The sequence below is a fragment of the Streptomyces sp. bgisy159 genome, assembly GCF_057707805.1.
The window spans coordinates 1-56,474 of the sequence record NZ_JBYIQX010000035.1; the positions used below are offsets into that span (position 1 = coordinate 1).

At 73.7% G+C, this 56,474-nt stretch carries 50 protein-coding genes and 1 rRNA gene; 35 read left to right on the top strand and 16 right to left on the bottom strand.

The window, feature by feature from the left end; all coding sequences use genetic code 11:
- Positions 1 to 108, top strand: a 5S ribosomal RNA gene (rrf, locus tag AC3ET3_RS26965); the annotation flags it as partial.
- A 119-nt stretch (positions 109 to 227) separates the two neighbouring features.
- Here the strand turns inward: rrf and AC3ET3_RS26970 are convergent.
- Positions 228 to 1,094: a hypothetical protein gene (locus AC3ET3_RS26970; RefSeq protein ID WP_488191840.1), complete on the bottom strand. Its 867-nt coding sequence runs from the start codon at positions 1,092 to 1,094 to the stop codon at positions 228 to 230.
- A 339-nt stretch (positions 1,095 to 1,433) separates the two neighbouring features.
- Between AC3ET3_RS26970 and AC3ET3_RS26975 the strand changes: the two genes are divergently transcribed.
- On the top strand, positions 1,434 to 2,108 hold the full coding sequence (locus AC3ET3_RS26975; RefSeq protein WP_432138589.1) for a tetratricopeptide repeat protein: 675 nt from the start codon (positions 1,434 to 1,436) through the stop codon (positions 2,106 to 2,108).
- A gap of 61 nt (positions 2,109 to 2,169) precedes the next feature.
- On the opposite strand, the gene AC3ET3_RS26980 is transcribed toward AC3ET3_RS26975, so the two are convergent.
- A complete protein-coding gene (locus tag AC3ET3_RS26980; protein WP_432155636.1) occupies positions 2,170 to 3,453 on the bottom strand; it encodes a DUF1015 domain-containing protein in 1,284 nt (427 codons plus the stop codon).
- 72 nt (positions 3,454 to 3,525) lie between these two features.
- Between AC3ET3_RS26980 and AC3ET3_RS26985 the strand changes: the two genes are divergently transcribed.
- From AC3ET3_RS26985 to AC3ET3_RS27000, 4 genes are all read left to right on the top strand, one after another.
- Complete coding sequence (locus AC3ET3_RS26985; RefSeq protein WP_432138582.1) at positions 3,526 to 4,554, top strand: HAD-IIA family hydrolase; 1,029 nt, start codon at positions 3,526 to 3,528, stop codon at positions 4,552 to 4,554.
- A gap of 99 nt (positions 4,555 to 4,653) precedes the next feature.
- Positions 4,654 to 5,697 (top strand): FecCD family ABC transporter permease, encoded by a 1,044-nt coding sequence (locus AC3ET3_RS26990; protein ID WP_435613031.1) that lies wholly within the window; start codon positions 4,654 to 4,656, stop codon positions 5,695 to 5,697.
- A gap of 224 nt (positions 5,698 to 5,921) precedes the next feature.
- Positions 5,922 to 6,941, top strand: a complete 1,020-nt coding sequence (locus AC3ET3_RS26995) for a FecCD family ABC transporter permease (protein ID WP_432138588.1) — start codon at positions 5,922 to 5,924, stop codon at positions 6,939 to 6,941.
- Complete coding sequence (locus tag AC3ET3_RS27000) at positions 6,938 to 7,816, top strand: ABC transporter ATP-binding protein (RefSeq protein WP_432155638.1); 879 nt, start codon at positions 6,938 to 6,940, stop codon at positions 7,814 to 7,816. Before AC3ET3_RS26995 ends, AC3ET3_RS27000 begins: the two co-directional genes overlap by 4 nt.
- On the opposite strand, the gene AC3ET3_RS27005 is transcribed toward AC3ET3_RS27000, so the two are convergent.
- The gene (locus AC3ET3_RS27005) at positions 7,800 to 8,147 is read right to left on the bottom strand and encodes a sterol-binding protein (RefSeq protein ID WP_432138579.1); all 348 of its coding nucleotides are present in this window, start codon (positions 8,145 to 8,147) and stop codon (positions 7,800 to 7,802) included. The two genes, AC3ET3_RS27000 and AC3ET3_RS27005, sit on opposite strands and share 17 nt — an antisense overlap.
- Positions 8,148 to 8,189: 42 nt before the next feature.
- Between AC3ET3_RS27005 and AC3ET3_RS27010 the strand changes: the two genes are divergently transcribed.
- From AC3ET3_RS27010 to AC3ET3_RS27030, 5 genes are all read left to right on the top strand, one after another.
- Positions 8,190 to 8,564 carry a hypothetical protein gene (locus AC3ET3_RS27010; RefSeq protein ID WP_432138578.1) on the top strand — a complete coding sequence of 125 codons (375 nt, stop codon included), beginning with the start codon at positions 8,190 to 8,192 and terminating at the stop codon, positions 8,562 to 8,564.
- Between the two features lie 7 nt (positions 8,565 to 8,571).
- Positions 8,572 to 9,387, top strand: a complete 816-nt coding sequence (locus AC3ET3_RS27015; protein ID WP_432138577.1) for a TlyA family RNA methyltransferase — start codon at positions 8,572 to 8,574, stop codon at positions 9,385 to 9,387.
- The gene (locus tag AC3ET3_RS27020) at positions 9,384 to 10,289 is read left to right on the top strand and encodes an NAD kinase (protein WP_432138576.1); all 906 of its coding nucleotides are present in this window, start codon (positions 9,384 to 9,386) and stop codon (positions 10,287 to 10,289) included. The genes AC3ET3_RS27015 and AC3ET3_RS27020 overlap by 4 nt, the downstream gene beginning before the upstream one ends.
- Before the next feature lie 90 nt (positions 10,290 to 10,379).
- Positions 10,380 to 12,098: a DNA repair protein RecN gene (recN, locus tag AC3ET3_RS27025; protein ID WP_435613049.1), complete on the top strand. Its 1,719-nt coding sequence runs from the start codon at positions 10,380 to 10,382 to the stop codon at positions 12,096 to 12,098.
- Positions 12,099 to 12,440: 342 nt separating this feature from the next.
- The gene (locus tag AC3ET3_RS27030) at positions 12,441 to 13,577 is read left to right on the top strand and encodes a glycosyltransferase family 4 protein (protein ID WP_432155639.1); all 1,137 of its coding nucleotides are present in this window, start codon (positions 12,441 to 12,443) and stop codon (positions 13,575 to 13,577) included.
- 24 nt (positions 13,578 to 13,601) lie between these two features.
- Here AC3ET3_RS27030 and AC3ET3_RS27035 read toward each other — a convergent pair whose 3' ends face one another.
- The 3 genes from AC3ET3_RS27035 to AC3ET3_RS27045 form a co-directional block, all read right to left on the bottom strand.
- Positions 13,602 to 15,281 (bottom strand): PucR family transcriptional regulator, encoded by a 1,680-nt coding sequence (locus tag AC3ET3_RS27035; RefSeq protein WP_432138574.1) that lies wholly within the window; start codon positions 15,279 to 15,281, stop codon positions 13,602 to 13,604.
- Between the two features lie 114 nt (positions 15,282 to 15,395).
- Positions 15,396 to 16,778 carry an FAD-binding oxidoreductase gene (locus tag AC3ET3_RS27040; RefSeq protein ID WP_435613032.1) on the bottom strand — a complete coding sequence of 461 codons (1,383 nt, stop codon included), beginning with the start codon at positions 16,776 to 16,778 and terminating at the stop codon, positions 15,396 to 15,398.
- 102 nt (positions 16,779 to 16,880) lie between these two features.
- Positions 16,881 to 18,683 (bottom strand): glycoside hydrolase family 15 protein, encoded by a 1,803-nt coding sequence (locus tag AC3ET3_RS27045; RefSeq protein ID WP_432138572.1) that lies wholly within the window; start codon positions 18,681 to 18,683, stop codon positions 16,881 to 16,883.
- A 443-nt stretch (positions 18,684 to 19,126) separates the two neighbouring features.
- Here AC3ET3_RS27045 and pyrG point away from each other — a divergent pair, with 443 nt between their 5' ends.
- The 10 genes from pyrG to AC3ET3_RS27095 all read left to right on the top strand — a co-directional run bounded on the left by pyrG (position 19,127) and on the right by AC3ET3_RS27095 (position 31,623).
- Positions 19,127 to 20,794 (top strand): CTP synthase, encoded by a 1,668-nt coding sequence (gene pyrG, locus AC3ET3_RS27050; protein ID WP_432138586.1) that lies wholly within the window; start codon positions 19,127 to 19,129, stop codon positions 20,792 to 20,794.
- A 126-nt stretch (positions 20,795 to 20,920) separates the two neighbouring features.
- Positions 20,921 to 21,547, top strand: coding sequence for an NUDIX domain-containing protein (locus AC3ET3_RS27055; RefSeq protein ID WP_435613033.1), 627 nt, complete (start codon positions 20,921 to 20,923; stop codon positions 21,545 to 21,547).
- Positions 21,548 to 21,804: 257 nt separating this feature from the next.
- On the top strand, positions 21,805 to 23,841 hold the full coding sequence (locus tag AC3ET3_RS27060; protein ID WP_435613034.1) for a tetratricopeptide repeat protein: 2,037 nt from the start codon (positions 21,805 to 21,807) through the stop codon (positions 23,839 to 23,841).
- Positions 23,842 to 23,984: 143 nt separating this feature from the next.
- Positions 23,985 to 25,100, top strand: a complete 1,116-nt coding sequence (ald, locus tag AC3ET3_RS27065; protein WP_432138585.1) for an alanine dehydrogenase — start codon at positions 23,985 to 23,987, stop codon at positions 25,098 to 25,100.
- A 448-nt stretch (positions 25,101 to 25,548) separates the two neighbouring features.
- Complete coding sequence (locus AC3ET3_RS27070; protein ID WP_432138569.1) at positions 25,549 to 26,685, top strand: ParA family protein; 1,137 nt, start codon at positions 25,549 to 25,551, stop codon at positions 26,683 to 26,685.
- Between the two features lie 41 nt (positions 26,686 to 26,726).
- Positions 26,727 to 27,269 (top strand): hypothetical protein, encoded by a 543-nt coding sequence (locus tag AC3ET3_RS27075; RefSeq protein WP_432138568.1) that lies wholly within the window; start codon positions 26,727 to 26,729, stop codon positions 27,267 to 27,269.
- Between the two features lie 378 nt (positions 27,270 to 27,647).
- On the top strand, positions 27,648 to 28,769 hold the full coding sequence (locus AC3ET3_RS27080) for a segregation and condensation protein A (RefSeq protein WP_435613050.1): 1,122 nt from the start codon (positions 27,648 to 27,650) through the stop codon (positions 28,767 to 28,769).
- A complete protein-coding gene (gene scpB / locus AC3ET3_RS27085; protein ID WP_432138567.1) occupies positions 28,766 to 29,434 on the top strand; it encodes an SMC-Scp complex subunit ScpB in 669 nt (222 codons plus the stop codon). Before AC3ET3_RS27080 ends, scpB begins: the two co-directional genes overlap by 4 nt.
- On the top strand, positions 29,434 to 30,516 hold the full coding sequence (locus tag AC3ET3_RS27090) for a pseudouridine synthase (RefSeq protein WP_432138566.1): 1,083 nt from the start codon (positions 29,434 to 29,436) through the stop codon (positions 30,514 to 30,516). Before scpB ends, AC3ET3_RS27090 begins: the two co-directional genes overlap by 1 nt.
- 99 nt (positions 30,517 to 30,615) lie before the next feature.
- Positions 30,616 to 31,623 carry an ADP-ribosylglycohydrolase family protein gene (locus tag AC3ET3_RS27095; protein WP_435613035.1) on the top strand — a complete coding sequence of 336 codons (1,008 nt, stop codon included), beginning with the start codon at positions 30,616 to 30,618 and terminating at the stop codon, positions 31,621 to 31,623.
- A gap of 4 nt (positions 31,624 to 31,627) precedes the next feature.
- On the opposite strand, the gene AC3ET3_RS27100 is transcribed toward AC3ET3_RS27095, so the two are convergent.
- The 3 genes from AC3ET3_RS27100 to AC3ET3_RS27110 all read right to left on the bottom strand — a co-directional run bounded on the left by AC3ET3_RS27100 (position 31,628) and on the right by AC3ET3_RS27110 (position 33,553).
- Entirely contained in the window at positions 31,628 to 32,053 is a 426-nt protein-coding gene (locus AC3ET3_RS27100) for a Rieske (2Fe-2S) protein (RefSeq protein WP_432138564.1), read from the bottom strand.
- Positions 32,050 to 32,628 (bottom strand): DUF6529 family protein, encoded by a 579-nt coding sequence (locus tag AC3ET3_RS27105; protein WP_435613036.1) that lies wholly within the window; start codon positions 32,626 to 32,628, stop codon positions 32,050 to 32,052. The genes AC3ET3_RS27100 and AC3ET3_RS27105 overlap by 4 nt, the downstream gene beginning before the upstream one ends.
- Before the next feature lie 265 nt (positions 32,629 to 32,893).
- Entirely contained in the window at positions 32,894 to 33,553 is a 660-nt protein-coding gene (locus AC3ET3_RS27110; protein WP_432155643.1) for a hypothetical protein, read from the bottom strand.
- A 282-nt stretch (positions 33,554 to 33,835) separates the two neighbouring features.
- Between AC3ET3_RS27110 and aroH the strand changes: the two genes are divergently transcribed.
- From aroH to der, 5 genes are all read left to right on the top strand, one after another.
- On the top strand, positions 33,836 to 34,198 hold the full coding sequence (gene aroH, locus AC3ET3_RS27115) for a chorismate mutase (protein ID WP_432138561.1): 363 nt from the start codon (positions 33,836 to 33,838) through the stop codon (positions 34,196 to 34,198).
- A complete protein-coding gene (locus AC3ET3_RS27120) occupies positions 34,195 to 35,280 on the top strand; it encodes a prephenate dehydrogenase (RefSeq protein WP_432138560.1) in 1,086 nt (361 codons plus the stop codon). Before aroH ends, AC3ET3_RS27120 begins: the two co-directional genes overlap by 4 nt.
- Before the next feature lie 112 nt (positions 35,281 to 35,392).
- Entirely contained in the window at positions 35,393 to 36,082 is a 690-nt protein-coding gene (gene cmk, locus AC3ET3_RS27125; RefSeq protein ID WP_432138559.1) for a (d)CMP kinase, read from the top strand.
- Complete coding sequence (locus tag AC3ET3_RS27130; RefSeq protein ID WP_435613037.1) at positions 36,079 to 36,723, top strand: lysophospholipid acyltransferase family protein; 645 nt, start codon at positions 36,079 to 36,081, stop codon at positions 36,721 to 36,723. The genes cmk and AC3ET3_RS27130 overlap by 4 nt, the downstream gene beginning before the upstream one ends.
- A 78-nt stretch (positions 36,724 to 36,801) precedes the next feature.
- Positions 36,802 to 38,283, top strand: a complete 1,482-nt coding sequence (gene der / locus AC3ET3_RS27135) for a ribosome biogenesis GTPase Der (protein WP_432138557.1) — start codon at positions 36,802 to 36,804, stop codon at positions 38,281 to 38,283.
- Between the two features lie 72 nt (positions 38,284 to 38,355).
- Here der and AC3ET3_RS27140 read toward each other — a convergent pair whose 3' ends face one another.
- Both AC3ET3_RS27140 and AC3ET3_RS27145 read right to left on the bottom strand, forming a co-directional pair.
- Positions 38,356 to 38,766, bottom strand: coding sequence for a hypothetical protein (locus AC3ET3_RS27140; protein WP_432138556.1), 411 nt, complete (start codon positions 38,764 to 38,766; stop codon positions 38,356 to 38,358).
- A 67-nt stretch (positions 38,767 to 38,833) separates the two neighbouring features.
- A complete protein-coding gene (locus AC3ET3_RS27145) occupies positions 38,834 to 39,616 on the bottom strand; it encodes a hypothetical protein (protein ID WP_432155645.1) in 783 nt (260 codons plus the stop codon).
- A 515-nt stretch (positions 39,617 to 40,131) separates the two neighbouring features.
- Here AC3ET3_RS27145 and AC3ET3_RS27150 point away from each other — a divergent pair.
- Together AC3ET3_RS27150 and AC3ET3_RS27155 are read left to right on the top strand one after the other, a co-directional pair.
- On the top strand, positions 40,132 to 40,803 hold the full coding sequence (locus AC3ET3_RS27150) for a LysM peptidoglycan-binding domain-containing protein (protein ID WP_435613038.1): 672 nt from the start codon (positions 40,132 to 40,134) through the stop codon (positions 40,801 to 40,803).
- A 127-nt stretch (positions 40,804 to 40,930) separates the two neighbouring features.
- Positions 40,931 to 41,560, top strand: coding sequence for a transglycosylase family protein (locus tag AC3ET3_RS27155; protein WP_435613039.1), 630 nt, complete (start codon positions 40,931 to 40,933; stop codon positions 41,558 to 41,560).
- Here AC3ET3_RS27155 and AC3ET3_RS27160 read toward each other — a convergent pair.
- From AC3ET3_RS27160 to AC3ET3_RS27170, 3 genes are read right to left on the bottom strand one after another with little or no spacing between them, the layout of a single operon-like run.
- Positions 41,457 to 42,167, bottom strand: coding sequence for an ATP-binding cassette domain-containing protein (locus AC3ET3_RS27160; RefSeq protein ID WP_432138552.1), 711 nt, complete (start codon positions 42,165 to 42,167; stop codon positions 41,457 to 41,459). The genes AC3ET3_RS27155 and AC3ET3_RS27160 overlap by 104 nt on opposite strands.
- Entirely contained in the window at positions 42,164 to 45,184 is a 3,021-nt protein-coding gene (locus tag AC3ET3_RS27165; RefSeq protein ID WP_435613040.1) for an ABC transporter permease subunit, read from the bottom strand. Before AC3ET3_RS27165 ends, AC3ET3_RS27160 begins: the two co-directional genes overlap by 4 nt.
- 2 nt (positions 45,185 to 45,186) lie before the next feature.
- Positions 45,187 to 45,663, bottom strand: a complete 477-nt coding sequence (locus AC3ET3_RS27170; protein WP_432138550.1) for a hypothetical protein — start codon at positions 45,661 to 45,663, stop codon at positions 45,187 to 45,189.
- 173 nt (positions 45,664 to 45,836) lie between these two features.
- Between AC3ET3_RS27170 and AC3ET3_RS27175 the strand changes: the two genes are divergently transcribed.
- The 4 genes from AC3ET3_RS27175 to AC3ET3_RS27190 all read left to right on the top strand — a co-directional run bounded on the left by AC3ET3_RS27175 (position 45,837) and on the right by AC3ET3_RS27190 (position 49,255).
- Positions 45,837 to 46,427, top strand: a complete 591-nt coding sequence (locus AC3ET3_RS27175) for an MTB12 C-terminal domain-containing protein (RefSeq protein WP_432138549.1) — start codon at positions 45,837 to 45,839, stop codon at positions 46,425 to 46,427.
- Positions 46,396 to 47,685, top strand: coding sequence for an ABC transporter substrate-binding protein (locus AC3ET3_RS27180; RefSeq protein ID WP_435613041.1), 1,290 nt, complete (start codon positions 46,396 to 46,398; stop codon positions 47,683 to 47,685). The genes AC3ET3_RS27175 and AC3ET3_RS27180 overlap by 32 nt, the downstream gene beginning before the upstream one ends.
- Before the next feature lie 30 nt (positions 47,686 to 47,715).
- Complete coding sequence (locus AC3ET3_RS27185) at positions 47,716 to 48,702, top strand: helix-turn-helix transcriptional regulator (protein WP_435613042.1); 987 nt, start codon at positions 47,716 to 47,718, stop codon at positions 48,700 to 48,702.
- Between the two features lie 337 nt (positions 48,703 to 49,039).
- Complete coding sequence (locus tag AC3ET3_RS27190) at positions 49,040 to 49,255, top strand: I78 family peptidase inhibitor (protein WP_432138546.1); 216 nt, start codon at positions 49,040 to 49,042, stop codon at positions 49,253 to 49,255.
- Positions 49,256 to 49,306: 51 nt separating this feature from the next.
- Here AC3ET3_RS27190 and AC3ET3_RS27195 read toward each other — a convergent pair whose 3' ends face one another.
- The gene (locus AC3ET3_RS27195) at positions 49,307 to 50,653 is read right to left on the bottom strand and encodes a phosphatase PAP2 family protein (protein WP_435613043.1); all 1,347 of its coding nucleotides are present in this window, start codon (positions 50,651 to 50,653) and stop codon (positions 49,307 to 49,309) included.
- A 750-nt stretch (positions 50,654 to 51,403) separates the two neighbouring features.
- Between AC3ET3_RS27195 and AC3ET3_RS27200 the strand changes: the two genes are divergently transcribed.
- On the top strand, positions 51,404 to 53,065 hold the full coding sequence (locus AC3ET3_RS27200; RefSeq protein ID WP_432138544.1) for an MFS transporter: 1,662 nt from the start codon (positions 51,404 to 51,406) through the stop codon (positions 53,063 to 53,065).
- A gap of 115 nt (positions 53,066 to 53,180) precedes the next feature.
- Positions 53,181 to 54,353: an acyl-CoA dehydrogenase family protein gene (locus AC3ET3_RS27205; RefSeq protein ID WP_435613044.1), complete on the top strand. Its 1,173-nt coding sequence runs from the start codon at positions 53,181 to 53,183 to the stop codon at positions 54,351 to 54,353.
- A 37-nt stretch (positions 54,354 to 54,390) separates the two neighbouring features.
- Here the strand turns inward: AC3ET3_RS27205 and AC3ET3_RS27210 are convergent, their stop codons facing one another.
- Positions 54,391 to 54,828, bottom strand: a complete 438-nt coding sequence (locus tag AC3ET3_RS27210; protein ID WP_432138542.1) for a cell division protein SepF — start codon at positions 54,826 to 54,828, stop codon at positions 54,391 to 54,393.
- A 353-nt stretch (positions 54,829 to 55,181) separates the two neighbouring features.
- Between AC3ET3_RS27210 and AC3ET3_RS27215 the strand changes: the two genes are divergently transcribed.
- Positions 55,182 to 56,366 (top strand): DUF5685 family protein, encoded by a 1,185-nt coding sequence (locus AC3ET3_RS27215; RefSeq protein WP_432138541.1) that lies wholly within the window; start codon positions 55,182 to 55,184, stop codon positions 56,364 to 56,366.
- The last annotated feature ends 108 nt before the right edge of the window (positions 56,367 to 56,474 follow it).

Here is a 56,474-nt window from a genome sequence, read left to right on the forward strand (position 1 = left end):
CATAGCGTGAGGGAAACGCCCGGTTACATTCCGAACCCGGAAGCTAAGCCTCACAGCGCCGATGGTACTGCAGGGGGGACCCTGTGGGAGAGTAGGACGCCGCCGAACAATCTTTGGAGGACCCCTGGTCACCAGCGTTCAGCTGGGACCAGGGGTCCTTTTTTGTTTTTCCGAAGCGCGCCGGCTAGTCGGCTGCGCGAGAATACTTGCGGTACCGAAGACAGGAGTCACCCATGTCCACCAACTCTCCCGGCGACCGGCCGGAGCGCGACCAGCGGCGACGGGACAGTGGGGACCGCGGCGACCGCGGGGACCGCGGCGGCTTCCGCCGCGACAACGACCGTGGCGGCTTCCGTCGAGACGACCGCCGTGACGACCGGCGCGACGATCGTCGGGACGACCGACGCGACAGCGACCGGGGCGGATACGGCAGGCGCGACGGCGACCGCGACCGCGACCGCGGTGGGTTCCGCCGTGACGACCGGCGTGACGGGGACCGGGGTGGATTCCGTCGGCAGGACGACCGTGAACGGGGCTCGGAGCGAGGCTTCCGCCGTGACGACCGAGGGGACCGTCCTGCGTTCCGCCGTGACGACAGGCGTGATGAGCGTCGTGACGACCGCCGTGACGACAGGCGGGGCAACGACCGTGGAGGCTTCCGGCGCGATGACCGGCGGGACGGTGACCGAGCGGGGCACGGGCGGCGCGACGACCGTCCTTCGTTCCGCCGTGATGACCGCGGTGATCGAGGCGACCGTCCCTCGTTCCGCCGCGAGGAACGCGGCGACCGTGGTGAGCGCGGAGACCGGCCTTCGTACCGGCGTGACGACCGTGGCGAGCGTCCCTCTTTCCGGCGTGACGAGCGGCGTGACGACCGTCCCCCGTTCCGGCGCGACGACCGTGGTGAGCGTGGCGACCGGCCTTCGTACCGGCGTGACGACCGTGGCGACCGGCCTTCGTACCGGCGTGATGACCGTGGCGAGCGTCCCTCGTTCCGGCGTGACGAGCGGCGTGACGACCGTGGCGGCGACCGCCCGTCGTTCCGGCGTGACGACCGGCGTGACGACCGTGGCGACCGCCCGTCGTTCCGGCATGACGAGCGCCGCGATGACCGGCGTGACGATCGCCGAGGTGACCGCCGGGACGGTGAGCGCGGTGGGTTCCGCGGGCGGGACGAGCGCGGCGGGGGCGGATACCGGCGGGATGACCGTGGCGGTCGGCCGGGTGGCTTCCGTGGGCGTCCCGGGGAGGACCGGCGGGGTGGTGGACGGTTCCGTGACGACCGGGATCGAGACCGTGACCGGGATCGCGAGCCGATCAAGCGGCTTCCCATCCCCGAGGACGTCACCGGCGACGAGATCGACAAGGACGTAAGGCAGGAGCTGCAGAGCCTGCCCAAGACGCTGGCCGAGGACGTCGCCAAGAATCTGGTGATGGTCGCCCGCCTCATCGACGAGGACCCCGAGGGCGCCTACGGCTACTCCAGGGTGGCGCTGCGGCTTGCCTCGCGGGTCGCCGCCGTGCGGGAGGCGGCCGGGTTCGCGGCGTACGCCAGCCAGAAGTACGCGGAGGCGCTCGCGGAGTTCCGGGCCGCGCGGCGGATGACGGGCAGTGCGGAGCTGTGGCCGGTGATGGCCGACTGCGAGCGCGGACTCGGGCGGCCCGAGAAGGCGCTGGACATGGCCGGTGCCCCCGAGGTCAACAAGCTCGACAAGGCAGGGCAGGTCGAGATGCGGCTCGTGGCGGCCGGTGCTCGGCGCGACATGGGGCAGCTGGACGCGGCGATCGTGACGCTGCAGAGCTCGGAGCTGGCCTCCAGCGCCGTGCAGCCGTGGACGGCACGGCTGCGGTACGCGTACGCCGACGCGCTGCTGGCCGCCGGACGCAGTGGCGAGGCGCGGGAGTGGTTCGCCAAGGCCGTGGAGGCGGACCGGGACGGCAGCACGGACGCCTCGGACCGGCTGGCCGAGCTCGACGGCGTGGAGTTCGTCGACGCCCTCGACGACAGCGAGGGCGTCGGTGGCGCCACGACCGAGGAGCAGGGCGAGGAACAGGGACGGGAGAAGGACGAGAAGGACGAGAAGGGCGATGTGACGGACGAGGACTGATCGTCCGGATCCGACGCCAGGGGCGGGACCTCCCTCAGGGGGTTCCGCCCCTTCCTGCGTTCTAGAGGTCCATCGTGCGCAGGACCAGGCCCGACGCCGGTTTCGGGCCGAAGGAAGTCGACTTGCGCGGCATGGTGACACCCTGGCGTGCCAGGTCGCGGACGACCTCCTCGCGGACGGGATGCATCAGGACGGCGGTGCCGCCGTCGTGTTCCGCCTTGGCGACCGTGGCCGCCGTGTCGTGGATGTAGGCGATGCGGCTGGGGTCGTTCTCGGGGATGCGCCAGATGTGGGGGAGGAGCGTGGCGTGCAGGACCGTGGCGTCCAGGGTGCGCCAGGCGGCCGGGCGGTCGGCGGGGACGGTGCGCGCCAGGAGGGCCGGGTCGGGGCGGTCGACGAGGTGGAAGGCGCCGTCGCCGGCGAGGAGGAAGGCGTTGCCCTCGCGGGACGCGTCCGCCAGGGCCGCCAGGGCCTCCGGCAGCGAGACGCCGAGCCGGCGGACGCGGAACCGGTCCGCGACGGCGGCCAGGGCGTCGGCGACCGGGAGGCCGTGCAGGAGGCGGTGGATGGCGCGGACCCTCAGTGGGTAGCGGGCGGTGTCGACCAGCAGGACCAGGCCGTGGTCCCAGGGGCTGGGGGAGGGGTGCTCGGCGCGCAGCCGGCGGTAGGTCGCCCAGCGGTGGTGGCCGTCGGCGATCAGGGCCTGGTGGTGGGCGAGGTCCGCCTGGACGGCGGCCAGGTCCCGCGGGTCGGTGATCGACCAGAGGCGGTGGCAGTAGCCGTCGGCGGTGGTGGTGGACAGGAGGGGCGTGTGGCGGGCGGTGCGGTCGACGACGTCGGCGGCGGTGCCGTTGCCGCGGTAGGTCAGCAGCAGCGGTTCCAGGTTGGCGCGGGTGGCCCGCATGAGGGCGGCGCGGTCGGCGACGATGTGGGGCATCACGTCCTCATGGGGGAGGACGACGCCCTCGGCGGGGTCGGAGACGCGGAGCGTGCCGATGAGGCCCCGCTGCAGCAGGCCGTCGGTGTCCCGCTGCTCGTAGACGTAGAGGGCGGGCTCGGGGTCGCTGGTCAGCACACCCTCGCTGAGCCAGCGGCGCAGGGTGTCGGCGGCCTGTTCCCGGCCGGCGCTGGGCGAGCCGGCCTGGGGCAGGATGAGGCGGACGATGTTGTGGGGGTCCGCGTCCTGGAGGCGGTGCAGACCGTCGGGGCGGACGACGACGTCGTACGGCGGGGAGGTGACGGCGGCGAGGCTGCCGACCCGGTCGGGGTTGTAGCGCAGACCTCGGAACGGGATGAGTTCCATACCTCGGGGCGACGTTGCTTCCGAGTGACCCGCAGTGTTCATCAGGGCATCGTACGTGTGTCAGTGGTATGCGCGATGATCGGGGGAAAGCGAGCGAACGAGGAGCGATGTGCAATGAGCCAGGCCGTGAGGACGAGGCCCGCGGGCTGCGAGCAGGCCCTGAGCGAGGCGTACGACACGGCGCTGCTCGATCTGGACGGCGTGGTGTACGCGGGCGGGAGCGCCATCGTGCACGCCGTCGAGTCGCTGGCCGTCGCCCGGGAGGGCGGGATGCGGCTGGCGTACGTCACCAACAACGCGCTGCGCACGCCCGACGCCGTGGCGGAGCACCTGACGGAGCTGGGGATAGCGACCGGGGCCGATGACGTCATCACCTCGGCGCAGGCAGTCGCGCGGCTGATCGCCGAACAGGTGCCGGCGGGAGCGCGGGTGCTGGTGGTCGGCGGGGAGGGGCTGCGGGTCGCGCTGCGGGAGCGGGGGCTGGTGCCGGTCGAGTCGGCGGACGACGATCCGGCGGCCGTCGTCCAGGGGTACGGCGGGCCCGAGCTGCCGTGGGGGCGGTTCGCGGAGGCCGCGTACGCGGTGGCGCGCGGGGTGCCCTGGTTCGCCTCCAACACGGACCTGACGATTCCCAGCGGGCGGGGGATCGCGCCGGGGAACGGGGCCGCGGTGGAGGTGGTGCGGATCGCGACCGGGGCGGAGCCCCAGGTGGCGGGCAAGCCGTTGCCTCCGATGCACCGGGAGACGATCCTGCGTACGGGGGCCGAGCGGCCGCTGGTGGTGGGGGACCGGCTGGACACGGACATCGAGGGCGCGTTCAACGGGGGCGTCGACTCGCTGCTGGTACTGACCGGGGTGACCGACGGGGCGCGGTTGCTGGCCGCGCCGCCGCGGCATCGGCCGACGTATGTGGACCTGGATCTGCGGGGGCTGCTCGGTGGGCAGCCCGAAGTGACGGGTGTCGGCGGCGGGTTCGCGTGCGGGGGGTGGACCGCCACGGCTGGCGGGGAGCGGTTGGAGCTGGCGGGAGAGGGGGAGGTGGTGGACGGCCTGCGCGCGCTGTGTGCGGCGGCGTGGTCCGCGGCCGGTGACGGAGTGTGCGCGCTGGAGGGAGACAAGGCGTTGGCGCGGTTGGGGGTGTGAGCGGGGTACCGGCGGGACCGGGAGCCGGGTGCGCTGTGCGGCTGCCGGGTTGCCGCCACCCAGGGCCGGGCACTTGGCAGGGTAGGCTAACCTAACTGCGTGTTGGTCGACAGTGTTCTCGAACGGGGTGTGGAGCCGGCTTCCGGGCCGCCGGGGCGGCAGGCGGTGCGGGTTGCCGGACTGCTGGCGTCGCTGGGGCTTCTCGTGGCGGTCGCGGTGGCGAGTGTCGCCGTCGGGGCCAAGGAGCTGTCGGTCGCCCAGGTGTGGCACGGGGTGTTCGCGGACTCGGGGACCTACGGCGATGTCGTCGTGGGGGAGCGGCTGTCGCGGACCGTGCTCGGGCTGTTGGCCGGAGCCGCGCTGGGGCTTGCCGGGGCCGTGCTGCAGGCGCTCACCCGCAATCCGCTGGCCGACCCGGGGCTGCTCGGTATCAACGCCGGCGCGTCGGCCGCCGTCGTCACCGCCATCACCTTCTTCGGCGTCACCAGTCTGAACGGCTACGTGTGGTTCGCCTTCCTCGGTGCCGCCGCCGTGGGCGGGCTGGTGTGGTTCCTCGGCGGGAGCCGGGGCGCCACACCGGTGCGGCTGGCGCTGGCCGGTACCGCGATCAGCGCCGCGCTCTACGGCTATCTCCAGGCCGTGATGATCATGGATGACGCGGCGCTCGCGAGGATGCGCTTCTGGACGGTGGGTTCGCTGTCGTCGGCGACCGACGAGACGATCTGGCAGGTGCTGCCCTTCCTCGTGGCCGGTACCGTCCTCGCGCTGGTGCTCGCGCGCCCGCTGAACGCCATGGAGATGGGCGACGACACCGCCCGGTCGCTCGGCGCCGACCTGAACCGGACCAGGGCGCTGTCCATGCTCGCCGCCACCTTGCTGTGCGGGGCGGCGACCGCCGCCTGCGGGCCGATCGCGTTCGTCGGGCTGATGGTGCCGCACATCGTGCGCTCCTTCACCGGCCCCGACCTGCGCTGGATCATGCCGTACGCCGCCGTGCTGTCGCCGGTGCTGCTGCTGGGCGCCGATGTCATCGGCCGGGTGGTGGCCCGCCCGTCGGAGGTGCAGGTGGGCATCATCACCGCGATCATCGGCGGCCCGGTCTTCATCTTCCTCGTACGACGGCGAAGGACGGCCCAGCTGTGAGGACGAAGCCCGAGCCCGGGCCCAAGACCGGGCCCAAGACCGAGACCGCAACCGACACTACGACCCGAACCGACACCGCGACGGAGACGGAGGCCGAGACGGAAACCGAGACCGCGACGGAGACCGTGACGGAGACGGAGACGGAGACCGAGACGGAGACCGAGACCACGGGCAGGAGCACCGCTTCAACCGGGACCGATGCCGCGCCCCGCGCCCCGCGCGCGCTGCGCACCCCCGGCGGGCTGTCCGTCCGGCTCGACGTGCGGGCGCTGGCCGTCGTCGTGCTGCTGCTGGGGGCCGCGCTCGCCGCGAGCGTGGTGCTGATCGGCACCGGCGACTACCCGATCCCGGCCGGTGACGTGCTCAGGACGCTGTTCGGGGAGGGGACGCAGGGCCAGGAGTTCATCGTCACCGAGCTGCGGCTGCCGCGCGTTCTGGTCGGCCTGCTGGTCGGTGCGTCGCTGGGGCTCGGCGGGGCGCTGTTCCAGGCCGTGTCGCGCAATCCGCTGGGCAGCCCGGACGTGCTGGGGCTCGGCCAGGGTGCGACGGCCGGCGCGCTGGTCGTCATCGTGCTGTTCTCCGGGGACGCTGAAGCGGTGACCGCGGGGGCGCTCGTGGGTGGCCTGGTCACCGGCGCCGCCCTCTACCTGCTCGCCTGGAAGCAGGGCGTGCACGGCTACCGGCTGGTCCTGGTCGGTGTCGGTGTCATGGCGATCGCGACCGCCGTCAACGGCTACCTGATCACCAAGGCCGACCTGGTCGACGCGGCCCGCGCGGTGGTGTGGATGACCGGGACCCTCGACGGCCGGGACTGGAAGCAGGTCTGGCCGCTGCTCGCCCTGTTCTGCGTCCTCGTCCCGCTCGTCCTCGGCAACGCGCGCGGGCTGCGGATGATGGAGATGGGCGACGACGTCTCGTACGCGCTGGGCGTGCGGGTGGAGCGGGTACGGATGCTGCTGATGGTCTGCGCCGTCCTGCTCACCGCGACCGCGACCGCGGCCGCCGGCCCCGTCAGCTTCGTGGCCCTCACGGCGCCGCAGCTCGCCCGGCGCCTGACCCGCTCGCCGGGTCCCAACCTGGTGCCCGCCCTGTGCATGGGCGCGGCGCTGCTGGTCACCGCCGACTGGGCGGCGCAGCGGCTCTTCGGCGACGGACAACTGCCCGTCGGCGTGGTCACCGGCGTCCTCGGCGGCGTCTACCTGCTGTGGCTGCTGGTCACCGAGCGCAGGGCGGGCCGCATATGAGGTCCCCCGCGCACCGGGACGCCCCGAGGAGCCAGAACACCCCAAGGAGCACCGTGAACCGCCTCTGCGCAGACGACGTCACCCTCGCCTACGACCGCAGGGTCATCGCCGAGCACCTTTCGGTGGAGATCCCGGACCGCTCCTTCACCGTGATCGTCGGTCCGAACGCGTGCGGCAAGTCGACGCTGCTGCGGGCGCTGTCGCGGATGCTGAAGCCGTCCGAGGGCCGGGTCCTGCTGGACGGGCAGGCCATTCAGTCGATGCCGGCGAAGAAGGTGGCGCGGACGCTGGGTCTGCTGCCGCAGTCGTCCGTCGCGCCGGACGGCATCACCGTCGCCGACCTCGTCGGCCGCGGCCGCTACCCGCACCAGGGCGTCCTGCGGCAGTGGTCGGCCGAGGACGAGCAGGTCGTGCGGGATTCGATGGCGCGGACCGGCGTGGCCGAGCTGGCCGACCGCTACGTCGACGAGCTCTCCGGCGGTCAGCGCCAGCGCGTGTGGATCGCCATGGCGCTGGCCCAGCAGACACCGTTGCTGCTGCTCGACGAGCCGACGACCTACCTGGACATCCAGCACCAGATCGACGTCCTCGACCTCTGCGCCGACCTGCACGAGGAGCAGGGGCGGACGCTGGTGGCCGTCCTGCACGACCTGAACCACGCCGCCCGGTACGCCACCCATCTCATCGCGCTGAAGGGTGGCGAGGTGATCGCGCAGGGCGCGCCGAGCGACATCGTCACGGCGGAGCTGGTCGAGGAGGTCTTCACCCTGCGCTGCCAGGTGATCGACGACCCCGAGACGGGGACCCCGCTGGTGGTGCCCGCGGCCCGCAGGGCGCGCGCGGCCGTCACGGCGGGCGCTACAGGAGCTTCCTGAGGACGAACAGATCGCGCAGGCCCGCGTGCAGCCTGACCCGGCCCGAGCCCCACGCCCTGGCGAAGTGCAGTTCGCCGTCGACCAGGGCCACGAGGTCGTCGCCGGTCATGGCCAGCCGGATCTGCGCCTTCTCGCGCGGGGTGCCCGAAACGGTGTCGTCCACCCTGATCCGGCCGCCCGTCATCCTGCCGACGAAGGTGACGTCCAGGTCGGTGAGGTGACAGCTCACCGAGCGTTCCAGGGCGGCGGCGGCGCCGAGGTCGCCCTCGGCGCGGGCCATCTGGTCCGAAAGCTGTGCGAGTGCGGTACGGCACTCCTCGATCGTCGCCATCGTGAGCGACGGTACCGCAGCGGTTCGAGGTAGCGTCTGGGCATGAGCGACACGGTTGTGGAGACGGACCCGCCCGAGGTGCCGCAGCCCGAGGCGTCGGAGTCCGAGGCGCAGGAGTCCGAGGCGTCGGAGTTCGAGGCGTCGGAGTCCGAGGCGCAGGAGCCGGTGGCCGACCCCGCGGCCCCGGCCCCGCTGGACGTCCCCCGTACCCCCACCGGCAATGCCGAGGTCGACGCCCGGCTGGCGCGGCTGGCCGACGCCGACCACCTCGCCACCGACGGGCACGTCGAGGTGTACGAGGATGTGCACCGGGGGCTGCGCGACGCGCTCACCGCGCTCGACGCCCGCCCGGGACCTCCGGCGCCCCCGACCTCTTTCCCGGCGGCGTCCTCGCCGTCATACCAGAGCAGGAGCTGAACCGAACGTGGCAGGAGTCGCACGTCGTCGTCTGGACGCGGAGCTGGTGCGCCGGAAGCTCGCGCGCTCGCGGGAGCATGCCGGCCAGCTGATCGCCGCCGGGCGGGTCACCGTCGGCAAGACCGTCGCGACCAAGTCGGCCACCCAGGTGGAGACCGCGGCGGCGATCGTCGTGGCGGCCGACGACAGCGATCCCGAGTACGTCTCGCGCGGCGGGCACAAGCTCGCCGGCGCGCTGCAGGCGTTCGTGCCGCGGGGGCTCGTCGTCGAAGGGCGGCGGGCGCTGGACGCCGGGGCGTCCACCGGCGGGTTCACCGATGTGCTGCTGCGGGCGGGAGCCGCGCACGTCGTCGCCGTCGACGTCGGATACGGACAACTCGCCTGGTCCCTGCGCAGCGATGAACGCGTCACCGTCAAGGACCGTACGAACGTACGCGAGTTGACGCTTGAGGCGATCGATGGGAAACCTGTGGATCTTGTCGTGGGCGACTTGTCCTTCATCCCGCTCGGGCTGGTGCTGCCGGCCCTGGCGCGGTGCACCAGGCCGGACGCCGACCTGGTGATGATGGTCAAGCCGCAGTTCGAGGTGGGCAAGGAGCGGCTGGGCAGCGGGGGCGTGGTACGCAGCCCCGAGCTGCGGGCCGAGGCCGTGCGGGGCGTGGCCGCGAAGGCGTGGGAGCTGGGGCTCGGGGTGAAGGGGGTCACCGCCAGTCCGCTGCCCGGGCCGTCCGGGAACGTCGAGTACTTTCTGTGGCTGCGGGCCGGGGCACCGGAACCGGACCCGGCCGACGTTGACCGTGCAGTGGCGGAGGGGCCGCGTTGACACAGAACCGAGGTCGTACAGTTTTCCTGCTCGCCCACACCGGCCGGCCTGCGGCCATCCGCAGCGCCGAGCTGGTGGTGAAGGGGCTGCTGCGGTCCGGGATCGGCGTGCGCGTCCTGGAGTACGAGGCCGCCGACCTGCCGCTGCCGGACGAGGTGCAGCTGGTCAAGGAGGCCACCCCGCAGTGCCTCGACGGGTGCGAGCTGCTGATCGTCCTCGGCGGCGACGGGACACTGCTGCGGGGCGCGGAGTTCGCGCGGGCGTCCGGGGTGCCGATGCTCGGCGTCAACCTGGGGCGCGTCGGGTTCCTCGCGGAGGCCGAGCGGGACGACCTCGACAAGGTCGTGGACCGGGTGGTGTCCCGGGCCTACGAGGTCGAGGAGCGGATGACGGTCGACGTCGTCGTGCACCGCAACGGGGACATCGTGCACACCGACTGGGCGCTCAACGAGGCGGCCGTGCAGAAGGCCGGCGCCGAGAAGCTGCTCGAAGTGGTGCTGGAGATCGACGGGCGGCCGGTGACCGGCTTCGGGTGCGACGGCATCGTGCTGTCGACGCCCACCGGGTCCACGGCGTACGCGTTCTCCGCCGGCGGGCCGGTGGTGTGGCCCGAGGTGGAGGCGCTGCTGATGGTGCCGATCAGCGCGCACGCGCTGTTCGCCAAGCCGCTCGTGACCTCGCCGGACTCGGTGCTGGCGGTGGAACTGCTGCCGCACATCCCGCCGGGGGTGCTGTGGTGCGACGGACGGCGGACGTTCGACCTGCCGCCCGGGGCCCGGGTGGAGGTCCGGCGGGGGGCGGTGCCGGTGCGGCTCGCCCGGCTGCACCACGCGTCGTTCACGGACCGGCTGGTCGCGAAGTTCGCCCTGCCCGTGTCCGGGTGGCGAGGCGCCCCGCACTAGCGGCTCGCGGGTGGGCCACTCGCCCGGGTGACAAGGGCACCTCGCACTTCGCCGACCGGACCTCGTAAGGTCTTCCCCGTGCTGGAAGAGATGCGGATACGGTCCCTCGGAGTCATCGACGACGCCGTCGTCGAGTTGTCACCCGGGTTCACCGCCGTCACCGGTGAGACGGGTGCGGGCAAGACCATGGTGGTCACCAGCCTGGGGTTGCTGCTGGGCGGGCGCGCCGACCCCGCGCTGGTGCGGATCGGGGCCGGGAAGGCGGTCGTCGAGGGCCGGATCAGTGTGCCCGCGGACTCGTCGGCCGTGGTCCGGGCCGAGGAGGCCGGGGCCGACCTCGACGACGGGGCGCTGCTGATCAGCCGTACCGTTTCCGCCGAGGGGCGGTCGCGGGCGCATGTCGGCGGCCGGTCGGTGCCGGTGGGCGTGCTCGCCGAGCTGGCCGACGAGCTGGTGGCCGTGCACGGGCAGACCGACCAGCAGGGACTGCTGAAGCTGAACCGGCAGCGGCAGGCGCTGGACCGGTATGCGGGAGACGCGGTCGCTGTGCCGCTCGCCAAGTACACCGAGGCCTACCGGCGGCTGCGGGCCGTCTCCGCCGAGCTGGAGGAGATCACCACGCGCGCGCGTGAGCGGGCGCAGGAGGCCGACATGCTGCGCTTCGGCCTCGACGAGATCGCCGCCGTCGAGCCGCGGGCCGGTGAGGACGGGGAACTGGCCGAGGAGGCCGAGCGGCTCGGGCACGCGGAGGCGCTGTCGTCAGCGGCGTCGGCAGCGCACGCCGCGCTGGCGGGCAACCCCGAGGATCCCGAGGGCATCGACGCGGCCACGCTCGTCGCGGGTGCCCAGCGGGCCCTGGAGGCCGTACGGTCGCACGACCCGGCGCTGGCCGCGCTCGCCGACCGGATCGGCGAGATCGGCATCCTCCTCGGCGACGTGGCCGGTGAGCTGGCGGGCTACGCCGACGATCTGGACGCCGATCCGCTGCGGCTGGCGGCCGTCGAGGAGCGGCGGGCGGCGCTGACCGGGCTGACCCGCAAGTACGGTGAGGACGTCACCGCCGTGCTCGCGTGGGCCGAGCGGAGCGCCGCGCGCCTGACCGAACTGGACTCCGACGACGAGCGGCTCGACGAGCTGACCGTCGAACGGGACGCGCTCCGTGCCGAACTGGGCGGACTCGCGCAGGCGTTGACCGACGCGCGCACCGAGGCGGCCGAGCGGTTCGCGGCCGCCGTGACCGCCGAACTGGCCTCACTGGCGATGCCGCACGCGCGCGTGTCCTTCGCGATCCGGCAGACGGAGGACCCCGAGGGCGTGGAGGTCGGCGGGCGCGCGGTGGCGTACGGGCCGTCGGGTGCCGACGAAGTCGAACTGCTGCTGGCCCCGCACCCGGGGGCGCCGCCCCGGCCGATCGCCAAGGGCGCCTCCGGCGGTGAGCTCTCGCGCGTGATGCTGGCCGTGGAGGTCGTATTCGCGGGCACGGACCCGGTGCCGACGTACCTGTTCGACGAGGTGGACGCCGGGGTCGGCGGCAAGGCCGCGGTCGAGATCGGGCGCCGCCTGGCCCGGCTCGCCAAGAGCGCGCAGGTCGTAGTCGTCACCCACCTTCCGCAGGTGGCCGCCTTCGCCGACCGGCAGCTGCTGGTGGAGAAGACCGACGACGGGTCGGTCACCCGGTCCGGGGTGAAGGCCCTGGAGGGGGAGGAGCGGGTCCGGGAGCTGTCCCGGATGCTCGCCGGGCAGGAGGACTCCGAGACCGCGCGGGCCCACGCGGAGGAACTGCTGGCGTCGGCGCGCGGCGACGGCTGAGACGGCAGCCGGCCGGGGTCCGCCTCGGGGATGATGCCGCCGCCGAAGACCAGCCCCGGCGGCGGCCGGGCCACGCGGGCTGCCGGGCCACGCGGGCTGCCGGGCCACGCGGGCCGGCGTCCGTTCGTACGTAACCGCACACCGTCACTCGTGTGGGTGACCCTGGGGCCCGGTCCGGCGGGCCTGTGGGCGTCCGGCGTCCCGGAACACCCGTGCGTGCTGGCATCCTTGACGCAGGGAGTACGTGTACGCGGAGGAACACCGCGCGGCCCGCTGCGCCGCCCGGTTCTTCGGTACGTTTCCTCGTGACCGTCCCACGCCTGAACCAGGAGCCCCGGCCGCGTGAGCCACGTGAGCAGCCCCGCCCCGCACGGCCGGTCGCCGCTGCGCACCGTACAGGTGCTGGGCGGCGGAAACGCCGGCAGCAGCGCCCATGTGCGCTCGCTGACCGCCGGGCTCGCCGCGCGGGGCGTGCGGGTGACGGTGTGCGCCCCTCACGATGCGGAACACGCCTACGACTTCACGGGCGCCGGCGCCGACCACGTCGCCGTGCCGCGCAGCAGCGACCCGGGTTCGGTCGCGGCCCTGCGGGCGGCCTGCGCGGACGCCGACCTGGTGCACGCGCACGGCCTGCACGCCTCCTTCCGGGCCGTCCTGGCGCTCAGCGGCAGGCGCACCCCCCTGGTCGTCACCTGGCACAACCGGGCGTACGCCGACGGCGCGCGCGCCCACCTGCTGCGCCTGCTGGAACGGCGGGTGGCCCGCACGGCGTCGGTGGTGCTCGGCACGTCCTCCGACCTGGTCGACCGGGCGCGGCGCACGGGCGCGCGGGACGCCCGGCTCGCGGCCGTGTCGCTGCCCGGACCGCGCCCGGCCGGGCCGCCCGGCGACCCCGGCCGGACGCGCTCCAAGGTGCGGGCCGAACTGGGCGCGGTCGAAAGGCCGTTGCTGATGTCTGTCGGCTCCCTGGACCGCCACCGGGGGTACGACGTACTGCTGGACGCCGCGCACCGGTGGTGTCGGCTGGACCCCGCGCCGCTGCTCGTCATCGCGGGGGAGGGGCCGCTGCGGCCCGCGCTGCAACGCCGTATCGAGGACGAGGAACTGCCGGTCCGGCTGCTCGGGCCGCGCGACGACGTCGGCGAGCTGGTCGCCGCCGCCGATCTCGCGCTGCTGCCCGGGGCCGGGGAGGCCCGGCCGGTGCTGGCGCAGGAGGCGTTGCACGCGCGCGTACCGCTGGTGGCAGCCCTGACAGGGTGCGTGCGCGAACTCGTCGGGGACGCCGCCGAACTGGTGCCGCGCGACGACCCCGGTGCTCTCGCCGACGCGGTCGTGCGGCTGCTCGGGAACCCCGTTCGCCGCGCGGCGCTGGGTGAGCTGGGAGCGCGGCAGGCGGCCACCTGGCCGACGGAGGACGAGACCGTGGCCCAGGTGCTCAGCGTCTACGACGAACTGACCCAGCCACGCCCCTGGGGATGAGCGGACGCGGGGCGGGCCGCGTCGCTACGGCACGTGCCGCCGTGCCCTCAGCGCCAGGCTCAGGGCCAGGACCGTCTGCGGGTCGTCCAGGTCGGTGCCCAGCAACTCGCCGATGCGGGCCAGGCGGTTGTAGAGCGTCTGGCGGTTGAGATGGAGTTCGCGGGCCGTCTCCGCCTTGCGGCCGGCGTGTGCGAGATAGGTCTCCAGCGTGGGCAGCAGGGGCGGCTTCGAGCGGCGGTCGTGGTCGCGGACCGGGCCGATCGCGCGGTCCACGAAGGCGGCCAGGTCGGGGTGGTCGCGCAGTCGCCACAGCAGCAGGTCGATGTCGAGCCGACGGGCGTCGTACCAGGGGCGGTCCGGCAGGCCCAGGGCCGCGGTCGCCGTCTCCGCCGCGTGGCGCAGTCCCGCGGAGGCAGCCGCCCAGCCGCCCGCGACCCCGACGACCACCACCGGCGGCGCTGCGCCCGGCCGCTGCATCCCGGCCCGTTCGACCCCGGCCCGCAGCGCCGCGGCGGCCCGGTCCGCGACCGCCGGGCGCTCCGACCCCGAGCGCAGTCCCAGCAGCAGGGGGACGCGGCCCTCCACCGGGCGCACCCCGAACAGCACCGGCAGGCCCACCGAGGTCAGCTCCTCCGCGACCGCCCGGGCCAGCACCGCCCAGCCTCCCCCGCGTTCGGACTCACTGCCGCGGGAGGTGCCCCCGGCGGGCGGGAGGACGTCGCCGAGGCGCATCACCACCGGCAGGATCGGGCTGTCGCCCGGCTTGAAGCCGAGCACCCGGGCCTGCGCCGGGGCGTCCCCGGCGGCGATCCGGCCCTCGGCCAGGTCGGTGAGGAAGTCGCCCCGGCCGCGCGCCGCCAGCTCCTCCTCCTGACGGGCGTGCATGAGGACCACGGCGAGGATCCCGGCCGCGCGTTCGGCCGCGATGCGGTGCACCGGGGCGAGCGGGGCGCGCACGGGGAGCAGGACCAGGCGGGCGCGCACCGAGCCCGGGCCCGGGCCCCCGCCGGGCACGTCCACCAGCACCGAGCCCGCCGGCGGTGGCGCGTCCTTGTGCGGTCCGCGCATCCCCTCCCACACCTGCAGCGGATCCGCGCCCTCGGGCCCGGCCCCGGCGGCGTACAGGAGCCGGCCGTCGGTGGTCTCCAGGAACACCGGATTGCCGCCGAAGTCGGCCAGGATGCCCAGCACCTGGGGGATTCCGCCGCCGCCCAGCAGGGCCTCGGTGCACCGCCGGTGCACCTCCTCCGCGCGCTGCAGCAGCGCGTAGTGGCCGTTGACGATCTCGGTGTGGATCTCCTCGGTCACCGTCACGAACGGCACCTCGCGGTGCAGCTGGACCAGCGGCAGCCCGGTGGAGCGGGCTGTGTCCACCAGGGCCGACGGCAGCCGGGTGAAGCGCGGCCCCAGTTCGATCACCAGGGCGGCGATGCCCCGCTCGGCCAGGGTGCGCACGAACGCCCGCTGCTCGGCGGGGCGGGTACCCAGACCGTAACCCGTGGTCAGCAGCAGTTCGCCGCCCTTGAGCAGGGACGCGATGTGGGGGACCTCGCCCGCGTGCACCCAGCGCACGGTCCGGTCCAGCCGCTCCTCGCCCGCGAGGATCTCGGGCAGGCCGCTGCGCAGGCCGGGCAGCTCCAGGGCACGTCGGACGGTGATCCCGGCGCCCTGGCTGTCGAATCGGTGGTCCGTGCGGCTGTCCATGCAGCGGACGGTACCCGCGCGGGCGTTCCGGCGGCATCCGCGCGCGTGCCGGGGACGAGCGGCAGGACGCCGGACGGTCGCCGGCGCCCGTCGCCCGGCACCGCGTCGGCCGTCTCAGGCCGGCTTGATGTTGTGGTTGAAGCGGAAGACGTTGTCCGGGTCGTAGCGCCGCTTCACCTCGGCCAGCCGGCGGGTGTTCTCGGCGCCGATGCCGGCCACCACCCGGTCGGCGCCCTCGTCCCCGATGAAGTTGAGGTAGACCGCGCCGGTGCTCCACGGCCGCACGCCCGCCCGCACGTCCCGCACCCACCGCAGGCAGCGCTCGTCGTCGGCCGGGTCCTCCCACGTCGAGAACGGGTGCACCGCCCAGGGCGCGTCCCGGTACGGCATCGGGAATTCGTGCGGCCCGGCGGCGATCGCGCCGCCCTGCGGGAACAGCACGTGCTGGGTGCCGGTCGGCACGGGCAGGGTGTCCGCCAGGGCGCCGAAGGCGTCCAGGAAGTCGTCCGGGGCGCCGGACAGGTACTCCGCCGACCAGTAGTTCCGCAGACCGGGCGGATCGTCCAGCATGCACTGGAAGTCGGCGTACGGCATCGCCCCGGCGATCTCCGCCTCGTGCGGCAGCGCCAGCAGCGGATCGGCCAGCCCGCGCAGGCCCGCCTCGCTGCCCGCGTACGTCACCAGCGCCGCGCAGACCAGCTTGCCGACCAGGTGCTCCGGGACGAACTCCTCGGGCGGGCCGGTCATGTACAGCACGCCGCCGCTCGCCTCGTCCGGTCCGGACTCCATGATCTGCCGGAAGATGCGCAGCACCTCGGGGCCGTACGCGGGGAGGTAGAGCAGCAGCGCGACGGCGAACGCGGGCAGTTCGTGCGCCCTGAGGGTGAGGGCGGTGGCGACGCCGAAGTTGCCGCCCCCGCCGTGCAGGGCCCAGAACAGCTCCGGGTTCTCCTCGGCGCTCGCGTGGACCCGGGAGCCGTCGGCGGTGACCAGCTCCACGTCGAGCAGGCTGTCGGAGGCGAGCCCGTACAGCCGGTCCAGCCAGCCCGTGCCGCCGCCCAGGACGAAGCCGCCGACACCGGTGGTGGAGACCCGGCCGCCCACCGCGGCGAGTCCGTACGGTTCGGTGGCCCGGTCCAGATGGCTCATCAAGGCGCCGCCCTGGACGCGGACCGCCCGGTCCTGCGGACGGACCGTCACCTGATGCATGCGGCGCAGGTCGACCACCACACCGCCGTCGTTGAGCGCCATGCCCGCCACGCTGTGCCCGCCGCCGCGCACCGCGATCGGCAGCTCCTGGTCACGGGCGAACCGCACGGTCCGGACGACATCGGTCTCGTTCGCGCACTGGGCGATCACCGCCGGTCGCCGGTCGATCATGCCGTTGTGGACGGTGCGGGCCTCGTCGTAGCCGGGGTCCCCCGGGGTGATCGCCTCGCCGGCCAGATCCTCGCGCAGTGCCGAGAGCGCCGCGCCCGCCTTGGTTGGGGAAGCCATGGCCGCCCCCCTTCCGAGAAGGGGTTCTTGTCCGCTTCCAGGCTAGACGGGTACGCGGGCGGCGGCCCGGTGGGACCGCCGCGCGTCACCGAATCGTCAGGGTCAGCCCCCGTACGCCCCCGAGGCCGTCAGCCGCAGGGCCGTGTCGATCAGCGGAACGTGACTGAACGCCTGCGGGAAGTTCCCGACCTGGCGCTGCAGTCCGGGGTCCCACTCCTCGGCGAGCAGACCGAGGTCGTTGCGCAGGGAGAGCAGCTTCTCGAACAGCCTGCGGGCCTCGTCCACCCGGCCGATCATCGCCAGGTCGTCCGCCATCCAGAACGAGCAGGCCAGGAACGCCCCTTCGTCGCCCGGCAGGCCGTCGACACCCTCGTCGTCGCCCTGCGTCGGATAGCGCAGGATGAACCCGTCCGGAGTGGACAGCTCGCGCTGGATCGCCTCGATGGTGCCGATGACGCGCTTGTCGTCGGGCGGAAGGAAACCCATCTGCGGGATCAGCAGCAGCGACGCGTCCAGCTCCTTCGAGCCGTACGACTGCGTGAAGGTGTTGCGCTCCTTGTCGTAGCCCTTCTCGCACACGTCCCGGTGGATGTCGTCGCGCAGTTCGCGCCACCGCTCCAGCGGACCGTCCGCGTCGCCGGACTCGATCAGCTTGATGGTGCGGTCCACCGCGACCCAGGCCATCACCTTGGAGTGCACGAAGTGGCGGCGCGGGCCGCGCACCTCCCAGATGCCCTCGTCCGGCTCGTCCCAGTGCTTCTCCAGGTAGCGGATCAGCTTCAGCTGCAGCAGCGAGGCGTAGTCGTTGCGGGCCAGGCCCGTCATGTGACCGAGGTGCAGGGCCTCGGTGACCTCGCCGTAGACGTCCAGCTGGAGCTGGTGCGCGGCGCCGTTGCCGACCCGGACCGGCGCGGAGTTCTCGTACCCGGGCAGCCAGTCCAGCTCCGCCTCGCCGAGTTCGCGCTCACCGGCGATGCCGTACATGATCTGCAGGTTCTCCGGGTCGCCCGCCACGGCCCGCAGCAGCCACTCGCGCCAGGCGCGGGCCTCCTCGCGGTAGCCGGTGCGCAGCAGCGAGGACAGGGTGATCGCCGCGTCCCGCAGCCAGGTGTAGCGGTAGTCCCAGTTGCGGACGCCGCCGATGTCCTCGGGCAGGGAGGTCGTCGGGGCCGCGACGATGCCGCCGGTCGGGGCGTACGTCAGGGCCTTCAGGGTGATCAGCGAGCGGACCACGGCCTCCCGGTACGGACCGTGGTAGGTGCAGTGCTCCACCCACTCGCGCCAGAACTCCTCGGTCGCCTCCAGCGACTGCTCCGGCTCCGGCAGCGGCGGCGGCTCCTTGTGGGAGGGCTGCCACGAGACGGTGAACGCGATCCGGTCACCCGGGGCCACCGTGAAGTCGGCGTACGTCGTCAGCTGCTTGCCGTAGGTCTCGCACTCGGTGTCGAACCACACCGAGTCCGGGCCCGCGACGGCGACCGTGCGGCCCTCGTGCTTGTGCACCCACGGCACCACCCGGCCGTACGAGAACCGCATCCGCAGCGTCGAACGCATCGGGACGCGCCCGGAGACGCCCTCGACGATGCGGATCAGCTGCGGGGCGCCGTCGCGCGGAGGCATGAAGTCGGTCACCCGGACGGTGCCGCGCGGGGTGTCCCACTCGGACTCCAGGACCAGCGAGTCGCCCCGGTAGGTGCGCCGGTCCGCGCGTGGCGGTTCGGATTCGGAGGCGTGCGCGGGCCCGAGGCGCCAGAAGCCGTGCTCCTCGGTGCCCAGCAGCCCGGCGAAGATCGCGTGCGAGTCGAAGCGGGGCAGACAGAGCCAGTCCACCGTCCCGTCACGGCAGACCAGGGCAGCGGTCTGCATGTCTCCGATGAGTGCGTAGTCCTCGATGCGCCCGGCCACGTGCAAACTCCAGTCGAACGGCCACGTCGCCCCACGTGCATGGGGCTGTCGCTAGTGCGGTCAGGGGGGTCGTTGTAATGCGTCGCTGAGCACCAACAATCATCGCTCAACGAACTGACGAGCTCTCGTTGTTCCGGGACGGACTGGCGGGGGTGTGCCGTAAGTGCCGGCCGGGCTCGGCAGCGAGTGTCCGAGCAGGATACGACGCACGTAGATGATCTGTGTGCCGCTCGGGGCAACGCGACTGAGCCGATCGGGTGAGCGAGGGGTGAGGGGCACGTGCCTGTGCGCACTTCTGTGTCGGCGTGTGTGCGGAGGGTGCGCGGGGTGTGGCCGGAAGCGGGCGCTCCTGGGCGCTGATACCCTGGTAGCCCGTGGACCGGTGGGTGAGAAACCCCCGACCGCACCCTCCAGACCGCGACCACGGGAGCCCCCTCTTGGCCATGCCGCCCGCTGCTTATCGCAACAGCACCGCCACGACGACCAAGCACATCTTCGTCACCGGGGGTGTCGCCTCCTCCCTGGGCAAGGGTCTGACCGCCTCCAGCCTCGGCATGCTGCTCAAGGCCCGTGGCCTGCGCGTCGTGATGCAGAAGCTCGACCCGTACCTGAACGTCGACCCGGGCACGATGAACCCCTTCCAGCACGGTGAGGTGTTCGTCACCAACGACGGCGCCGAGACCGACCTGGACATCGGCCACTACGAGCGGTTCCTCGACCGCGACCTCGACGGCTCCGCCAACGTCACCACCGGCCAGGTCTACTCGACCGTGATCGCCAAGGAGCGGCGCGGCGAGTACCTGGGCGACACCGTGCAGGTCATCCCGCACATCACCAACGAGATCAAGCACCGCATCCGGCGGATGGCGACCGACGAGGTCGACGTCGTCATCACGGAGGTCGGCGGCACGGTCGGCGACATCGAGTCGCTGCCCTTCCTGGAGACCGTCCGCCAGGTCCGCCACGAGGTCGGCCGGGACAACGTCTTCGTGGTCCACATCTCGCTCCTTCCCTACATCGGCCCGTCCGGTGAGCTGAAGACCAAGCCGACCCAGCACTCCGTCGCCGCGCTGCGCAACATCGGTATCCAGCCGGACGCGATCGTGCTGCGCTGCGACCGCGAGGTGCCGACCGCGATCAAGCGGAAGATCTCGCTCATGTGCGACGTCGACGAGGCCGCCGTGGTGGCCTGCCCCGACGCGCGGTCCATCTACGACATCCCGAAGACCGTCCACGGCGAGGGCCTGGACGCCTACGTCGTGCGCAAGCTGGACCTGCCGTTCCGCGACGTGGACTGGACGACCTGGGACGACCTGCTCGACCGCGTCCACAACCCGGACCACGAGATCACCCTCGCCCTGGTCGGCAAGTACATCGACCTGCCCGACGCCTACCTCTCGGTCACCGAGGCGCTGCGCGCCGGCGGCTTCGCCAACCGGGCCCGCGTGAAGATCAAGTGGGTCACCTCCGACGACTGCAAGACCCCGGCCGACGCCAAGTCCCAGCTCGCCGACGTCGACGGCATCTGCATCCCGGGCGGCTTCGGCGACCGCGGGGTGCTCGGCAAGGTCGGCGCGATCCGCTATGCCCGCGAGAACAAGATCCCGCTGCTCGGCCTCTGCCTCGGCCTGCAGTGCATCGTGATCGAGGCCGCCCGCAACCTGGCCGACATCTCCGACGCCAACTCCACCGAGTTCGACCCGGCGACCGCCCACCCGGTGATCTCCACCATGGCCGAGCAACTGGACATCGTCGCCGGTGAGGGCGACATGGGCGGCACGATGCGGCTGGGCATGTACCCGGCCAAGCTGGCCGAGGGGTCCATCGTGCGCGAGGTGTACGACGGCAAGGAGTACGTCGAGGAGCGGCACCGCCACCGGTACGAGGTGAACAACGCCTACCGGGCCGAGCTGGAGAAGAAGGCGGGCATCCTGTTCTCCGGCACCTCCCCGGACGGCAAGCTCGTCGAGTACGTGGAGTACCCGCGCGACGTCCACCCGTACCTGGTCGCCACGCAGGCCCACCCCGAGCTGCGCTCGCGGCCCACGCGGCCGCACCCGCTGTTCGCCGGGCTGGTGAAGGCGGCGGTCGAGCGGAAGATCGCCGAGTAGGCCGAGTAGAACGTCCGGCGGATCTTCCAGGAGATCTCCGAGTGACACGTCAGTTGTACGGTGGCCGGGGCGCGCGCATTCAATGCTGCGGGCCCCGGCCGCATTTCTGCACGTGGAAGGACTGGCATGACGATCAAGGACGCCGCCGAGGAGTGGGAGATCCGGGGGACCGAGATGCCGTTCCGGGGAGCCAAGACCTCCGTCCGCACCGACGAGGTGGTCATGCCCGACGGCTCCGTGGCCCGGCGCGACTACCAGGTCCACCCGGGGTCGGTCGCCGCGCTCGCGCTCGACGACGAGGACCGGGTGGTCGTCATCCGGCAGTACCGGCACCCGGTGCGGCAGAAGCTGTGGGAGATCCCGGCCGGGCTGCTCGACGTGCCCGGGGAGAACCCGCTGCACGCCGCCCAGCGCGAGCTGTACGAGGAGGCGCACGTCAAGGCCGAGGACTGGCGGGTGCTGACCGATGTGTACACCACCCCCGGCGGCTGCGACGAGGCGGTGCGGATCTTCCTCGCGCGGGGGCTGTCGGCGGCGGACGGGCGGCCGTTCGAGGCGGAGCACGAGGAGATCGAGCTGGAGTCGGCCCGGGTACCGGTGAGCGAGCTGGTGCGCGGGGTGCTCGCGGGGGAGCTGCACAACAACTGTCTCGTGGTGGGTGTGCTGGCGCTGGTGGCCGCCCGGGAGGGCGACGGCCTGGACGCGCTGCGCCCCGCCGAGGCCCCCTGGCCGGCCCGGCCCTTCGAGGCCTAGGGACTCTCCCGGCGGGCCCGCCCGGCCCGGCCCCGAAGGTCGCGCCCGGCACCGCCCGGCCCCGACGGTCGCGCCCGGCCCCGCCCGGCCGCGACCGGGCCGCCGGGTCCTACGATCCGTTGATCCGATCAGGGGAGTCCCCGCCCCGTCACCGTCCTGCTCCGGCCGGAACGTCGCTGAGCGTGAACTAGGCTCTGGAAGCGCCCGGTCCGGAGTTCCGGCGGGTCCCGGTGCGCAGTGGGACGGGAGTGTGGCCCGTGACGGATCAGGCGGTGGACACAGACGGCGTGCGGCTGTCCCCAGACCCGTCGGAGGACGGGCCGTTCCTGGGCCGCACCAGGGAACTGAAGGAACTGCGCGCCGACATCGAGCGCGCGGGCCTGGACACCCTGGCCGGAAAGAAACCACCCCGCGCGCGCGTGCTCCTCATCGCCGGGCGTTCCGGCAGCGGCCGCACGGCCCTGGCCGAGGAACTCGTACGGCAGGTCGCCGACCGCTACCCCGACGGCGTGCTGCGCGCCCGGCTGAGCGAGCCCGACGGCACCGCCGTCCCGGTGGAGCGGGCCGCGCGCGAGCTGCTGGCCGCGCTGTCGCTGCCGGCCCCCGCCGGTGCCGACGAGGACGATCTCACGGCGGCCCTGCGCGACGCCCTGGCCGGCCGGCGGGCGCTGCTGCTGCTCGACGACGCCACCGGCGCCGAGCAGGTCGACGCGCTGCTGCCGGACGCCCCCGAGAGCCTGGCCGTGGCCGTGTCCTCGGGCCCGCTGACCGGCATCCCGGACGTGCGGCCCTGCACGCTCGGCGGACTGGACACCAAGTCCGCGCTGGAGCTGCTGACCCGGCTGACCGGCTCGGTGCGGATCACCGTCGACCCGCGTGCCGCCGAGGGCCTGGTCGAGATCTGCCAGGGCCAGCCCGCCGTGCTGCTGCTGGCCGGGGGCTGGCTCGCCGCCCACCCCAAGGCAGCCGTCGCCGACCTCGCCAAGCAGTTGCACACCGACGGGGAGGGCGCCCCCCTGGACCGGCTGTTCCGGCTGGTGCACGCAGGGCTGCCCGCGCCGGCCGCGCGGATACTGCGACTGCTCTGGCTCGCCCCGGCCGGCCTCGTCGACCCGCACACCGCCTCGGCGCTGGCCGGCTGCTCGGTCGGTGCCGCGCACACCACCCTGGACGACCTCACCGCGCTCGGCCTGCTGCGCGCCGTCGACGCCCCACTGCCGCAGTACGAGGTGCCGGGCTGTCTGCACCCGCTGCTGCGGGCCGCCGCCCAGACCCACGAGCGCCCGGCCGAGCTTCAGCTGGCCCGCGCCCGGATGCTGGAACGCACGGTCCGGCTGCTGCAGTCCTGCCGGGCGGCCGCCGAGACGGACGACCCGCAGATCCGTGAGAGGGCCCAGGGCATGCCGCGCGCCCTGCGCTTCGCCGGCCCGGGCGCCGCGGCCGACTGGCTGCGCGCCCGTCGGCCCGCGCTGCTCGCCGCCGCCCGGCTCGCGGTCGCCGACGGCGAGCTGGACACCCTGGCCCGGCGGCTGATGTCCCAGCTGGTGCGGGCGATGGTCGCGCACTTCGGCACCCAGGCGGCGGCGCCCGACCTGTACGGAGTCCACCGGCTGGTGCTGGACGTCGCCGAGCGCCGCGGCCTGCCCCGGGAGAAGGCCGCCGCCCTGCTGAACCTGGCCGACGTCGACGCCCGCACCGGCCGCACGGCGGAGGCCCTGGTGCGCTACCGGGCCGCGCTGGATGCCGGACGGGAGGCGAACGACCCGTACGCGACCGGCCGCGCGATGGAATCCGTAGGCGGCGCGCATCTGGAGCTGGGGGACTACGACCGGGCCGCCGACTGGTTCGGCCGGGCTCTCGCACAGCGGCTGGCCCGGGACGAGCAGGGCGACGCCGCCCGGCTGTACGGCCGTATCGCCGCCGCGCACACCTACGCGGGCCGCTACGGCGAGGCGACGCGCAACTGGCGGGCCGCGCTCGCCGGGTACCGCAGGAGCGGCGATGTCGCCGCGCACGCGCGCGCGTTGAGCGAGCTGGCCCGGGTGCAGGAGTACGCGGGGCGGCCCGAGGAGAGCCTGCGCACCTGCCAGGAGGCGGTGGAGTGGGCGCGCCGGGCGGAGGAAGAGCGGCTCCAGGCCGCGCTGCAGCTGCGGCTGGCCGACACCCTGGAACGGCTCGGCGACCCGGTGGCCGCCCGGCCGCACCGCGCGGCGGCGGAGGGCATCCTGGGGCAGGAAGGGCTGAAACCTTCCACTGACGCCTGCGAAATCCGCAGTACATCCGCTGAAGATTGATGCAATGAAAGGCTAGACAGCGGGAACGCCTTCATTAAACTGGCTCTGCCGCACGTTCTCCTGCGGTGCGTCCCGGTGCGCGTCATTCACCCGGGTATGTCTTGCTATGCCCCACACCCTCTGAGCCAAGGACCGTGATCGACGTGAAGGTCGGCATTCCCCGCGAGGTCAAGAACAACGAGTTCCGGGTGGCCATCACCCCCGCCGGCGTGCATGAGCTGGTGCGCCACGGCCACCAGGTCGTCATCGAGCGAGGCGCCGGTGCCGGCTCGTCGATCACGGACGACGAGTACGTGTCCGCCGGTGCGCGGATCCTGGACACCGCAGACGAGGTGTGGGCCACCGCCGACCTGCTGCTGAAGGTCAAGGAGCCCATCGCCGAGGAGTACCACCGCCTCCGCAAGGACCAGACCCTCTTCACCTACCTGCACCTGGCCGCCTCCAAGGAGTGCACGGACGCCCTGATCGAGTCCGGCACCACGGCGATCGCCTACGAGACGGTCGAGCTGCCCTCCCGCGCGCTGCCGCTGCTGGCCCCCATGTCCGAGGTCGCGGGCCGCCTGGCCCCCCAGGTCGGCGCCTACCACCTGATGCGCGCGGCCGGCGGCCGCGGCGTGCTGCCCGGCGGTGTCCCCGGTGTCCTGCCGGCCAAGGCCGTCGTCATCGGCGGTGGCGTGTCCGGCTGGAACGCCGCCCAGATCGCCATCGGCATGGGCTTCGACGTCACCCTGCTCGACCGCGACATCAACAAGCTGCGCGAGGCCGACAGGATCTTCGGCACCCGGATCAAGGCCGTCATGTCCAACTCCTTCGAGCTGGAGAAGGCCGTCCTCGACGCGGACCTGGTCATCGGCGCCGTCCTCATCCCGGGCGCCAAGGCGCCGAAGCTGGTCACCAACGAGCTGGTCTCCCGGATGAAGCCGGGAAGTGTCCTTGTCGACATCGCGATCGACCAGGGCGGCTGCTTCGAGGACTCCCGTCCCACCACCCACGCCGAGCCGACCTTCAAGGTCCACGAGTCGGTCTTCTACTGCGTCGCCAACATGCCCGGCGCGGTGCCCAACACCTCCACCTACGCGCTGACCAACGCGACCCTGCCGTACATCGTGTCGCTGGCGGACAACGGCTGGGTCGAGGCGCTGCGCCGGGACCCCGCGCTCGCCAAGGGCCTCAACACCCATGACGGCAAGGTCGTTTACCGCGAGGTCGCCGAGGCGCACGGCCTGGAGCACGTGGAGCTCGGCGCGCTTCTGGGCTGAGCCCCGCGGCGACTGTGCCGCAGCCGCGCGACGGCCTTCCGCTCGACCGGCGGGTTCAAGTCATCCGCAGGGAAAAGGCGATTCGTCAACACAGGTCGTCAACCGCACACATCCGGCCGGACCTTGTCCCACAAGGTCCGGCCGGATGTGTGTATGGTCACTTTGCGATTCTCGGTCAACTCGCCTCGAACGTAACCCTTCGACCGATTCGCACGCCGGTGAAACCTGCTGTGCGACGGCCGTACGCCCTTGACAGCAGGATGTTTCATTGCCGACACATCGGGCCGGGTCCGGCGGATTGTGTTGCTGCGGACGCCCGACACGCCATAGAGTCGCCAACCGTCGGCATGGTGCCACGCTGACCTTGTCTAGAAGTTTCCTGGTCACCAAGGAGGTAAGACGACTTGTGAATGAGTCGACATTTTCTCCCGGGGGTGGTCAACCAGGAATGCCTGCACGGGGCCAGGGCTCCGCGGGATTCGAGGCTGTCGGCTCCGTCGCTGTCCGCACCTTCGCAGCCCACCAGAGCCAGTCCGGCCCCCACACGGCTCTGTCAGCACACCAGAGCTTGGACGGTCATCACGTGAACGCCATGGCCGGCGACGGAAGTGGCGCGCCCCACGACCATTTCGCCGACTACGACGAACTGCCCGACGGGCACTTCTACGACCCCGACGCCGAGTACGAGCCCGACCCGGAGTACGCGGCCACGCTCGCGCCCGACGCGGCCCGCCAGCGCCGTGAGCGCATCGGCCCCACGGGGCGCCCGCTGCCGTACTTCCCGATCCCGGGCCCGCTGACCGACCACGGCCCCGCGACGATCATCGCGATGTGCAACCAGAAGGGCGGCGTCGGCAAGACCACGTCGACCATCAACCTGGGTGCCGCGCTCGCCGAGTACGGCCGCCGCGTACTGCTGGTCGACTTCGACCCGCAGGGCGCGCTGTCGGTCGGCCTCGGCGTGAACCCGATGGAACTCGACCTCACGGTCTACAACCTGCTCATGGAGCGGGGCATGTCGGCCGACGAGGTCCTGCTGAAGACCGCGGTCCCCAACATGGACCTGCTGCCCAGCAACATCGACCTGTCCGCCGCCGAGGTCCAGCTGGTCTCCGAGGTGGCCCGCGAGTCGACGCTGCAGCGCGCGCTCAAGCCGCTGATGCCCGACTACGACTACATCGTGATCGACTGCCAGCCCTCGCTGGGTCTGCTCACGGTCAACGCGCTGACGGCCGCCCACAAGGTCATCGTCCCGCTGGAGTGCGAGTTCTTCGCGCTGCGCGGGGTCGCGCTGCTGACCGAGACCATCGAGAAGGTCCAGGAGCGGCTCAACCCGGACCTGGAGCTCGACGGCATCCTCGCCACGATGTACGACTCGCGCACGGTGCACAGCCGCGAGGTCCTCGCGCGGGTGGTCGAGGCCTTCGACGATCACGTCTACCACACGGTCATCGGCCGCACGGTCCGCTTCCCGGAGACCACGGTCGCCGGCGAGCCGATCACCACCTACGCCTCCAACTCCGTCGGTGCCGCCGCCTACCGCCAGCTCGCCAGGGAGGTGCTCGCCCGGTGTCACGCCGAGTGAGTCTGCCGGGGGCCGACGAACTCTTCCGTACGACAGGGGGGATGGCGCTCCAGCCGTCCACTCCCCGCCGCCAGGCGGGCGGTGAGGCGCGGGTGCCCGCGCCCGCCGGTGAGAGCGACGGGGCGGCGCACCCGGCCGCCTCCGCCGCGGCCTCGGGCGAGGACGCGCCGCCCGCCGTGCCCGCGCAGGGCGGCGACGGGCCGGGCGCCGAGCACGCCGCGGCCGGCACCGAACCGGCCGACGGCGGCGAGTCCCGCAGCCGCACCGGCACGGAGCGCGCGGCGCGCCGCACGGTGCAGGAAGGTTCTGCCGGGGACGCTGCCGCCGCCGGAGCGCCCCGCAAGCGCGGACGTGCCGCGGCCCGCCGGCCCAGCGGGCGCGAGCGGCACGACGAGAAGATCACCGTGTACGTGTCGGCCGAGGAACTGATGGACCTGGAGCACGCCCGCCTGGTGCTCCGCGGCGAGCACGGGTTGGCCGTCGACCGCGGGCGCATCGTGCGCGAGGCGGTGGCCGTGGTGCTCGCCGACCTGGAGGCGCGGGGGGATGCGAGCATCCTCGTACGGCGGCTGCGCGGCCGGTAGCGGTAGCCTGCGAGGGCTATGACCTCGTCGAACGGTGACTCACCCGGCCCCGGCACGCCCGGCGGACGCAGGCGCGCGCTGGGCCGGGGGCCGCGGGCCACCGTGCTCCCCGAGACCGTCGGCGCCACGGGGCACGACGACGCGGCCGACGAGCCGCCGGGGGCCGCCCGGCCGGGGCACGCGGCCGAGGCGCGGCCGGCTCCGGACACCCCGGGGGCCGGAGGTCCGCGACAGGCCGAGGCCCCGGACAGCGCCGCGCGGTCGACGGAGCCGGAGCGCGCCGTCGAGCCGGCGCGGAGCGCGGGGCCGGAGGCGGCCCCGGGTGGCGCCGGGCCGGACGGGCGCACAGCCGCCGAGGCCGCGCAGGCCGCCCGGCGCGTGCGGGCGCCGGTCACCGGGACGACTCCCGAGCGGGCGGAACCCGCGGGGCGTGCGGAAGCCGGCGCGTCTTCGGAGAGTGCGCGGGGTGCCTTTCCTCCGGCGACGAGCGAGCGCACCGGGGCGGCGCGACCCGCGCGGGACGCGACGCCCGAGCAGGCCGCGCCCTCGGAGGCGGCCGGGGCGTCCGAGGGCGCCGAGCACGTGGAGGCACCGGGGCGCGTCGCGACCGGCGCGGTCGCGGAAGCAGCCGTGCCCTCGACGGCCGCTGAGGACACGGAAGCCGCCGCGACCCCGCAGGCCCCCGACGGGGACGCGGTGTTCAAGGTGCGGCTGGCCAACTTCGAGGGACCCTTCGACCTGCTGCTGCAGTTGATCTCGCGGCGCAAGCTGGACGTGACCGAGGTGGCGCTGTCGAAGGTCACCGACGAGTTCATGGCGCACATCCGGGCCATGGGGGCGGACTGGGACCTCGACCGGACGACCGAGTTCCTGGTGGTGGCCGCCACGCTGCTCGACCTCAAGGCGGCCCGGCTGCTGCCCGCCGCGGAGGTCGAGGACGAGGCGGACCTGGCCCTGCTGGAGGCCAGGGACCTGCTCTTCGCGCGGTTGTTGCAGTACCGCGCGTACAAGCGGGTCGCGGAGATCTTCACCGACCGGCTGGACGACGAGGCCCGCCGCTACCCCCGTACCGTCGGCCTGGAGCCGCACCACGCGGAGCTGCTGCCCGAGGTGGTCATCAGCATCGGTGCCGAGGGGTTCGCCAGGCTCGCGGTGAAGGCGATGCAGCCCAAGCCGAAGCCACAGGTGTACGTGGACCACATCCACGCCCCGCTGGTCAGCGTGCGGGAGCAGGCCGGGATCGTCGTCGCGCGGCTGAGGGAGCTGGGGGAGGCCGACTTCCGCACGCTCGTCGAGGACACCGACGACACCCTCACCGTCGTCGCGCGCTTCCTGGCGCTGCTGGAGCTGTACCGGGAGAAGGCCGTCGCGCTGGAGCAGGAGACCGCCCTCGGGACGCTGCTGGTGCGTTGGACCGGCGGGGACGGGGCCGAGGCGCCGAGGGTGACGGACGAGTTCGACCGGCCGCCCGAGCGGGCCGGGGAGGAGGAGAAGGCGTGAGTGGACGGACCGGCGCACGGCCGGCCGGATCGGGTTCCGTCGCCGGTCTGGAACTCAGACCCGCACTGGAGGCCGTGCTGATGGTCGTGGACGAGCCCGCGACCGAGGAGCACCTGGCGCGGATCCTGGAACGGCCAAGGCGGCAGATCGCGGACGCGCTGCGCGCGTTGGCCGACGAGTACACCGCGCAGGGCCGCGGCTTCGAACTGCGGTTCGTCGCGGGCGGCTGGCGGTTCTACACCCGCGGGGCGTACGCGGCCGCCGTCGAGCGGCTCGTCCTGGACGGCCAGACAGCCCGGCTCACCCAGGCCGCGCTGGAGACCCTCGCGGTCGTCGCCTACCGCCAGCCGGTCAGCCGCAGCCGGGTCTCCGCGGTGCGCGGGGTCAACTGCGACGGCGTGATGCGCACCCTGCTGCAACGCGGTCTGGTCGAGGAGGCGGGCACGGAACCCGAAACAGGTGCGATCCTGTACAGGACGACGAACTACTTCCTGGAGCGGATGGGCCTGCGCGGTCTGGACGAGCTCCCGGAGCTCGCGCCCTTCCTCCCGGAGGCGGAGGCGATCGAGGCCGAGACCCAGGAGGGCGTTGTGTCGTTCGACCCGGACGCTCCCGAGGACGGTCCGGCGCCAGACGACGATCACACGACGACGACGGAACTTTGATGCGAAGCAGCGGCAGCGGCAGGAACAGCGGACGCGGTAACCACCGCGGCGCCGGGAACAACAGGGACGACAAGCAGGGCGGCCAGGGCCGTCCGCGCAAGCCGCGCCCCGAGGAGCGCCGCTACGACGTGGGCCCCGGCGCCACCAAGGACGGCCCCAAGTCCGGGCGCGGCGGCGCGGCCCGAGGCGGCGCCAAGGGCGGCCCCAAGCAGTCCCAGTCCCCGCAGGGACAGGGCCGCGGAGGCCGTACGGCCCCCGCGCGCTCCCGTGAGTACGAGGCACGGGTCGAGGAGCGCAACCGCGAGCGGTACGCGGGCAAGAAGGACGTCAAGCTGCCGAAGACCTTCCCGGGCGCCGAGCAGGAGGGCGAGCGCCTGCAGAAGGTCCTCGCCCGCGCGGGCTACGGCTCCCGGCGAGCCTGCGAGGAACTGATCGAGCAGGCCCGGGTCGAGGTCAACGGCGAGATCGTGCTCGAGCAGGGCCGCCGGGTCGACCCGGAGAAGGACGAGGTCAAGGTCGACGGCCTGACCGTGGCCACGCAGTCGTACCAGTTCTTCTCGCTGAACAAGCCCGCCGGTGTGGTCTCCACGATGGAGGACCCGGAGGGGCGGCAGTGCCTCGGGGACTACGTCACCAACCGGGAGACCCGGCTGTTCCACGTGGGCCGGCTGGACACCGAGACCGAGGGCGTCATCCTGCTCACCAACCACGGGGAGCTGGCGCACCGGCTGACCCACCCCAAGTACGGTGTGAAGAAGACGTATCTCGCGGCCATCGTCGGCCCGATCCCGCGCGACCTGGGCAAGAAGCTCAAGGACGGCATCCAGCTGGAGGACGGCTACGCGCGCGCGGACCACTTCCGGGTCGTCGAGCAGACCGGCAAGAACTACCTGGTCGAGGTCACCCTGCACGAGGGCCGCAAGCACATCGTGCGGCGCATGCTGGCCGAGGCGGGCTTCCCGGTGGAGAAGCTGGTGCGCACCGCCTTCGGCCCGATCACCCTGGGCGACCAGAAGTCGGGCTGGCTGCGCCGGCTGTCCAACACCGAGGTCGGCATGCTGATGCAGGAGGTCGACCTCTAGGAGCCTTCGGGGACCCCGGGCCGCGCTTCGCCGGAGCCCCTTGCGGGTGATCACCGTTCCCTTTAAGGTCAGTGTGACGATAAAGGGAATGGTGATCACATGCCGAACAACGCAGCCACCGGAGCACTGCTGGGCCTCGCCCTCGGGGACGCCCTCGGATACCCGACCGAGTTCCACAGCGTGCCCTCGATCCTCGCCAAGTACGGTCCCTGGCGGGAGATGCGGCTGCCCGAGCCGGCCCTCATCACCGACGACACCCAGATGACCCTCGCCGTGGCGCGCGGCCTGCGCACGGCCATGGACCGCGGTGTGCTCGCCCCGAAGCGGCTGGAGCGCCCGCTGCGCGAGGAGTTCGTGGACTGGTACCAGTCGCCGGACAACAACCGCGCCCCGGGCAACACCTGCCTGCGCGCCTGCAACCTGCTCAAGGCGGAGGGACGGGCCTGGCAGGACGCCAGTCAGATCGGCTCCAAGGGCTGCGGCGCCAACATGCGGGTCGCCCCGGTCGGCCTGGCGCCCGGCCTGAGCGACGAGCAGCGCGCCGGCGCCGCCCAGCTCCAGTCCGGCCTCACCCACGGGCACCCCACCGCGCTGGCCGCCTCCGACCTCACCGCGCACGCCGTGCACCTGCTCGCGCAGGACACCGACCCGGCGGAACTGGTCGCGCTGCTGCGGTCGTACGCCGTCGAGAACCGCACCCGCTACCACCACACCTGGCTCGGCGACCTGTGGACCCGCGCCCACGACCCGAGCCCCGAGCACTTCATCGCGCGCGGCTGGGACGAGTGCCTGGGCGTCCTGGACCGGCTGGCCGAGGCACTGCGCCACCCCGACCCGGAGACCGACCCGTGCCTGGCCACGGGGCAGGGATGGATCGCGGAGGAGGCCCTGGCGACAGGGCTGCTGTGCTTCCTGCTGTTCACCGACGAGCCGGTGACCGCGCTGCGCCGGGCCGCCTGCACCTCCGGCGACTCCGACTCCCTGGCCTGTCTGGCCGGTGCCTTCGCGGGCGCCCACGCCGGGGTCGACGCCTGGCCCCGCGAGTGGGCGGACCGGGTGGAGCACGGCAGTGAGCTGGTGACGCTCGGCGCCCTCTGGGACGCCTGAGCGGTCAGACCAGTCTGATCGAGTCGCCCTCGACGGCGATCTGCTCGGCGGGCAGGGGCCGGGGAGCCGGGCCCGCGGCCACGGAGCCGTCCTCGATGCGGTACCTGCTCCCGTGGCAGGGGCAGTCGATCGTGCCGTCGGCGACCTTGTTGACGGTGCAGCCCTGGTGGGTGCAGATCGCCGAGAACGCCTTGAACTCGCCCTGTGCCGGCTGGGTGACCACGACCTTCTCCTCCTTGAAGACCGTGCCGCCGCCGACCGGGATGTCGGCCGTCGCCGCCAGCACCTGTCCGGCCGAGGCGTTCGCCGACGCCGCGGGCGACTCCGTCTCGGACGAGTTGTCCTCGTCGCCGTATTCGCCACAGCTCACGGCGAGGGTGGCGGCGCCCGTCGCGAGGAGGACCGTGCGGCGTGTCGCGGGGTGGGTCATGTCGTCACTCCGAACGTGCGGAAGAACCAGAAGGCGGAGGTCAGCCAGATCAGGGTGAGGGCGGCGAAGACCGCTCCGCCGATGACCGGCAGTAGCCAGCCCGGAAGACGCTCCGAGCGGAGCAACAGCATCTTCGCACTGAAAGCACCGAAGAAGAAGCAACCCAGGACGGAATGCCACAACACGCGCGTTTCGTAGGTCTGGTAGCCCAGGGCGTACAGGCAGTGCACCGCCACGGGCACGGCCGTCAGGAACGCAGCCCGGCCCGACCAGCGGTGCAGCACCGGCACCCAGCGCGGGCCCGGCAACCTGCCGTACAGCATCAGGGCGGAGACCGACTGCACCACCGCCAGCAGGACCGCGGTCGTCGCCAGCCAGGACTTCACGGCCCCGGTGCCGCTGAACCCGGCCAGGCTGAACGCGGTCCCGGCGGGGTCGTGGACCCTGCCGTAGACGCCGAGGGCCACCGCGACCGCCGCGGCGACCAGGGCGGGCACCAGCAGGGCGGTGACGCCCCCGGCGGGCCGGGGCGGGGGCGGGACGCTCTGGGTGGCGGCGTTCGGGTCGACGGTCATGGTCGCCTCCCTGGTCGTGGGATCGCACGCGGTCCGACGCCGCGCTGACCGGGCGTCACCGGGACCGGGGAATGGGCGGTCACACGGGCACCTTCACGGGCACCCGCGGTCACACGGGCACCTTCACGGGCACCTGCGGTCTCACCGGCACCCGCGGTCTCACCGGCACCCGCGTTCGGGGGAGCCTCGGCGGTCGGGCAGGTGCCCGCGGTCGGGGAAGTCTCGGCGGTCACCGGGGCGCCGGCCGTTGCCGGGTCACCGGCGGTCACGGGGACACCGGCCGGGCCGTGAGCCGCCGTCCGTCGAGCGTCACCGCGCCGGTACCCGGGTCGATCGGGGGAGCCGCCTCCGGCACGCCGTCGCGGGTGAGGACTCCGACCTGGGAACCGTCCCTGAGTACGATCCAGCCGCTGTCGATCCGGGCGGAGCGCACGGTGGCGGTGGTCCGCCACAGCCGGGACGGCCGCGCGGACCGCTCGGCGGTGAAGGCGTGCCGCCCGCCGGCATCGACGGTGCCGCGCACCCGCACCCCCGCCGTCAGCGTGCCGTCCAGCCGGGTACCGCCCTCGCCGGTCAGGTGCAGCGAGCCGTCGTCCGCCACGTCCCCCCTCAGCCAGGACTCCCGGGTACGGCCGTCGCAGTAGTACGCGATCGCCTTCCGGCCCCGCACGGACACCGCGACGGCCGCCGCGTCGTCGTCGGTCCGCCCGGTGTAGTCGGTCTGCGCGGCGGCCGTCGCCGTCGCGGACGGCGAGGGCGCCGAGGGCACCGGGGCCGGGGACACAGCGGCCGGGGAGCCCGACGGCCGCGCACCCCGATCGGCCGACGACGCGTCCCGCGTCCCCGTCGTCGTGTCGAGGACGAGCAGGACCAGCGCGAACACCAGTCCCGAGAGCAGGGTCAGCAGCGGTCCCGGACGTTTCATCACGGCCTCCCCCGAGGCGGGTCTGCCTGACATCAGAGCCGACGGCCCGCCACCCGTAAAGAGGCGCATCGGGGGCGTACTCACCCGAAGTGGCGCAAGGGCGCGTTCCGGGGGACAGCGGAGGAGCCCGCACACCCCGCCCTCGGAACCCCGCCGGAGACACCCGCCCGGTCCGCCCGGCAGCCGCCGCGACGCCCGTCTCAGCGGGCGGGCGGCGCGCCGCCGAAGAGCGCGGGCTGACTACGCTGGGCGGGAGCAAGCCGAAACGCGAGGAGCAGCACAGTGGCGGTACGAGCGGTCCGGGGGGCCGTCCAACTGGATCGGGACGAGGCCGGGCACATGGACGAGCGGGTCGGAGCCCTGCTCACGGCCGTCCTGGAGCGGAACTCCCTCACCACCGACGACCTGATCAGCATCTGGTTCACCGCCACCCCCGACCTGCACAGCGACTTCCCGGCGGCCGCCGCCCGCAAGCTGGGCATCGTCGACGTACCGCTGATCTGCGCCCAGGAACTGGACATCGAGGGCGCCATGCCGCGCGTCGTCCGCCTCCTGGCGCACGTCGAGTCGGACCGGCCGCGCTCCGGCATCACCCACGTCTACCTCGGCGCCGCGGGCGCCCTGCGCAAGGACATCGCCCAGTGAGGACCGCGCTCGTCATCGGAACCGGGCTGATCGGCACCTCCGCCGCCCTCGCCCTGGCCCAGCGGGGCGTCACCGTGCACCTCGCCGACCACGACCCCGGGCAGGCCCGTACGGCGGCCGCGCTGGGCGCCGGCACCGACGAGCCGCCCGAGGGGCCCGTCGACCTCGCCCTGGTCGCCGCGCCGCCCGCCCACGTGGCGGCCGTGCTCGCCGACGCCATGCGGCGCGGCGCGGCCCGCGGCTACATCGACGTGGCCAGCGTCAAGGGCGGACCGCGCCGCGACCTGGAGGCACTGGGGCTGGACCTGTCCGCGTACATCGGCACCCACCCGATGTCCGGCCGGGAGAAGTCCGGGCCGCTGGCCGCGAGCGGCGACCTGTTCGAGGGCCGCCCCTGGGTGCTCACCCCGACCCGGGACACCGACACCGAGGTCCTCAACCTCGCGCTGGAGCTGGTCTCGCACTGCCGCGCCGTACCCGTCGTCATGGACGCCGACGCGCACGACCGCGCGGTGGCGCTCGTCTCCCACATGCCGCACCTGGTCTCCAGCCTGGTCGCCGCCCGCCTGGAGAACGCCGAGGAGTCGGCGGTACGGCTGTGCGGCGGGGGCATCCGGGACGTGACCCGCATCGCCGCCTCCGACCCCCGGATGTGGATCGACATCCTGTCCGCGAACCCCGGGCCGGTCGCCGACCTGCTCTCCGACGTCGCCGCCGACCTCGACGGGACGGTCCGCGCCCTGCGGGCCCTGCAGTCCTCCGACGAGGACAAGCGCCGCGAGGGCGTCAGCGGCATCGAGGACGTGCTGCGCCGGGGCAACGCCGGCCAGGTCCGCGTCCCCGGCAAACACGGCACCGCGCCGCGCGCCTACGAGGTCGTGGCCGTGCTCATCGACGACCAGCCGGGCCAGCTGGCCCGCATCTTCGCCGACGCGGGCCGGGCCGGCGTCAACATCGAGGATGTGCGCATCGAGCACGCGACCGGGCAGCAGGCCGGCCTGGTGCAGCTGATGGTCGAGCCGAAGGCGGCACCGGTGCTGTCCGCCGCGCTGCGCGAGCGGGGCTGGGCCGTCCGGCAGTAGCGGCGGCCGCTCGACCGGGCCGTGAGAGGGCACTCGGGGAGCCAGTAACCTTGTGCGGGGCGGATCCGCCCCGCACACCCGCTCTCGTACCGCACCAGGAAGGTGTCCCCCCGTGGAAAACGGCGCCGCCCAGCCCGTGATCGTCGCCATCGACGGTCCCTCCGGCACGGGCAAGTCCAGCACGTCCAAGGCGGTCGCCGCCCAGCTCGGTCTCAGCTACCTGGACACCGGCGCCCAGTACCGGGCGATCACCTGGTGGATGGTGACCAACGGCATCGACACCGAGGACGCCGCCGCCATCGCCGCGGCAGCCGCCAAGCCGGACATCGTCTCGGGAACCGACCCGGTCAAGCCGACGATCACCGTGGACGGCGTGGACGTGGCCGCCCCGATCCGCACCCAGGAGGTCACCTCCGAGGTCAGCGCGGTCAGTGCGGTGCCCGAGGTGCGGTCCCTGATCACCGAGCTGCAGCGGTCCATCGCGGCGAACGCCCGGCGCGGCATCGTCGTCGAGGGCCGTGACATCGGTACCACCGTGCTGCCCGACGCCGACCTGAAGATCTTCCTCACCGCCTCTCCGGAGGCGCGGGCCGCCCGCCGCAGCGGCGAACTCGGCCAGGGCACCGACGTCCACGCCACCCGTGAGGCCCTGATCAAGCGGGACGCGGCCGACTCCAGCCGGAAGACGTCCCCGCTCGCCAAGGCGGACGACGCCGTCGAGGTGGACACCACCGAGCTGACCCTCGCCCAGGTCATCGAGCGCGTGGTCACCCTCGTCGAGGAGAAGCGGGCCGGGAAATGACCGCTCCCTCAGAGCGCGGCGCCGAGGTGGGCCGGCGGATCGGCGTCGGCCTGATGTACGGGCTGTGGAAGCCGCGGGTGCTCGGCGCCTGGAAGGTGCCCGCCACCGGCCCGGTGATCTTCGCCGTCAACCACTCGCACAACATAGACGGCCCGATGGTGATGGGCGTGGCACCCCGGCCGACGCACTTCCTGATCAAGAAGGAGGCGTTCGTCGGCCCGCTCGACCGCTTCCTGACCGGCATCGGCCAGCTGAAGGTGGACCGCTCCTCCGCCGACCGCACCGCGATCACGCAGGCGCTGGGCGTCCTGGACAACGGCGGCGCCCTCGGGATCTTTCCCGAGGGCACCCGCGGCGAAGGCGACTTCGCCGCGCTGCGCGCCGGGCTCGCCTACTTCGCCGTACGCGGCGGGGCACCGGTCGTCCCGGTCGCGGTGCTGGGAAGTTCCGACAGGCGCGGACGGTTGATAAAGGGGCTGCCGCCGCTGCGCAGCCGCGTCGACGTGGTCTTCGGCGAGCCCTTCGAAGCCGGCGACGGCAGCGGCCGGCGCACCCGCAAGGCGCTGGACGAGGCGACCGAGCGCATCCAGCTGCAGCTCACCGGCCACCTGGAAAACGCCAGGCGCCTCACCGGGCGCTGAGCGACACTTCGAGTAGTGGATCACCGTACGTCCGGAGATCCACCGACCACCACGATGAACGACGAGGTACGGACTTCCATGAACGACCAGAACGGGCCCGAGGGCTCGGCCGAGCACGAGTACGACCACGGGGCGCTCGGCGACGCCGAGTACGCGCAGTTCATGGAGCTCGCCGCGGAAGAGGGCTTCGACGTCGAGGACGTCGAGGGCGCCATCGAGGCGGCGGGCCACGGCCCGCTGCCCGTCCTCGCCGTCGTCGGCCGCCCCAATGTCGGCAAGTCGACCCTCGTCAACCGGATCATCGGGCGCCGCGAGGCCGTCGTCGAGGACCGGCCGGGCGTCACCCGCGACCGGGTCACCTACGAGGCCGAGTGGGCGGGCCGCCGCTTCAAGGTCGTCGACACCGGCGGCTGGGAGCAGGACGTCCTCGGTATCGACGCCTCCGTGGCCGCCCAGGCCGAGTACGCGATCGAGGCCGCCGACGCCGTCGTCTTCGTCGTCGACGCCAAGGTGGGTGCCACCGACACCGACGAGGCCGTCGTCCGGCTGCTGCGCAAGGCCGGCAAGCCGGTCGTGCTGTGCGCGAACAAGGTCGACGGCCCGAGCGGCGAGGCCGACGCCTCGTACCTGTGGTCCCTGGGCCTCGGCGAGCCCCACCCGGTCTCCGCGCTGCACGGCCGCGGCACCGGCGACATGCTGGACGCCGTCCTGGAGGCGCTGCCGGACGCCCCCGAGCAGACCTTCGGCGCGGCCGTCGGCGGTCCGCGCCGCATCGCGCTGATCGGCCGCCCCAACGTCGGGAAGTCCTCCCTGCTGAACAAGGTGGCCGGCGAGGAGCGCGTCGTCGTCAACGAGCTGGCCGGCACCACCCGCGACCCGGTCGACGAGCTGATCGAACTCGGCGGCGTCACCTGGAAGTTCGTCGACACCGCCGGCATCCGCAAGCGCGTCCACCTCCAGCAGGGCGCGGACTACTACGCCTCGCTGCGCACCGCCGCCGCGGTCGAGAAGGCCGAGGTGGCCGTCGTCCTGATCGACGCCTCCGAGAGCATCTCCGTGCAGGACCAGCGCATCGTCACCATGGCCGTGGAAGCCGGCCGCGCGATGGTGATCGCCTACAACAAGTGGGACACCCTCGACGAGGAGCGCCGCTACTACCTGGAGCGGGAGATCGAGACCGAGCTCGGCCAGGTGGCCTGGGCGCCGCGGGTGAACGTCTCGGCGCACACCGGCCGTCACATGGAGAAGCTGGTCCCGGCGATCGAGACGGCCCTCGCGGGCTGGGAGACCCGGGTTCCCACTGGACGGCTGAACGCCTTCCTGGGCGAGCTGGTGTCCGCCCACCCGCACCCCATCCGGGGCGGCAAGCAGCCGCGCATCCTCTTCGGTACCCAGGCCGGCACCAAGCCGCCGCGGTTCGTCCTGTTCGCCTCCGGCTTCATCGAGGCCGGCTACCGCCGCTTCATCGAGCGCCGGCTGCGCGAGGAGTTCGGCTTCGAGGGCACGCCGATCCACATCTCGGTGCGGGTGCGCGAGAAGCGCGGCGCGAAGAAGAAGTGACACACGGCGAAAGGGGCGGCCCCGAGGGGGCCGCCCCTTTCGCTCTGTCCCGCGCTCGGTGCCGTCCCGGCGTCAGTACGCGCGGCGCGGGCCCGGCGGCAGCGCCGCCGGCACCGGCTGCATGGCGCCGGCTCGCTGCCCGAGCGGCCCGACCCGCTGCCACTGCCCCTGTCCCTGCTGCGGCCCCAGCCCCTGCCGGGCGCTCTGCGCACCCGCGCTGTAGGCGCCGTAGGAGCTGCTGAACGACCCGGGGCGGGGCCGTTCGTCCGAGCCCGTCCCGATCGGGATCGTCCCGAAGGCGCTGAACCCCAGCTCCTCCTCGCCGCTGCGGTCACCCGGCAGTGAGCGGAAGGACTTGACGTACTCGGCGTAGAGCGCGTCGTAGATCGGCGTGGCCGAGGGGCTGCCGAAGGGGTCCTGAGCCGGCCGAGCGGAGGGGATCGACGGGTACGAGGGGCGGCGGGGAACGTGGTATGCGTGCACGTAAGTCAAAACGACCGGTTCCGAGAAGGGATGCGGGCCCCGGGCCGCGGGGGCGCGGGGTGCTGCGTCACGTGCCCGCCAGCGGCATCGCCGCCGCCACCAACTTGCCGTTGGCCGCGGCCTTGTCGAGCGCGTCGCGCATGAGGTCCTCGCGCGGCTGCCGTCCGATGGTGCCCACGGGGGCCGCGAACATGAGGACCTGCTGGTGCTTGTTGGCGGCGGCCCGCCACCCCTCGGTCACCTGCAACGGCTGGTGCGCCTGCCACCAGGCCACCTGCTGACCGCCGTTCGCCGACGGCTGCAGCACCGCGTGCAGTTGGCCCATCGCCAGCAGCACCGACCAGCCGTGCTGCACCGGCGGCACCTCGGTCAGCTCGGTGAGCGGCATGAACCCCTGCTCGATCAGCAGCGGCAGGAAGTCGTCGCCGGCGCCGGTGGCGCCCGGCCGTACGATCGGCGCCGTCGGCTCGACGACGAGCGCCGGGTGCAACTCCCCGGCGATCAGCACGAGTCCGCTGGTCACGCCGAGCACGGCCTGCTCGGGAACGACCTTCTCGGGCTCCAGGTCGACGGCGTCGCCGCTGATGGAACGGACAGCGCCCTGCAACTGCTCCTCGGTGACCTGCACGACCTGGGAGGGCAGGCAGGTGGAGTGGGCGAAGGCGAGGACGGCGGTCTCCTCGCCGATGAACAGGACGGTGCTGGTGCGCTCGTGCTCGGAGTCGCCCGGGGTGCGGCAGGACGTGCAGTCGTAACTGCCCGGGGCGTTCTCTCCGGCGAGCAGCCGGTCGGCTTCTTCGTCGCCGATCTCGGCGCGTACCTCGTCGCTGACGTCGAGCATGCGCGGCACGGGTGGCTCCCTCGGAGTGCGGTGCGTCGGTAGGCCGGGTGGCTCCCCGGCTCATGAAGAAGACAACGGGTGATCTGTGGCGGGGGTCACGCAGTACGGCGAACGGAATCCGACCGTCGGACGCGGACGGTCGCTTTCGGTGCCGAATCGACCACTCACCGTCAAGTAACGTCAAGGTAACGGTGATTGGGTCCGTGAACTGAATCACAGTTTGCCCGAGTTGCCGTCGGCCATATCGGGGCAATGCCTCACGGAGCGGGCGGATCGCCGGCCGGGCTACCTGCGGTAACGGTCAACTGGCCTGCATGAACGGGGAGTTGGTTGATGAGAGCTGCGCGCAGTCCCTACATTCCTCCGCCGTGTGCACCGAGCACCGCCCGGGGACGTCCGCCGGCCGCGCAGAGCAGGATCGCGCAGCACCACCGCCGGCGGACGGGGCGGAGCGCCCCACCGCGCCCCTGCGCGGGAAGCGCCCCGCCCTGGGGGAAGTCCCGGGTTGTTCGAGAGGGAATTACATGTCCGAATGTGCCGATACCACTCGCGACACCGCGCGCAAGAAGCGCACCACGGCGGTCCTCGCCGGGGCGGTACTCCTCGCCCCGCTCGGACTGCTGGCCGCGACCGGCGACGCCGCCGCGGCGGACAGCGGAGTGTGGGACCGCATCGCCCAGTGCGAGAGCGGCGGCAACTGGCACATCAACACCGGCAACGGCTACTACGGCGGACTGCAGTTCGCCGGCTCGACCTGGCGCGCGTACGGCGGCACCGCCTACGCCCCGACCGCCGACGGGGCCACCAGGGAACAGCAGATCGCCGTCGCCACCAAGGTCCAGCGCGCCCAGGGCTGGGGCGCCTGGCCGGTCTGCTCGGCGCGCGCCGGAGCGTCCGGAAGCGCGCCCGCGACCGGCTCGGCGTCCGGCGGATCGGGCGCGACCCGGCAGAAGACGACCACCAGGCACACCGCTCCGGCCGAACGGGCCGAGCCCACCGCGCCGGCGTCCGGGCGCTCCGCCGGACACACCAACCGCGGCAGCTCCCGTGGCGACTACACCGTCCGCGCCGGCGACACGCTGAGCGCCATCGCCGCGAGCAACGGAACCACCTGGCAGCGCCTCTACGCGGCCAACAGGGCCGTCATCGGCGCCGACCCCGACCTGATCGTGCCCGGCCAGCGCCTCGTCCTCTGAGCCCGGCCCCCGGCGAAGGGGGCGATCCCACGGCACGAGCCCCGTCCGGTCCGCCGACCGGGTGGGGCTCCCGCCGTGCGGGGCGCGGCTTGCGAGGGCACCACGACGGCCCGCCTGCCGTGGCCCGATGTTCCGCACGGCCCCGCTGCTCGCCCTCGCCGCCGCCCTGCTCGCCACCCCCTGCCCCGCCGCCCACGCGGCCCTTCCGCCGCCCCCGCCCGGCCCGCTTCCCGCGCCCGTCCCCTACGCGTGCGTCGTCGACGCGTGGCCCTGGGGCTGCGTCGCCGACTGCGGGAGCGGCGGACGCTGGCACGCCGACACCGGGAACGGCTTCTACGGCGGGCTCCAGTTCTGGCAGCCGACCTGGGTCGAGTACGGCGGCCTGGCCCACGCCCCGCGCGCCGACCTCGCCACCCGGGAACAGCAGACCGAGGTCGCGCGGGAGGCACTGGCCGTACAGGGCTGGTCGGCGTGGCCGGCCTGCTCCCGGCGCTACGGGCTGGAGGGCCGCATGCACACCGTGCGGACCGGCGACACGCTGTCGTCCGTCGCCGCCCGGTACCGGGTCGAGGGCGGGTGGCGGGCGCTGTACCGGGCCAACAGGGAGACGCTCGGCCGCCGCCCCGACCGGCTGAGGCCCGGTACCCTCCTGGTCATCCCGGCGGAGGCGGCGCGCGGCCAGGACCGCGTTCCGGCCGTGTCCGGCCCTCCGCTGCCCCCTCCGAACGGGACCGCCACTCGGCCGTCTCCCCGCTGAACACGACCGTGCCGCGCCGCAGTTCGTACACGAACCCCGGGCGCTCGCGCAGCGCCGGCGGCAGCCGCTGCTCGGCGAGGACCACACACGCGGGCAGGGCGGCCAGCAGGTCGTACGTGCGGGCGGCGACCGCGGGGGACATCCCCTGGGCCGGCTCGTCGACGAGCACCACGCGCGCGCGGGACAGCAGCGCGCGGGCCAGGGCGAGCATCCGCTGCTCGCCTCCGGAGAGCGTGCCCGCGCGGCGCGGCAACAGGTCCGCGAGCGCGGGATAGGCGGCGAGTGCAGGGTCGAGGACTTCGGCCGCCAGTTCGAGGTTCTCCCGGACCGTCAGCGTGCCGAACACGGCCTGCCGCTCGGGAACCAGGCACAGTCCCCGGCGGGCCCGCCGGAACGCGGGCACGCCGGTGACGTCGGCGCCGTCCCACACCACCGACCCCGCCGACAGCGGCACCGTCCCGGCCAGCGCGCGCAGCACCGTCGTCCGGCCGCTGCCGTTGCGGCCCAGCAGGACGGTCAGGCCCGCGGAGGGGGCGGCCAGGGTGACGCCGTGCAGCGCCTCCAGGGGGCCGTAGCGCACGCGCGCGTGGCGCAGGGCGAGGGTCACGGCGTCGGCGCCCCCTCCGCGTCGAGGGCGTCGAGGGCGTCCAGCACGGTTCCGGGCGGGCCCGAGGCGACGATCCGGCCCGCCGCCATCACATGGACCACGTCGGCCAGGTCGGCCACCAGGTCGAGGTCGTGTTCGACGACCAGCAGCGCGGTGCCGTCGGCGGCGAGCGCCGCCAGCAGCCGCGTCAGCGCGGCGACCTCGGCGCCGTCCAGCCCGGCGGCCGGCTCGTCCAGCAGGAGCACCCGCGGGGTGCCCGCCAGGGCGCGGGCCAGCTCCACCCGGCGCAGCGTCCCGGTCGGCAGGCCCTCCGCGCGGGCCCCCCGCACGGCGCCGTCGAGCCCGCACAGCGCCAGGGCGCGCGCCACCGCCGCCGGATCCCGCACCCGGCCCTGTTCGGCACCGACCCGGACGTTCTCCATGACGGTCAGCGACGAGAACATCGCCGGCTGCTGGAACGTGCGGGCGATCCCCAGCCGGGCACGGGCGTGCGCCGGCAGCCGCGTGATGTCCCGCGTCCCGAACAGCACCCGGCCGCGCACGGGCCGCAGCGTTCCCGCGAGGCAGTGGAACAAAGTGCTCTTCCCGGCCCCGTTCGGCCCCACCACCGCGGTCACCCGTCCCGGCCGCACCTCCACCCCGACCCCGCCGAGCGCGGTGAAGCCGCCGTAACGGGCGTGCAGTCCGACGGCTGTGAGGCGGGGCCGCGGCCCGGGGGGACGGTCGGGTGAGGTGGCCGCGGGGGCCGGCCGGGGTGGTGGTGGGGGTTCGCCGGTGGGGCGGGACGGCTCGGGCGGGGGGACGGGGTGGGCAGGTGGGGGTTGGGTGAGGGGGCGCGGCTCGGCAGCGGGTCGGGCCGGGGGAGCGGTGTCCGCCGGAGGCCGGCCTCGGACCGAGGCGGGGAGAGGCCGGCCGGACGCGGTGGAAGCCCCGCCCGAGCGGGCGGGAGCCGGTCCCGTCGGTCTGGTGGGTCGGGTGGGGCCGACGGGGCCGGCGGCGCTGGTGGGGCCGGGGCCGGTGCGGCTGGTACGTCCGGTCGGTTCAGCCGGTCCCGTCGGTCCGGTGGGTCGGGTGCGGCCACTTGGTTCCGTCGGCCCCCCAGATCCGGTCGGCCCGCTGGGGCCGGTCCTCGACCCGCCGGTGCTCGGCCCGCCGGTCCGCGTCAGCCGGGCTCGCGTCAGACCGGCCCGCGCCCGCCGGCCCGCCGGGGTCAGCGCGAGGGTGCCGGTTCGGCGGCGGCCCAGCGCGCGGAGCGCCTCGTACGGGCCCTGGGGGAGGCGGCCGACGAGGACGGCGAGGAGGCCGACGAGGGCCGCCGCCACACCTCCCCGGGTGCCCGCGTCCAGGCCGACCAGGAGGGCCGCCGCGGCCAGGGCACCCAGGGTGGTGTCGGCGCCCAGGACGACGACCGCGGCGAACCAGAGCAGGCTGCGGACGGGGTCGTACACACCGGGGTCGAAGGCGCGCAGACCCATGGCGAGCAGTGCGCCGCCGAGCGCGGCCAGGGCGGCCCCGACGACGAACGCCAGCAGCTTCAGGGACGGGACCCGCACCCCCGACGCCGCCGCGCCCGCCTCGTCGTCCCGCACGGCCGCCAGCGCCCGGCCGGCCCGGTCCCCGCGCAGGAGCCGCGTCACCAGCAGGGCGCCGCACAACAACGCCAGCTCCAGGACGTAGTACGCGCGGTCCCCGTCGAAACCGGCGGGGCGGCGCACCGCCAGCCCGGCGGTCGCGTACGGCTGGGCGAACACGAAACGGCTCACCCCGACGCCCACCGCGAAGGTCGCCAGCGCCAGGGCGAGGCCGTGGCGCCGGATCGCGGGCCACCCGGTGAGCAGGCCGAGCGGCGCCACCAGCAGCACCGCCACCACCAGCGCCGCCAGCTCCGGCAGCCGCGGCAGCCCCGGGAAGCGGCCTGCGGCCAGCAGGGCGGTGAACAGGGCCCCCAGCCCCGCGTACGCCGCCTGCCCGAGGGAGATCTGACCGCCCCGGCCGGTCACCACGACCAGCGACAGCAGCACCACGCCGAGCGCCGGCACCTGGACCGACGTGTGCAGGTCGGAGCCCGCGAGGCCCAGCGGGAGCAGGAACAGCACCACCGCGACGGCCCACGCCCCCGGCGGGGCCGGCACACGCGCGGTGGCCGTGCGCGGCAGCGCGTCACCGCTGCCCACGCCGGGCAGCGCCAGTGCCGCGACCAGCAGCGCGACCACGAACAGATTGGCCCCCAGCGCCTGCAGCAGCGGCTCTTGCCAGCCCGCCGGGTGCAGCCGCGTCAGCTGGCTCTGCGCCACCCCGACGCCCAACGCCACCGCGATCGCCACCGGCAGGCTGCGCATCCGGGCCGCCACCGCGACCGCCATCACCTCCATGACCAGCAGCGGCAGCCCGTACGGGTCGAGCCGGACGTACGGCGCCAGCAGCACGCCCGTCAGCCCCGCCGTGAACGAGCCGAACGCCCAGCCCGCCGCGGCGACCCGGTCCGCGTCGATGCCGCCCAGCACCGCCAGCCGCCGGTCGTCCACCACCGCCCGCAGCTCCCGCCCGAACCGCGTCCGGCGCACGACCGCCGCCACCGCGGCCGCCAGCGCCACGACGACCGCCAACGCACCCCAGGGGTCCGCCGGCAGCAGCCGCGGCACATCCTGCTGCGCCCCCTGGCCCCACACCAGCGCCGCCCCGCCCACCAGCAGCACGAACACCCCGATCGACGCGACCAGGGACCGCGCCGGGTCGCCGCCCGGCACGGCCGACGGCCGGAACACGAACCGCTCCAGCACCAGCCCGATCGCCGGGGCCAGCACCAGCAGCGTGACCGCAGCGCCCAGCCACAGCGGCCATCCCCACACCGACACGCACTGCCGCAGCGCGTACGCGCACACCATCGCGACCGCCCCGTGCGCGAGGTTCAGCACGCCCGTCGCGCGGTACGTCACGATCAGCCCGATGCCGGTCAACGCGGCCGCGCTGCCGACCGAGAGACCGGCGACGGTGAGGTCGTACGTCAGCGAGGACATGCTCAGCCGTCCGCCGCGTCCGGTTCGCAGACCGGGCAGGGGCGCAGGGCGCCGCTCGCCGCCAACCCGGTGTCCACCGGCACCGCCTCCGGCTTCCCGGCGACCAGCGGGCAGTCCGCGCGGTGCCACAGCGTGCCGCCCGGCACCGTCCGCAGCTCCCGGCTGACCGCCACGGGCGCCGCGGCCGGCCGACCCGGCTCCGCGTCGCCCTCCTGCTCGGCCGCCACCAGCAACCCGTACAGCTCCTCCACCCGGCCGGCGGCCACGCTGTCGCGGGCGTGTGCGAGCAGCACCGCCCCGGCGACGATCAGCGCGGCACCGGGCACCGTGCACGACGCCAGGTAGGGCAGCTGCCGCTCGGCGAACCGCTCGCCGGACACGCCGTACCAGCCGAGCACGCACAGCACCGCTCCGGCGGCGAGCGCGGCCCAGCCCGCCCACACGACCGGGTGCACGGTCCGCAGTCGCGCCGTCCGCATCGCTGGCTCCCACCTGTCGTAGGTCGCTTTTCGGGTGAAGTCGCTCTCCGGCTGAAAGGGGGGACTATGTGCTGATGTGTCGATGTGCCGATGGCTTGCACTATGCCCCGTGCGAGCCGACCCTGAAAGCATCGGGCGCACAGGGCCCGGACCGACACCCGGGGGTGACCCATATGGTTCTCGGGAGTGACCTCAGGCGGCGGAAGGCGGGACGGCCCACGGGACCGTCGGCGGGGAGGGGCACGGCGATCGCCGCCGCCCTGGTCCTGCTGCTCGCCCCGGCCCTCGCCGCGTGCGGCGGCGACGATGACGACGGCGGTCAGGCGACCACGTCCCCGACAGCGGTCACCTCCACGCCCGGCGGGTCGGCGAACGAGTCGTCGGCCGCCGGCGGACCGGCGGACCCGGCGGCCGCCGAGCAGGAGATCCGGCAGAACTGGGAGAAGTTCTTCGACCCCGACACCTCGATGGCGGAACGCCAGGCCGTCCTGGAGCACGGCGACCGGATGGGCCCCGTCCTGGGGATGTTCGGCAACGACGCCCGCGGCCGCCAGGCGCAGGCCCGGGTGACACAGGTGGAATTCACCTCGCCCACCGAGGCCACCGTCACCTACGACCTGATCGTGTCCGGCCAGACCGCGCTGCCGAACGCCTCCGGCAAGGCGGTCCAGGAGGACGGCACCTGGAAGGTCTCCGTCACCACGCTGTGCGCCCTGGTCTCGCTGAGCGGCAATGGCTCGCCGACGGCGATGCCGGGCTGCTGAGACCGCGGCTGCCGCGCTGCTGCTCCTGCTGACCGCGGCCTGCGGCAGCCGGCTCCCGGAGAGCGACTTCGAACACCGCGGCACCCCGACCGCGCAGGCCCCGCCCCTGCGCGTCGGCATCATCACCAGTGCCACCAGCCCGGTCGGCGGCGGTGCCTTCACCGGGCCGCGGGACGGGGCCAAGGCCTACTTCGACCGCCTCAACGCGCGCGGGGGCGTCGCCGGACGCCGCGTCGAGGTGCGCGAGTGCGACGACGGGGGCAGCGGCGTCGGCAACAACACCTGTGTGCACCGGCTGCTCGAGGAGGACCGGGTGGTCGCCCTGGTCGCCACCACCGTCCTGGACTACGCGGGCGCCCCGCGCGTCTCCCACGCGCGCGTGCCCGACATCGGGGGCCAGCCCATCGGCCCCGCCTACGACACCTGGCCGCACCTGTACAGCATCTACGGCAGCAGCGCGCCCCGGGACGGCACCGTCGGCTGGGACGGCGAACTGTACGGCGGTACCGAGGTCTACCGGTACTTCAAGAGCGAGCAGGGCGCCCGCACCGCCGCGGTGGTGTCGTACAACCAGGCCGCGTCCGCCGCCTACGCCCGGCTCGTGGAGCGCGGGCTGCGGGCCGAGGGCTACAAGGTCGTCACCGAGCAGGTCGACTTCGCGCTGCCCAACTTCCGCGCGGTCGCGGCCGACCTGAAGCGGCGCGGCGCGGACCTCGTCTTCGACGCCCTCGACACACACGGCAACGCACGCCTGTGCGCCGCGATGGACGACGTGGGCGCCCGGGTCACCGCCAAGGTCACCAACGTGCAGAACTGGACCTCCGCCGTCCTCGACGACTACCGGGACGCCCCGCGCTGCCGCAACGCCCTGTGGGCGACCGGGAAGAGCCGCAACTACGACGACACCTCGCACCCCGCCGTACGTGAGTTCCGCAAGGCCACCGAGGACCTGCGGACGCACTCCCAGTGGCAGCTGGAGGGGTGGGCGGCCGCCCTGTGGTTCACGCGGGCCGCGCGGGACTGCGCCGCCGAGGGCGTCACGCGCGCGTGCGTGGACGACCGGATCGCGCGCACCCGGGACTTCACCGCCGACGGGCTGCTCCTGCCGGTCTCCTTCGCAGCGCGCGCCGAGCCGCCGGAAACCAGCCGCGCCTGCCTGTCGGTGGCCCGCTGGCAGGACGGCGAGGGCTGGGTCACCCAGGGCGAGATGACCGAGAACTGCTTCGACGACGTGCCCCAACTCGCCTACCGGCCCTGAGCGTCGGAGCTTCCTGGCAGGCTGGCCCCCATGCTGGACACCTCGGCCCGCCTCCTGCGCCTCCTGTCCCTGCTCCAGGCCCACCGCGAGTGGTCCGGTGCCGCGCTCGCCGAGCGGCTGGGCGTCACCGCGCGCACGGTCCGCCGCGACGTCGACCGCCTGCGCGAGCTCGGCTACCCCGTCGACGCCAGCCCCGGCACCGGCGGCGGCTACCAGCTCGGCGCGGGCGCCGAGCTGCCCCCGCTGCTGCTGGACGACGACGAGGCGGTCGCCGTCGCCGTCGGCCTGCGCACCGCCGCCGGGCAGGGCATCGACGGCATCGGCGAGACCTCCGTACGCGCCCTGGCGAAGCTGGAGCAGGTGCTGCCGCAGCGCCTGCGCCGCCGGGTGGGTGCCCTGAACGCCTTCACCGTGCCGATGCTGCGCGGCCCGCGCTCCTCGGCCGTCGACCCGGCAGTCCTCACCGAGCTGGCCCACCTGTGCCGGGACGCCGAGCGGCTGCGCTTCGAGTACCGGGGCGGCGACGGCGCCGTGTCCCGCCGCACGGTCGAACCGCACCGCCTGGTGTGCAGTGAGCGGCGCTGGTACCTGGTCGCATGGGACGTGGACCGTGCCGACTGGCGGACGTTCCGGGTGGACCGCCTCACCCCGAGACCGCCGCACGGTCCGCGCTTCGCCCCGCGCGAACCGCCCGCCGACGACCTGGCCGCCTACGTCTCCCACGGTGTCTCCACGCGCGCGTACGCCGAGCAGGCGGCCGTGCGGCTGCTGGTGCCCCTGGCCGACGCCGCCGACCGGATCTCGCCCTCGGCCGGGACGCTGGAGGCCGACGGGCCCGATGCCTGCGTACTGCGCACGGGGGCGGCGAGCCTCGACGTGATGGTGATCCACATCGTGCTCATGGGCTTCGATTTCGAGGTGCTGGAACCGACCGGGCTGAGCGATGTGATCAGGACGGTGCGGGACCGGCTGTCCCGGGCGCTGGACCGGGCGGACGGGCCGGGAGCGGGCGGCTGACGGCCCGGCCGACCTGTACGGAGGTTCTGTGGAGATGCCGTGCAATTCCTATGCGGTGCGGGGTCTCCGTGAGCGGCCGGAATCCGAATCCGACGCTCCTGACGAAATGCTTCTTCCGGCGGGTTTTCCGGCCACTCGGCGAAGGAACGCCGACGCGATCGGGAATTGCGTTCGAATACACCGGAGAGGCGTGGGACCCTGCGTTTCATTCTGGCCGACGGTGACGGATCGCGGTCGGCGCGCGTGTCGTGATCCTGTGACAGAAGTGTGACCGGAGTGATCCGCCGTTGGTGGCACCGGGGTTCCGGACGTGCGGCGGGCGGCCTAGCGTGGCGGTATGGCACCCATTCCCACTCCGCCCCCGGAGCCCCAGGACAGCCCCGACGGTTATGTCGGCCTCGACGCCGAGCGGGCCGAGCGGCTCGCGCGCGAGCGCGGGTGGTCGACGGTGCGGTCGCTGCCGCCGGGAGCGATCATCACCATGGAGTACCGCGTGGGACGGCTGAACTTCGAGGTGCGCGACGGGCGGGTGGCCCGCGCCTGGAAGGGGTGAGCGGGCGGGACCGGGTGGGTGCGTACCGGTGGTCCCGCCGCGCCCGGTCCGTCAGCCGCCGGTCAGCGGGCGGGCCGCGGAGGTGGCCGCGGAGCGCGGGGCGCGGTCGGCGTGCGGCGGTCTGCGGCTGCCGGCCGGAGTGACCGGGGTGCGCTCGGAGCGGCCGTGGTGCGGGCCGGGGGCCAGGTAGGCCGGCGGCCTGGCGGCGGACCCACGGACCGGGGCGGCCGGCTCCCGGTGCGGGGCGGTGTCCCGGGCGGTCGCCGTCTCCTGCCCGGCGCGCGTTTCCCGTGCGGCTGCCTCCCGTACGGCACCTGCCTCCCGTGCGGCGGTCGCCTCCTGCGCCGGGGCCGGAGTTGGCTTCCGCGCGGCGGTCGCCTCCTGTACCGGGGTTGCTTCCCGTACGGCGGTCGCCTCCCGGGCCGGGGCTGCCTCCCGGGCCAGGACCGCGTCCCGGTCCGGGGCTGCCTCCTGGGGTGGGGCGGCCGTCCGGAGGACGCCGGCATCCGGGACCGCGGCCGTCTCGTGGGGGGCCGTGATCGTCTCGGCAGCCGCACCCGTCGCGGCCTCGCCCAGGGAGGAGGCCGAGGTCGGCCGGGCCCGGAGCGGTACCACCACCGGGGCCGGGGCCGTACCGGTGCGGCCGTCGCGCAGACGGTCCCGCAGGGCGAGGATCCACGCCTCGGAGCGGGCGATCAGCGGCTCGCACCAGGGCAGCGCCAGCAGGATCAGCAGTCCCGCGGCCCAGCCGAGCAGGACGTCGCTCAGCCAGTGGGTACCGAGGTAGACGGTGGTGAGTCCCACGCCGAGCGAGGTCACCGCGGACAGCGCGGACAGCCAGCGGCGGGCTCTGGGCGTGGACGCCAGGTAGGCCAGGATTCCCCAGGTGACCACGGCGTTCGCGGTGTGACCGCTCGGAAATATATCGCCGCCGAGCCACATCTCGTTGGAGCCGATGGTGGTCGCGTAGTGAGGTCCCAGCCGCCCCATGCCGATCTTCGCGGCGCCGACCGTGAGGTTCAGCAGCAGCAGTGAGGCACCCAGGGTGAGCAGGGGGCGCAGGGTGTGCTGGCGCCAGGATCTCCAGCCGAGCCAGGCGGCGACCATCACCGCGGTCGGGCCGCGCTGGCCGAGCACCACGTAGTAGTCGAGGAAGGCGTGGACCTCCGGCCACTGCTGATAGGGGCGGAAGAACATGACCTGCCAGTCCAGCCGGACCAGCCAGGAGGTCGTCACCACGAGCCACACGATGGCCAGGTAGAACGCCAGCGTCGCCGCGAACAGGGCCACCCGGTGCCGGCTCATGCTGGGCATGTCGCGGAGCGCCGGTCGTTCCGGCTCCCGGTCCAGCCTGGCGAACACCCGGTCCAGACGGGTGAGGTTTCGTTCGGTACGCACCCGATTGACGTTACAGCGCGTGAGCTGCGTTACCCGGCGAATCAACGGCTTTGTGATGACGATGTGATGTGGGATTGCTCTCAGGATGATGTTTATTCCGTAGGAATGGGCAATCCGAGAACGCGGGCGCTTCCAATTGTTTTGGCTGCTGTGCGGGCGCGTTTTAGTCGGCTTACGAAACGGTTCACCGAATGGTCGGACGCCATTCACTGCTGACCGGAGCCGTTCACCCGTCACCGGCCGTTGGTGAGCCGCGGCGGCTGGTCCCCGACGGCGGGAGGGCGGAGGGCGCGCGGAGCGGGGGTGGAGCGCACAGGTCGGCGAGGGCGCCGTGCGATCACGGAGCGCGCCGGGATGGTGGGTCGGTGTCGGCTCCGGCGGCGTGCCCCGCGGCGCGCGCGCCGTGCGGGCCGGTCGCGCTCCGGTGCCGCGCGAACGGAGCAGAGCCTCGCGCGCCCCTGCGGTCAGTACGGGGGCCCGAGCGCACCCCGGTTCCCGGCAGGCGTGTGCAAGCCGGGGCCTATGGGAATCGGCGTGCTGGAGGGACTCGTGGGAGTGGCGTACGCCACACGGGTTCTCCGTGGGGTGTGAGAGGTCCGCCACGTGACCGGCGCGCGAACTCGCGTACGCTGCGTGTCACTCGTCGTTCGTCTGCGCGGGCCGGGGACACCGCTCCTCCCCGGCCGAGCCGCGGGGCGTCCCCACCCCGCGAGCCCGCCGGACGCGGGGGAAAACCTGGGAGGTACGTACATGTCCGGGACGACCACGGCCGCCTCGGCGTCGCGCCGTCGGGCGGCCGGGGCCGGTGCCAGCCGCTGGGTCGTCCTCGTCGTGCTCTGCGTCAGCCTGTTGCTGGTCGCCGTGGACGCGACCGTGCTGCACGTCGCGGTACCCGCCGTCACCGAGGACCTCCGGCCCGGTGCCATGGAGCTGCTCTGGATCGTCGACACCTACCCGCTGGTCTGCGCCTCGCTGCTGATCCTCTTCGGGACGCTCGGCGACAAGGTGGGGCGCAGACGCGTCCTGCTGCTCGGCTACGCGCTGTTCGGGGTCGCCTCCGCGCTGGCCGCCTTCGCCCCGGACGCCCAGGTACTGATCGTGGCGCGCGGACTGCTCGGCGTCGGCGGCGCGATGATCATGCCGGCCACGCTGTCCATCCTGCGGCAGGTGTTCCCGGACCGGCGCGAGCGGGCGCTGGCCATAGGGATCTGGAGCGCGGTGGCCGCCGTGGGCGCGGCCGTGGGGCCGTTGCTGGGCGGCTTCCTGCTGGAGCACTTCTGGTGGGGGTCGGTCTTCCTCGTCAACATCCCGCTGATGCTGGTCAGTCTGCCGGTGGGGCGGATGCTGCTGCCGGAGTCGCGGGGCAGCGGTGAGGGGCCGTGGGACGTGGCCGGCGCGCTGATGGCGGCGGCCGGGCTGTTCGGCATGGTGCTCGGCGTCAAACGGCTGGGCGGCGGTGAGTCGGCCGACAGCCCGCTGACGGTGCTGGCGCTGGCGACGGGCGGCGGACTGCTGACGCTGTTCGTGCGGCGCCAGCGACGGCGCGCCCATCCGCTGGTGGACCTGCGCATGTTCGCGCGGCCCGCGTTCAGCACGGCGGTGGCGTGCATCGTGCTGGCGATGCTGGCGCTGGTCGGTCTGGAGCTGATCGCGGCGCAGTACCTGCAGCTGGTGCTGGGGCTGTCCCCGCTGGAGACCGGGCTGCGACTGCTACCGCTGACCTTCGCGGCGATGGCGGCGGGGCTCGCCGGTGCGCGGCTGCTGCGGCGGTTCGGGCCCCGGAGCATGGTGTGCGGGGGCTTCTGCCTGACGGCGGCGGCCGTGGCGTCGCTGACCGCGATGGGCGGTGCCGACGCCCCGGCGCTGCTGCTGGCCGGGTTCGTGCTCCTGGGGTTCGGGCTGGAGACGACGCTGTTCGCGGCGTACGAGTCGATGCTGAGCGAGGCGCCCGCGGAGCAGGCCGGGGGCGCGGCGGCGGTCGGGGAGACGTCGTACCAGCTGGGGGCCGGGATCGGGATCGCGCTGCTCGGCAGTGTGATGAACGCGGCGTACGCCCCGGGGCTGGCCTCGGTCCCCGGGGTGCCGGCCGAGGCGTCGCGGTCCGCCGGGCACTCGCTGGGGGAGGCGTACGAGGTGGCCGGGCACCTGGGCGGCCCGGCGGGGGACGCGCTGCGGCGGGCGGCCCGCGACTCCTTCGTGCACGGACTGCACGTCACGCTGCTGGTGAGCGCCGGGCTGCTGCTGCTCGGGGCGGCCATGGCGCTGCGGTTGCCGCGGACGATGCAGTGCGAGGCGGTGGAGGTGCCGGCGCCGCGCGAGTGCGAGGAACGGGCGCCCGCGCGCGTGCAGCCCGTCTCCGTGGGGGCCCTGCCCGCCCACGTGCGCTCCGCGCCCGGCCGGGGCAAGGGGTGAGTGCTCTCGTGGGCGGCTGTTCGCCGCCGGTGGCCGCGGGTGGTGCGGTGGCGGCGGTCGGCGGTAACGTCGGGGACGGCGTTGTAATTAGCGGTGCTAGTTTTTTGGGGGCCTCGTGGTGGCGTTCGACCCTGCTGATCCTCTCGGTATCGACGACCTGCTGGACGACGAGGACCTCGCCGTCCGGGACACCGTGCGGCGATGGGCCGCGGAGCGGGTGCTGCCGTACGTGGCCGAGTGGTACGAGAGCGGCGAGCTGCCGGTGATCCGGGATCTCGCGCGCGAGCTCGGCGGAATCGGCGCGCTCGGCATGTCGCTGGAGGGATACGGCTGTGCGGGGGCCAGTGCCGTGCAGTACGGGCTGGCCTGTCTGGAACTGGAGGCCGCCGACTCCGGGATCCGCTCGCTGGTGTCCGTGCAGGGCTCCCTGGCGATGTACGCCGTCCACCGGTTCGGCAGCGAGGAGCAGAAGCAGCGCTGGCTGCCCGCGATGGCCGCCGGCGAGGTGATCGGCTGCTTCGGACTGACCGAGCCCGACCACGGCTCCGACCCCGCCGCGATGCGGACCCACGCCAAGCGCGACGGCTCGGACTGGATCCTCAACGGCCGCAAGATGTGGATCACCAACGGTTCCGTCGCGGGGGTCGCCGTGGTGTGGGCGCGGACCGAGGAGGGGATCCGCGGGTTCGTCGTGCCCACCGACAGCCCCGGCTTCTCGGCGCCCGAGATCAAGCACAAGTGGTCCCTGCGGGCGTCGGTGACCAGCGAACTCGTCCTCGACGACGTACGGCTGCCCGCCGACGCCGTGCTCCCGGAGGTCACCGGGCTGCGCGGGCCGCTCAGCTGTCTCTCGCACGCCCGGTACGGAATCGTCTGGGGTTCGATGGGTGCCGCGCGCTCCTGCTTCGAGACCGCCCTCGCCTACGCGACGTCCCGCGAGCAGTTCGGGCGGCCCATCGGCGGCTTCCAGCTCACCCAGGCCAAGCTCGCCGACATGGCGGTTGAACTGCACAAGGGGATCCTGCTCGCCCACCACCTGGGGCGGCGCATGGACGCCGGCCGCCTGCGTCCCGAGCAGGTCAGCTTCGGCAAGCTCAACAACGTACGGGAGGCGATCGAGATCTGCCGTACGGCACGGACCGTCCTCGGCGCCAACGGGATCTCCCTCGAATACCCCGTGATGCGGCACGCGACCAACCTTGAGTCGGTGCTGACCTACGAGGGCACCGTCGAGATGCACCAGCTCGTGCTGGGCAAGGCGCTCACCGGGCTGGACGCCTTCCGCTGAGCCCGGCGGCGGGGCGGGGCCGGTGAGCGGCCCTGCCTCAGCTCTGGTTGAAGAAGCCGTCCGCGCGGTGCGCGGCCGGGTCCCCGCTGACGATCTCGGTGTTGGCGGGGGTCAGCAGGAACACACGGGTGGAGACCCGCTCGATCGAGCCGCGCAGCCCGAAGATCAGCCCCGCCGCGAAGTCGACGACGCGCTTGGCGTCGGCCGGCTCCATCGCCGTCAGGTTCATGATCACCGGGACGCCCTCGCGGAAGAGCTCGCCGATCGCCCGCGCGTCCCGGAAGCTGTCCGGGGTGACGGTGCCGATCCGGCGGCCCTTCTCCTCTGCCGTGTCCGTGGCGACCTTCACCCGGGGGTCGGTGACCCAGGCGTCCCCGGCGTCGGTCCCCTCGGAGTAGTCGTCGTCGTAGTAACGCTCGTCATCGTTGTCGTCGACGAGGCCAAGCCAGGCACTCGCCTTGCGCACCGATCCCATGGACGCCTCCTCTCACAGCGGTCTTTCTTGCTTTCCGCATCCCCATGGTCGTCCATGATGCGGATGTCGCGCCAAGTGGATAGACGCCGCGCGGGGGGTTTGTGACGGTACTGGTGCACAGCGAATCCGTACAGAGCCCGGGCCTGCCAAGGGTCCTACGGTGTACGGATGCTGACTGAGAGTGAAATATGACTCATCGCCGCGTACGGGTGATGAGCGGTGCGTACGGGTGAACCCCGGCGGCCGTACGGGGCGGGTCCGGGATGATGATCGGTCGATAACATGCGGCGGTTCGACCTTGCGGGACAGCAAGCGCAGCAATCGGCAGCAATCGCAGCAACGGGGGATCCGTCGTGTTCGGAATCGTCAGGCCGTGCCGGCACCGGCTCGGGGACACACTCAAGACCCAGTGGATGGCGCACCTGTGCGGACTGTGCCTCGCGCTGCGCGCGGACCACGGTCAGTTCGCCCGCGTCGTCACCAACTACGACGGGCTGCTCATCTCCGTCCTGACGGAGGCTCAGGCCGAGCGGGCCACCGGGTGGCGGCGTACGGCAGGGCCGTGCCCGCTGCGCGGGATGCGCACCGCCTCCGTCGCCCGGGGCGAGGGCGCGCGGCTCGCCGCGGCCGTGTCGCTGGTGCTCGCCTCCGCCAAGGTGCGCGACCACGTCGCCGACGGAGACGGGCTGCTGGCCCGGCGTCCGGTGGCGCTCGCCGCCCGCCGGGTCGCCGGGAGCTGGGGGCGGGCGGGGGAGCGCGGCGGCATCGCCGTCGGGTTCGACACGGCGGTCCTCCTCGACGCGGTCGACCGGCAGACCGGCATCGAGGCGCTCGCCGGCCCCGGCACCCCGCTGCTGACCGTGACCGAGCCGACCGAGACGGCCACCGCGGCCGCCTTCGCCCACACCGCGGTGCTCGCCGGCCGGCCCGGCAACGCCGAGCCGCTCGCCGAGGCCGGCCGGCTGTTCGGGCGGCTCGCGCATCTGCTGGACGCCGTGGAGGACTGGGAAGCTGACGCCGCGTCGGGCGCGTGGAACCCCCTGACGGCCACGGGCACCTCCCTCAACGAGGCCCGGCGCCTCGCCGACGACGCCCTGCACGGGATCCGGCTTGCGCTGCGGGAGGTCGACTTCGTCGACGGCAAGCTCGCCCATCTGCTGCTCGCGCACGAGCTGGGGCGGTCGGTGGACCGGGCGTTCGGGGCCAGCTCGTGCGGGCACGGGAGCGGGAGTGGGAGCGCTGTCACGGGTGTCGTCGAGGGGGCGTTCGGGCCGTCCCAGGCTCCGCAGACGCCGTTCGGCGCGCCGGGGTCGCCCTTCGGGGACCCGCACCGGCCGGAGAAGCGGGGGTTCTTGGCCGGGTGCGCGGTCGCGCTGGGGCTGTGCTGCACCTGCAAGGTGTGCTGCGCGGACGAGTTCGAGGGCCCGTGGTCGCGCAAGAAGCGGGGCGGCTGGTGCAGCGACTGCTGCGGCGGCTGTGACTGCTGCGAGGGGTGCGAGTGCTGCGAATGCTGTGAGTGCTGCGCCTGCGACTGCTGACGGCGTGCGTCCGCCCGCTGTCTGCTCCTGCCCGGCGCCTGTGCGGCTGCCGAGACCTGCGCGGCTGCCGGCGCCTGCGCGGGTCCGCCGGCGCGTGTCCGGCGGCCG

Bases quoted from the DNA above. Each gene is read 5' to 3' on its own strand.
- AC3ET3_RS27200 (WP_432138544.1), top strand. From the start codon at position 51,404: ATGTCCGGGACGACCACGGCCGCCTCGGCGTCGCGCCGTCGGGCGGCC.
- AC3ET3_RS27105 (WP_435613036.1), bottom strand. From the start codon at position 32,628: ATGACCGTCGACCCGAACGCCGCCACCCAGAGCGTCCCGCCCCCGCCC.
- AC3ET3_RS27190 (WP_432138546.1), top strand. From the start codon at position 49,040: ATGGCACCCATTCCCACTCCGCCCCCGGAGCCCCAGGACAGCCCCGAC.
- pyrG (WP_432138586.1), top strand. From the start codon at position 19,127: ATGCCGCCCGCTGCTTATCGCAACAGCACCGCCACGACGACCAAGCAC.
- AC3ET3_RS27090 (WP_432138566.1), top strand. From the start codon at position 29,434: ATGCGAAGCAGCGGCAGCGGCAGGAACAGCGGACGCGGTAACCACCGC.
- AC3ET3_RS27150 (WP_435613038.1), top strand. From the start codon at position 40,132: ATGTCCGAATGTGCCGATACCACTCGCGACACCGCGCGCAAGAAGCGC.
- AC3ET3_RS27075 (WP_432138568.1), top strand. From the start codon at position 26,727: ATGGCGCTCCAGCCGTCCACTCCCCGCCGCCAGGCGGGCGGTGAGGCG.
- AC3ET3_RS26985 (WP_432138582.1), top strand. From the start codon at position 3,526: ATGAGCCAGGCCGTGAGGACGAGGCCCGCGGGCTGCGAGCAGGCCCTG.
- AC3ET3_RS27180 (WP_435613041.1), top strand. From the start codon at position 46,396: ATGGCTCGCCGACGGCGATGCCGGGCTGCTGAGACCGCGGCTGCCGCG.
- AC3ET3_RS27130 (WP_435613037.1), top strand. From the start codon at position 36,079: ATGACCGCTCCCTCAGAGCGCGGCGCCGAGGTGGGCCGGCGGATCGGC.
- AC3ET3_RS27000 (WP_432155638.1), top strand. From the start codon at position 6,938: ATGAGGTCCCCCGCGCACCGGGACGCCCCGAGGAGCCAGAACACCCCA.
- AC3ET3_RS27055 (WP_435613033.1), top strand. From the start codon at position 20,921: ATGACGATCAAGGACGCCGCCGAGGAGTGGGAGATCCGGGGGACCGAG.
- AC3ET3_RS26980 (WP_432155636.1), bottom strand. From the start codon at position 3,453: ATGAACACTGCGGGTCACTCGGAAGCAACGTCGCCCCGAGGTATGGAA.
- AC3ET3_RS27100 (WP_432138564.1), bottom strand. From the start codon at position 32,053: ATGACCCACCCCGCGACACGCCGCACGGTCCTCCTCGCGACGGGCGCC.
- AC3ET3_RS27170 (WP_432138550.1), bottom strand. From the start codon at position 45,663: ATGCGGACGGCGCGACTGCGGACCGTGCACCCGGTCGTGTGGGCGGGC.
- AC3ET3_RS27110 (WP_432155643.1), bottom strand. From the start codon at position 33,553: ATGAAACGTCCGGGACCGCTGCTGACCCTGCTCTCGGGACTGGTGTTC.
- AC3ET3_RS27185 (WP_435613042.1), top strand. From the start codon at position 47,716: ATGCTGGACACCTCGGCCCGCCTCCTGCGCCTCCTGTCCCTGCTCCAG.
- AC3ET3_RS27010 (WP_432138578.1), top strand. From the start codon at position 8,190: ATGAGCGACACGGTTGTGGAGACGGACCCGCCCGAGGTGCCGCAGCCC.
- recN (WP_435613049.1), top strand. From the start codon at position 10,380: ATGCGGATACGGTCCCTCGGAGTCATCGACGACGCCGTCGTCGAGTTG.
- AC3ET3_RS27210 (WP_432138542.1), bottom strand. From the start codon at position 54,828: ATGGGATCGGTGCGCAAGGCGAGTGCCTGGCTTGGCCTCGTCGACGAC.
- AC3ET3_RS26970 (WP_488191840.1), bottom strand. From the start codon at position 1,094: ATGCCGGAACGACGGGCGGTCGCCACGGTCGTCACGCCGGTCGTCACG.
- AC3ET3_RS27095 (WP_435613035.1), top strand. From the start codon at position 30,616: ATGCCGAACAACGCAGCCACCGGAGCACTGCTGGGCCTCGCCCTCGGG.
- AC3ET3_RS26975 (WP_432138589.1), top strand. From the start codon at position 1,434: ATGGTCGCCCGCCTCATCGACGAGGACCCCGAGGGCGCCTACGGCTAC.
- AC3ET3_RS27035 (WP_432138574.1), bottom strand. From the start codon at position 15,281: ATGGACAGCCGCACGGACCACCGATTCGACAGCCAGGGCGCCGGGATC.
- AC3ET3_RS27155 (WP_435613039.1), top strand. From the start codon at position 40,931: ATGTTCCGCACGGCCCCGCTGCTCGCCCTCGCCGCCGCCCTGCTCGCC.
- AC3ET3_RS27175 (WP_432138549.1), top strand. From the start codon at position 45,837: ATGGTTCTCGGGAGTGACCTCAGGCGGCGGAAGGCGGGACGGCCCACG.
- AC3ET3_RS27005 (WP_432138579.1), bottom strand. From the start codon at position 8,147: ATGGCGACGATCGAGGAGTGCCGTACCGCACTCGCACAGCTTTCGGAC.
- AC3ET3_RS27040 (WP_435613032.1), bottom strand. From the start codon at position 16,778: ATGGCTTCCCCAACCAAGGCGGGCGCGGCGCTCTCGGCACTGCGCGAG.
- AC3ET3_RS27070 (WP_432138569.1), top strand. From the start codon at position 25,549: ATGCCTGCACGGGGCCAGGGCTCCGCGGGATTCGAGGCTGTCGGCTCC.
- AC3ET3_RS27165 (WP_435613040.1), bottom strand. From the start codon at position 45,184: ATGTCCTCGCTGACGTACGACCTCACCGTCGCCGGTCTCTCGGTCGGC.
- der (WP_432138557.1), top strand. From the start codon at position 36,802: ATGAACGACCAGAACGGGCCCGAGGGCTCGGCCGAGCACGAGTACGAC.